45 protein-coding genes and 1 pseudogene (1 of these 46 running past the window's edge) are annotated in these 57,671 nt (G+C 48.0%); 20 read left to right on the top strand and 26 right to left on the bottom strand.

Annotation, left to right across the window (positions count from 1 at the left end; translation table 11 throughout):
- Together ACN0YN_RS28235 and ACN0YN_RS28230 are read right to left on the bottom strand one after the other, a co-directional pair.
- On the bottom strand, positions 1-1,048 hold the beginning of the coding sequence (locus ACN0YN_RS28235; protein ID WP_145187194.1) for an efflux RND transporter permease subunit. Its footprint begins 2,474 nt before the window's first position; the window shows 1,048 of its 3,522 coding nt (coding positions 1-1,048); it begins with the start codon at positions 1,046-1,048; the stop codon falls past the left edge of the window.
- Positions 1,045-3,006 (bottom strand): efflux RND transporter periplasmic adaptor subunit, encoded by a 1,962-nt coding sequence (locus tag ACN0YN_RS28230; RefSeq protein WP_145187191.1) that lies wholly within the window; start codon positions 3,004-3,006, stop codon positions 1,045-1,047. The genes ACN0YN_RS28235 and ACN0YN_RS28230 overlap by 4 nt, the downstream gene beginning before the upstream one ends.
- 1,840 nt (positions 3,007-4,846) lie before the next feature.
- Here ACN0YN_RS28230 and ACN0YN_RS28225 point away from each other — a divergent pair.
- From ACN0YN_RS28225 to ACN0YN_RS28175, 11 genes are all read left to right on the top strand, one after another.
- Positions 4,847-5,404, top strand: coding sequence for a hypothetical protein (locus ACN0YN_RS28225; protein WP_145187188.1), 558 nt, complete (start codon positions 4,847-4,849; stop codon positions 5,402-5,404).
- Between the two features lie 442 nt (positions 5,405-5,846).
- On the top strand, positions 5,847-6,674 hold the full coding sequence (locus ACN0YN_RS28220) for a hypothetical protein (protein WP_145187185.1): 828 nt from the start codon (positions 5,847-5,849) through the stop codon (positions 6,672-6,674).
- 374 nt (positions 6,675-7,048) lie between these two features.
- Positions 7,049-7,339, top strand: coding sequence for a glycogen-binding domain-containing protein (locus ACN0YN_RS28215; protein WP_145187182.1), 291 nt, complete (start codon positions 7,049-7,051; stop codon positions 7,337-7,339).
- Positions 7,340-7,452: 113 nt separating this feature from the next.
- Positions 7,453-7,902 carry a hypothetical protein gene (locus ACN0YN_RS28210; RefSeq protein ID WP_145187179.1) on the top strand — a complete coding sequence of 150 codons (450 nt, stop codon included), beginning with the start codon at positions 7,453-7,455 and terminating at the stop codon, positions 7,900-7,902.
- Positions 7,903-8,239: 337 nt separating this feature from the next.
- Entirely contained in the window at positions 8,240-9,502 is a 1,263-nt protein-coding gene (locus ACN0YN_RS28205) for a cation:proton antiporter (protein ID WP_145187176.1), read from the top strand.
- Between the two features lie 314 nt (positions 9,503-9,816).
- Entirely contained in the window at positions 9,817-11,178 is a 1,362-nt protein-coding gene (locus ACN0YN_RS28200) for a Glu/Leu/Phe/Val family dehydrogenase (RefSeq protein WP_145187173.1), read from the top strand.
- 69 nt (positions 11,179-11,247) lie between these two features.
- Entirely contained in the window at positions 11,248-13,266 is a 2,019-nt protein-coding gene (locus tag ACN0YN_RS28195) for a 2Fe-2S iron-sulfur cluster-binding protein (RefSeq protein ID WP_350198720.1), read from the top strand.
- A gap of 4 nt (positions 13,267-13,270) precedes the next feature.
- Positions 13,271-14,041 carry a hypothetical protein gene (locus ACN0YN_RS28190; protein ID WP_350198719.1) on the top strand — a complete coding sequence of 257 codons (771 nt, stop codon included), beginning with the start codon at positions 13,271-13,273 and terminating at the stop codon, positions 14,039-14,041.
- Positions 14,042-14,079: 38 nt separating this feature from the next.
- The gene (locus ACN0YN_RS28185) at positions 14,080-14,529 is read left to right on the top strand and encodes a TolC family protein (protein ID WP_145187167.1); all 450 of its coding nucleotides are present in this window, start codon (positions 14,080-14,082) and stop codon (positions 14,527-14,529) included.
- A gap of 8 nt (positions 14,530-14,537) precedes the next feature.
- Positions 14,538-15,293, top strand: coding sequence for a hypothetical protein (locus tag ACN0YN_RS28180; protein WP_350198718.1), 756 nt, complete (start codon positions 14,538-14,540; stop codon positions 15,291-15,293).
- A 37-nt stretch (positions 15,294-15,330) separates the two neighbouring features.
- Positions 15,331-16,242, top strand: a complete 912-nt coding sequence (locus ACN0YN_RS28175; RefSeq protein ID WP_350198717.1) for an ATP-binding protein — start codon at positions 15,331-15,333, stop codon at positions 16,240-16,242.
- 844 nt (positions 16,243-17,086) lie between these two features.
- Here ACN0YN_RS28175 and ACN0YN_RS28170 read toward each other — a convergent pair.
- On the bottom strand, positions 17,087-17,470 hold the full coding sequence (locus ACN0YN_RS28170; protein ID WP_350198715.1) for a hypothetical protein: 384 nt from the start codon (positions 17,468-17,470) through the stop codon (positions 17,087-17,089).
- Positions 17,471-17,872: 402 nt separating this feature from the next.
- Here ACN0YN_RS28170 and ACN0YN_RS28165 point away from each other — a divergent pair, with 402 nt between their 5' ends.
- The 6 genes from ACN0YN_RS28165 (at position 17,873) to ACN0YN_RS28140 (ending at position 27,728) form a co-directional block, all read left to right on the top strand.
- The gene (locus ACN0YN_RS28165; protein WP_350198714.1) at positions 17,873-18,448 is read left to right on the top strand and encodes an RNA polymerase sigma factor; all 576 of its coding nucleotides are present in this window, start codon (positions 17,873-17,875) and stop codon (positions 18,446-18,448) included.
- Between the two features lies 1 nt (position 18,449).
- Positions 18,450-19,307 (top strand): anti-sigma factor family protein, encoded by an 858-nt coding sequence (locus ACN0YN_RS28160; protein ID WP_417388257.1) that lies wholly within the window; start codon positions 18,450-18,452, stop codon positions 19,305-19,307.
- A 170-nt stretch (positions 19,308-19,477) separates the two neighbouring features.
- Positions 19,478-21,886 (top strand): efflux RND transporter periplasmic adaptor subunit, encoded by a 2,409-nt coding sequence (locus ACN0YN_RS28155; RefSeq protein ID WP_417388256.1) that lies wholly within the window; start codon positions 19,478-19,480, stop codon positions 21,884-21,886.
- Between the two features lie 41 nt (positions 21,887-21,927).
- Entirely contained in the window at positions 21,928-25,944 is a 4,017-nt protein-coding gene (locus tag ACN0YN_RS28150) for an efflux RND transporter permease subunit (RefSeq protein WP_145193832.1), read from the top strand.
- 249 nt (positions 25,945-26,193) lie between these two features.
- Positions 26,194-26,619, top strand: a complete 426-nt coding sequence (locus ACN0YN_RS28145) for a heavy metal-responsive transcriptional regulator (protein ID WP_145187132.1) — start codon at positions 26,194-26,196, stop codon at positions 26,617-26,619.
- Complete coding sequence (locus ACN0YN_RS28140) at positions 26,616-27,728, top strand: putative iron-sulfur cluster-binding metallochaperone (RefSeq protein WP_145187129.1); 1,113 nt, start codon at positions 26,616-26,618, stop codon at positions 27,726-27,728. The genes ACN0YN_RS28145 and ACN0YN_RS28140 overlap by 4 nt, the downstream gene beginning before the upstream one ends.
- Positions 27,729-27,853: 125 nt before the next feature.
- Here the strand turns inward: ACN0YN_RS28140 and ACN0YN_RS28135 are convergent, their stop codons facing one another.
- From ACN0YN_RS28135 to ACN0YN_RS28085, 11 genes are all read right to left on the bottom strand, one after another.
- Positions 27,854-28,039: a hypothetical protein gene (locus ACN0YN_RS28135; RefSeq protein WP_145187126.1), complete on the bottom strand. Its 186-nt coding sequence runs from the start codon at positions 28,037-28,039 to the stop codon at positions 27,854-27,856.
- A 79-nt stretch (positions 28,040-28,118) separates the two neighbouring features.
- On the bottom strand, positions 28,119-29,318 hold the full coding sequence (locus ACN0YN_RS28130; RefSeq protein ID WP_145187123.1) for an acetate/propionate family kinase: 1,200 nt from the start codon (positions 29,316-29,318) through the stop codon (positions 28,119-28,121).
- 10 nt (positions 29,319-29,328) lie between these two features.
- Entirely contained in the window at positions 29,329-31,698 is a 2,370-nt protein-coding gene (locus tag ACN0YN_RS28125) for a phosphoketolase (RefSeq protein ID WP_145187120.1), read from the bottom strand.
- Positions 31,699-31,721: 23 nt separating this feature from the next.
- Complete coding sequence (locus ACN0YN_RS28120; protein ID WP_145193831.1) at positions 31,722-33,824, bottom strand: glycogen debranching protein; 2,103 nt, start codon at positions 33,822-33,824, stop codon at positions 31,722-31,724.
- A 100-nt stretch (positions 33,825-33,924) separates the two neighbouring features.
- Positions 33,925-34,533 (bottom strand): hypothetical protein, encoded by a 609-nt coding sequence (locus ACN0YN_RS28115; RefSeq protein ID WP_145187118.1) that lies wholly within the window; start codon positions 34,531-34,533, stop codon positions 33,925-33,927.
- Between the two features lie 150 nt (positions 34,534-34,683).
- A complete protein-coding gene (glgP, locus tag ACN0YN_RS28110; RefSeq protein WP_197996660.1) occupies positions 34,684-35,796 on the bottom strand; it encodes an alpha-glucan family phosphorylase in 1,113 nt (370 codons plus the stop codon).
- 1,748 nt (positions 35,797-37,544) lie between these two features.
- On the bottom strand, positions 37,545-38,336 hold the full coding sequence (locus ACN0YN_RS28105) for a heavy-metal-associated domain-containing protein (protein ID WP_145187112.1): 792 nt from the start codon (positions 38,334-38,336) through the stop codon (positions 37,545-37,547).
- The gene (locus ACN0YN_RS28100) at positions 38,323-38,772 is read right to left on the bottom strand and encodes a MerR family DNA-binding protein (protein ID WP_194242558.1); all 450 of its coding nucleotides are present in this window, start codon (positions 38,770-38,772) and stop codon (positions 38,323-38,325) included. Before ACN0YN_RS28100 ends, ACN0YN_RS28105 begins: the two co-directional genes overlap by 14 nt.
- 125 nt (positions 38,773-38,897) lie before the next feature.
- A complete protein-coding gene (locus tag ACN0YN_RS28095; protein WP_145193830.1) occupies positions 38,898-40,214 on the bottom strand; it encodes an APC family permease in 1,317 nt (438 codons plus the stop codon).
- A gap of 738 nt (positions 40,215-40,952) precedes the next feature.
- Positions 40,953-42,362, bottom strand: a complete 1,410-nt coding sequence (locus ACN0YN_RS28090; protein WP_145187107.1) for a multicopper oxidase family protein — start codon at positions 42,360-42,362, stop codon at positions 40,953-40,955.
- Positions 42,363-42,427: 65 nt separating this feature from the next.
- Positions 42,428-43,930 (bottom strand): TolC family protein, encoded by a 1,503-nt coding sequence (locus ACN0YN_RS28085; RefSeq protein ID WP_145187104.1) that lies wholly within the window; start codon positions 43,928-43,930, stop codon positions 42,428-42,430.
- Positions 43,931-45,513: 1,583 nt separating this feature from the next.
- Between ACN0YN_RS28085 and ACN0YN_RS28080 the strand changes: the two genes are divergently transcribed.
- From ACN0YN_RS28080 to ACN0YN_RS28070, 3 genes are all read left to right on the top strand, one after another.
- Positions 45,514-46,170, top strand: coding sequence for a class I SAM-dependent methyltransferase (locus ACN0YN_RS28080; protein ID WP_194242559.1), 657 nt, complete (start codon positions 45,514-45,516; stop codon positions 46,168-46,170).
- A 343-nt stretch (positions 46,171-46,513) separates the two neighbouring features.
- Complete coding sequence (locus tag ACN0YN_RS28075) at positions 46,514-49,009, top strand: heavy metal translocating P-type ATPase (protein ID WP_145187099.1); 2,496 nt, start codon at positions 46,514-46,516, stop codon at positions 49,007-49,009.
- A 43-nt stretch (positions 49,010-49,052) separates the two neighbouring features.
- Positions 49,053-49,568 (top strand): DUF2231 domain-containing protein, encoded by a 516-nt coding sequence (locus tag ACN0YN_RS28070; RefSeq protein WP_145187096.1) that lies wholly within the window; start codon positions 49,053-49,055, stop codon positions 49,566-49,568.
- Between the two features lie 696 nt (positions 49,569-50,264).
- Here the strand turns inward: ACN0YN_RS28070 and ACN0YN_RS28065 are convergent.
- The 12 genes and pseudogenes from ACN0YN_RS28065 to ACN0YN_RS28010 form a co-directional block, all read right to left on the bottom strand.
- The gene (locus ACN0YN_RS28065; RefSeq protein WP_145187090.1) at positions 50,265-50,930 is read right to left on the bottom strand and encodes a HesA/MoeB/ThiF family protein; all 666 of its coding nucleotides are present in this window, start codon (positions 50,928-50,930) and stop codon (positions 50,265-50,267) included.
- Complete coding sequence (locus ACN0YN_RS28060; RefSeq protein ID WP_194242560.1) at positions 50,927-51,490, bottom strand: hypothetical protein; 564 nt, start codon at positions 51,488-51,490, stop codon at positions 50,927-50,929. The genes ACN0YN_RS28065 and ACN0YN_RS28060 overlap by 4 nt, the downstream gene beginning before the upstream one ends.
- Positions 51,477-52,532 carry a hypothetical protein gene (locus tag ACN0YN_RS28055; protein WP_417388255.1) on the bottom strand — a complete coding sequence of 352 codons (1,056 nt, stop codon included), beginning with the start codon at positions 52,530-52,532 and terminating at the stop codon, positions 51,477-51,479. Before ACN0YN_RS28055 ends, ACN0YN_RS28060 begins: the two co-directional genes overlap by 14 nt.
- 77 nt (positions 52,533-52,609) lie before the next feature.
- The gene (locus tag ACN0YN_RS28050) at positions 52,610-52,834 is read right to left on the bottom strand and encodes a MoaD/ThiS family protein (protein WP_145187084.1); all 225 of its coding nucleotides are present in this window, start codon (positions 52,832-52,834) and stop codon (positions 52,610-52,612) included.
- Between the two features lie 224 nt (positions 52,835-53,058).
- The gene (locus tag ACN0YN_RS28045; RefSeq protein ID WP_145187082.1) at positions 53,059-53,274 is read right to left on the bottom strand and encodes a hypothetical protein; all 216 of its coding nucleotides are present in this window, start codon (positions 53,272-53,274) and stop codon (positions 53,059-53,061) included.
- Between the two features lie 107 nt (positions 53,275-53,381).
- Positions 53,382-53,633, bottom strand: a complete 252-nt coding sequence (locus tag ACN0YN_RS28040; RefSeq protein WP_145187080.1) for a hypothetical protein — start codon at positions 53,631-53,633, stop codon at positions 53,382-53,384.
- 10 nt (positions 53,634-53,643) lie between these two features.
- Positions 53,644-54,585, bottom strand: coding sequence for a hypothetical protein (locus tag ACN0YN_RS28035; protein ID WP_145187078.1), 942 nt, complete (start codon positions 54,583-54,585; stop codon positions 53,644-53,646).
- Positions 54,586-54,610: 25 nt separating this feature from the next.
- Positions 54,611-56,107, bottom strand: coding sequence for an AAA family ATPase (locus ACN0YN_RS28030; protein WP_155366744.1), 1,497 nt, complete (start codon positions 56,105-56,107; stop codon positions 54,611-54,613).
- A 46-nt stretch (positions 56,108-56,153) separates the two neighbouring features.
- Complete coding sequence (locus ACN0YN_RS28025) at positions 56,154-56,453, bottom strand: hypothetical protein (RefSeq protein WP_197996659.1); 300 nt, start codon at positions 56,451-56,453, stop codon at positions 56,154-56,156.
- A 365-nt stretch (positions 56,454-56,818) separates the two neighbouring features.
- Positions 56,819-57,013, bottom strand: coding sequence for a DUF2997 domain-containing protein (locus ACN0YN_RS28020; protein ID WP_145187075.1), 195 nt, complete (start codon positions 57,011-57,013; stop codon positions 56,819-56,821).
- Entirely contained in the window at positions 57,010-57,378 is a 369-nt protein-coding gene (locus ACN0YN_RS28015) for a DUF1257 domain-containing protein (protein WP_145187073.1), read from the bottom strand. The genes ACN0YN_RS28020 and ACN0YN_RS28015 overlap by 4 nt, the downstream gene beginning before the upstream one ends.
- A 1-nt stretch (position 57,379) precedes the next feature.
- Positions 57,380-57,671, bottom strand: a pseudogene (locus ACN0YN_RS28010) (hypothetical protein); the annotation flags it as partial.

Genomic DNA, 57,671 nt, shown 5'->3' with positions numbered 1-57,671 from the left:
TCGTTTCATGAATTAACGCTTCGGTCAGCGTGGAAACCGTCTCGTCGATCAAGACACTCCGATCGTAGACGCCATGTATTTTTATTCCACCCAACTCCGTCTCCAGAGAATCAATTTTGGACTGAACACGCTCGATCACTTTACGGGGGTTCTCACCATAGCGCATCACCACCACCCCCCCCACGGATTCATGTCCATTAAAATCCAGGGCACCGCGTCGGAAGGCAGGACCGGTCTGGACCTGGGCTACGTCGCTGATACGAATCGGCACGCCTTTGCTGACGGTGATCACCGTACTGTTGATCTGTTCGATGGTTTCCTGTTCCGTTTTATCCGCACCGATAAAACCCTTGCCGCGAACAATGAATTCCATCCCGCCCGTCTCGACGGTCTTGGCGCCGACGTCGATGTTTGATGCCTTGACCGAATCAATTACCTTGCTGAGCGGGATGTTATGGTAGCGGAGTTCATCCGGGTCAACTTCGATCTGATACTGTTTCACATAGCCGCCAATCGAAGCCACCTCTGCCACACCGTCTACTGACTGGAGCGCGTACTTAATAAAGAAGTCCTGCTTCGATCTCAACTCAGCCAGATCCATATCTTTTGGCGGCTCAAGCACATAGTAGAATATTTGTCCTAAAGCAGTGGCATCTGGTGCGAGTGTTGGAACCACACCCTCCGGTAGAGAACCGTTGACTGTAGTCAGTTGTTCTGCCACACGAGAACGGGCCCAGTAGAAATCGACATCATCGTCAAACGTAACCTGCACGAAGCTAAAGCCGAACATGCTTTTGCCACGGACACTTTTGGAACCCGGTACCGCCTGTAACGCAATCGAAAGTGGATATGTAATCTGGTCTTCCACATCTTTCGGAGACCGTCCGGCCCATTCAGTGAGCACGATTACCTGGTTTTCGCCCACATTGGGAATCGCATCGATGGGAACCTGTTGCGCCGAGTACCAGCCATAACCGAGCAGAGCAACGGACAGTAGTACAATCAGGAGTCGTTGACGGAGGCAAAAATCGAGTACGCTGTGAATCATTGTCGAGCCTTCTTATTCTGTCCGGCGGCTGTTTGTGGTGTGACGGGCCGTGGTGGTTTCAGTTTCAAAGATTCGTGTTCTATTTCCATGTCCATAGGCATATCAATTGGGGGCAGGCTGTCGTCAAATTCCATGATTTCAGGCATATCCAGGGGGGGGAGTTCCATATCATTCCCTGAGTCGAACTGATTCTTCGATGCATCTGCAGTTTTGATTATTTCCAGATATTTCTGAGGATGTTCCAAAAGACTTTCGCGGCAGCCTTCACAACAGATGAAAACAGTTTCTCCATTCACGTCTACTTTGGGAGGTGCGCCCATCGAACCTAGATACATCATGGTTACCGGACAAATCCGTTGATTTTCGACCAGTTTTTGGTCTGTTTTAGGGAGTTTCGAAAGCGTGGCCAACATCGTTTCCGACAGGCCTTCATCCGGCAGCGGTTCGGCCCGAGTCGGATCAATCAGAGAAGGATTACCCGCCAACTGCATCTGCGAATCGATCAGGAAGTTCCCCCTGGTCGCCACCTGTTCCCCTTGTGTCACCCCTTTCAGGATCACGATCTGCTCACCACAGATCGGACCGAGTACGACGTTGCGTATCTCAAAGCGACCTGGCTTGGTTTCGACATAGAGCACACTGTGTTCGCCCGCCATCAGAACCGCATCGCGGGGCACTGTGAGCGCTTCACTCTCAGCAAATGACTGCGACACATAACCATACTGCGACGTGGGAACCAGATCTTGGCCTGACAGAGGGCACTTACCGGAGGCTTTGGCGATAATATGAGGATGTCGCGGACAAATCCAACAATCCGCTAACTCGGAATCATAGATGCCGCTTGACTTTGCTTTGCTTCCCGCAGGAAGGGAGATCGTCGCGCGTGCATAATCTCCGACGCGTAACTGTCCTTGTAGATTCGGTATCACAATCCGCACACCCACCGTACGAGTCTGGGGATCGACCTGAGGATCGATAAACGCCACACGGCCGGAAATGGTCTCATCGGGCTGAGACTGGATAATCGCCTCGACTTTCTGTCCGTAACGGATCGCTGCAGCATCTTCAGGAAACAGCTCGAGCATCAGCCACAACTGCGAAAGATCGGCCAACTGATAGATGACCTGACCTTCTTTGACATACTGGCCTTCGATGGCCTGTTTTTTGATCACCGTTCCACTGATGGGGGCACATAAATGCATTCGGCTATTAGCAGTGCCCGTTTTTTCGATTTCGTCGATCTGTGACATTGTCATGCCAAGTTCGACTAACCTCTGTTTCGAACTCTGATAGAGATTTTCGTTAGTCTGGATCACCCGCTGAAGTGTGGCAGAGCGACTGTGCTTTAACGCTTTTTTTGCCAGAAGCAGCTCGACCTGACTCGAATAAAGCAGGGGCGAGTAAATATATGCCAGATGATCTCCCTGTTTGACTTCGACACCGGTGAAGTCGGCATAGAGTCGTTCAATACGACCGTCCACATAGGCAGACAGTGTTTTAAGGTTGCCTTCGTCATAGCCCAATTCACCCACGGAATGGATTGTATGAGTCAGAGGGAGTGATTGGACCGTTGCGGTTTGAATATTGGCAATCCGTCTGGCAGCGGGATCAATGTGGACTGCGCGGGGATCTGAGTTCGAGCCATCGGAAGTCGCGGGCACAAGCTCCATTGCACACACCGGACACCGGCCGGGTTCTGATTGAGGCGGGGTGCACATCATCGGACAAATATATTTGATGGCTTTGCTGAGAGCAGAACCGTGACTATGGCCTCCTCCGCCTGCAGTAATAAATCCCATCTGCTGGGCGACTCCCAGTCCGGCGATCAACAGTGCCCCACACAGCAGAAACAGTGCTGGTTGTACCAGTAGTCGAATCCACCAATGGCGTGTCTCCTGTTTGCGCTGAGAGGCTGCATTATCTACAGCGCAGATCTCACTTTTATTAGAATTATTCATACCAACCTCAACAGAATTGTTTCAGCCAACTGTAATCTCTTAGGAAAATGGGGTCTGTCCGTTTTACTTTGGCCAGGGATTGATGAATCGAAAACGCATCAACTCTGGAGCGTGTTAATACAACTGTAAAACAGGGGCAAACTGCGCGCACAAAGACAGCAAAGGCGTGAGATCAGATCAGCCAGCGGCAAAGAATCTCTTGCTGGCGAGGAATGGGCCGAAATGAGAATGGCAGGGTGTCAAACGTAGCGTCTGCTTGCGATTGTTTCATGCAGACAGCAAACGTGACGACCAGTGCGGCTGCGCGCCGGGATGATTCACGTTCATGTGAACTACGATTTTCATCCGGAGCGGCAGGAAGTTCCTTCTCGACTGAACATCGGCATTGCAGCTGATGAGATGATTGAGAGCAGCAACTGTATTCCGCTTCAATCAAGGGTAAGCAGCAGCACGCTTCAGTACCACAATGACTACCAGCCTGCGCTAACGGAACAATTCCCCCGAAGAGAGTTGCTGCCACCAGCACACAGGAAGTCAATGAGTGAATAGAAAACGGAAACATCGCTACACCAGTCAAAAGGAAAGTCTCATTTGTTTTAAGGCCCAGACTTACGACAGTCAAGTCTGAATTCTGTTCACGCTAAGCTGAGCAATTCTCATGGTCTACCCTAATACTGGATTTTTAAAGACTTTGCATCGTTTAATGCGATCAGAAATTTGTTACTGATTGCGAAACGATAGCGCAGGGAAAAAAAACAGACGTGTGAGCAGCGCGTAAAGATATTGCTAAAACTAACCTATAGCGTGAAGCGGCAAAGAGATACGCAGCGATCAAGGGACACCAGAGATGCTGAAATACAGCGAGGTTTTCCCAATTTTGGTGGCTGATCGACAAGAGTCGTCACCACCGTCAACTGTGACAGGCTCACCAATTTTTCGGAAGGATTTTTCGCGTCTGATGACGGTACAAGGGGACTAACGGGCTGGCTTTGCTTACCACAATGACAGTTTGTCCCGCAAGAGCATGAACCAGGTTCTGAAGCCTGAGTTTCGATACAACAGGCGTCTTTTTCTGACTGTGACTCACAACCAGAGGCAGAGTCTGTCGTGATTTCTGTACCCTCTCCACAATGGCAGATTGGTGCACCCGTACAACAACAGCAGTTCGTGAACGATAGAGAACAACCAAGGCTACAGTTACAGGAAGCAGCAGGTAGATCTTGCAATGGAACTGTCAGCATAGCTAGACAGATCAAAATGCGAGTCGTGATTGTATTAGTCATCCACATGAAAGAAAAACCCTTTATTCTCTGCTGCCCTGTGTCAGCGAGGAAGTTTCTATCCATTTAAATCGGTCCATACAGAAATGAACTACAGGCGAACTATCTGGAAATCGTCAATCTTTTCAGGATGTGTCGCAAAAATGTAGATGCTAAAGATTTGGGTAGACTGCGGGAGTATCTTCATAATCAGACATAGAGTCAATAGAGGTTACGCTTGCATCTCTATCATGTAATCGATGCAGAAACTGGTGAGATGAAAATCTCCAATCTGAATCTGAACTCATTACATTTCAATCACTTCCATCATCAGGGGAGGCGATTCATTACATAAATAGAATGGCCCCTTTAAGTTCGTTCTGTCGATTATGCCAACCCAAATGGACCAATTCTCCCGCAGTTATATTTCAATGTTGCCAGGTCACTATTTCTTCAAAGTGAGCTAAAAAAAGCTGATATTTACAAATTCAAAGTAAGTCGTGAAGAAACCGGTATCATCACGCATCCAATACCAGCGATAGCGTTCAATTTAACATTTCAAATATTTTTGGGAGAAGATCATGAAACACTCACGTCTCTTATTAGCAGGAATCTGTTTTGCTATCGTCGCGCCTGCGATATTGTCAAAAGATCTGTCGGCGTTTGCCCCGCCGGGATCGCGCCCATATATGGGAAAGCCTCACTATGGGTCGAGCACTTTCCGTTCATCGCGCAACATGAATCACGCGAGAGATTATTCTCGTGACCTCTATTACTATACTCGTGATGCTCAAACCATCGACCCAGAACTGGCAAGGTCAGAGTCCACAGAACTCGCGCGGAATATCGACGCTACGAAAAAGGAACTCGCCACGATCCGCAAAGAGTACGCCGGAGATAAAGAAGTCCTGGCGAGCTTAAAGGTAATTGAAGACCATCTAACGAATGCAACAGCACAACACAAGAAACTACACGCTGAATGCCAGATGGACACGTTCGATCGAACTGCTGGGATGAAATGCTGCAGTGACATCACCAAAGAGTTGGAAAAAGCGATGGCTGAGCATGCAGCGCTGATGCGTAAACTCGAAATTAAGGAACTAGCCAATAGTAAGAAGGAAACCACACCAAAAAAGTAAGTGTTTGTGATCTCTCCAACAATACTGGCGATCCTTACAGACAATGAAGGAGAGCATTATTTCATATTTTGACAAATTGAATACCTGCAAACGAGAGGGGATTCACCAAGGAAGTTGCTGTTCTTCCTTGGTGCCTTCGGATCTAGACGGATGAGAAATTCAAGATTTCATTGATTTTGTTTGTCAGAGTCGAGGCAAGGCCGCTCGCACTTCGTTCCAGCGATTGCTGCTAAAGGCCGAAGAGGAAATGGCTTAGAAAGCGACCATCCTCAATGCTCACGACAGCAAGTTCTCTCTGGCCTTAAAATAGATTGATGCGGAATACAAACATGATGCTGCCAAAGACACCATGATAACACGAAGGCGAAGCTCGAAAATCAGAAATAAAAGAGGTTTCCGTCTAGATTCTCAGTTAAAAATCAGTTGAATGAGGAGCGTTATAATGAACTACGCCACAAGGACCAAGAATTTTCAAATTGTTTTGACTTTGGTCGCAGTCCTTTTCTTATTGAGTTTAGTCAGTTTGAGGACAGTCCGCGCACAAAGTTCTACAGCGAAAGGTAGTCCTCACACGAATCACACTTCAGGCAAGTCAACCACCGGTGACCAATCGTTAGCCGCTCAAATTCAAGACTTACAAACCAAAGTGGCGAAACTCGAAATGACGTTACAGCAAAAGCACGATGGCAAAATGGGCTCCGGGATGAAAAGCAATCCGATGAAGGACATGATGGGGAAAGGTATGGGAAAAAAAGTTGGCATGGGCATGGCAACAATGTCTGGGCAGCGAATGTCTGAAATGGGAATGATGAATGGAAAAGGAATGTCGGGAATGGCAATGATGGGACAGATGAAAGGCATGGGGCAGATGCAGATGCCGTCGGCATTGCCTGGGTTTGCCGGCGCATCGCACATCTATCATATTGGCGCCACCAGTTTTTTTCTCGACCATTCACAGCACATCACGTTGACTCAAGAACAACAAGTAAAGCTGAATCAAATCAAGGAAAAGGTGTTGTTGGGTCAGGCCACATTTGACCGTTGGATTTCGGAGGCAGAGCAGGAACTTTGGGTGTTAACCAGTTCCGATACGCCCGCCGCGGCCAAGATTGAGACCAAGATTCGTGAAATCGAAAAACTCCGTAGCGACAAGCGGATCGCCTACATCCGAGCAGTCGGGGAAGCAGCCAGGGTTCTCACTGACGAACAACGTCAAACTCTCGTCGGAAACTTGTCTCCGGATCACCAGACGACGGGGGCGCGCGAATAGAACTAAGTCATCACTCACGCGGGAAAAGGTCTGAGAATAGTTACTAAATTTTTTATAGAGCAAGATGAAGAATAAGTAAGAATACGAACAATAACCACCGCTACGGCAACGTATAATTTGCCATGAGCAGAATTTTGTGAACTAGAAGCACGAGATCACGTTTAGCAAATGATTTGTTTGTCACGGCATCCAACTATAGCGATTCAAAATGCTGCCAAAGCTTTGAATGCTGCCAGGTCTGATTCTGGCAGTCAATTGGGGGTGGGAAGCAAATCATCACCTCTGTGGCAAAGACAAAGTCCACCCAAGTAGATTCTGAAATCATTAAGACTCTCGACGAAAAACCCTCTTGTAATGTAACAAGGAACAGTTTTATGTCAAAACGAAAAACAAAATCGACGAAGTTTAACTGCCACGCACCAGACGCTGAAGTTGTGTTTTTGGCCGGTACATTCAATGACTGGCAAATGGATGCAACACCGATGACAACGGACGGCAAAGGTAACTGGACTACCGAATTGAAATTACCACCCGGGAGGAGTGAATATAAGTTCGTCGTGGACGGCCAGTGGTGCTGTGAGCCAAACTGCCAGACTTCGGACGAATGCCCCAAATGTGTTCCGAATGACTTCGGCACGCTGAACCGGTTCGTCGATGTCGTATGATTTTCCCCGTACATTACGGGCAATGAAAGGAGAGACGAAAAACAGCACGTTCACAATATACGGTCAGAAAAACCATGTTTGTCCTCAACTAACTAGTTAAAGGAGCCACGCTCATGACAAAGAAAACTAACCTCATCAGCAAGCTTAGCATCACTACTGGACTTACACTCGCTATTTCGATGATGGTGTGGTGGTCCGTTGCAGCCCAAGCAGATGACAAAAAACATGATGCTCATCATGGGCATGATGCGGTCCATATGAACCACATCAAGACCCAAGCAGAGGCGGAAGCTCTGAAGCCGGGAGACTCGATTGCCATGGCGTGTAGCATGTGCAAGCATGTGATGGTCCAGCATGTGACTAAGGACAAATCGCATGTCAAAATGCTGACTATTGGCCAAAAGCACAAATGTGCCGCTTGTGGCGGTAGTGTCGCTGTTGTTGGTACCGGTAAAGGCAAAGGAAAGAACGAAGAAGTGAACCATGTTTGCTCGAAGTGTGGTGATGACGCGATGTTTGTCTGTGCGACCAAGCCTGGCAGCGGTGCTAAACACCATCACTAACCAGGCAAAAAGAAACCTGAAATAGTTAAGACTTAATCTGACCGTGAGGGTCAGGACTACACCAAGCTGTCACCGTAGGGCAGAATCCCAACCTGCCCTACGGTTGTATAAGTCCCTGTGGGGAGTCAAATTCGCTATGTGCCGATTCGTCCTTTACATGGAGGCCGAGATCACTCTGAATGTCTTAACAACGCGCCCATCTAACCGAGCATCGTCGATAATCATTGCGTCTGAGCCACTCAACGACGAGCCAGACTGAGAACCCGTTCCGCACAACCATCTGTTACCGATACTTCCCAACCGTTCAATGCAGCTGCGAGGCATCGGGTGATCGCTCATGGACATAAAATCTGTCACCATTATCGCCTTGGGAATCATTCTCTTCGGTCTTGTTTCGGCGCGATTGCGGCAGAGTGTCGTCACTGCACCAATGGTCTTCGTCTTATTCGGTCTGTTGATTGGAGATGCGGGCTTTCGCCTACTCGAATTCCAACTGGCAAACAACGCAATATATTTTCTTGCTGAACTGACTTTGGTCATAGTCCTGTTCACAGACGCATCGCGGATCGACCTGAAACTGCTGTACAGGGAACATAATCTGCCGGTCCGGTTACTGACGATTGGACTGCCGCTTAGTATTGCTTTCGGTACCCTTATCGCTTGGTTGTTATTCCAAGAACTGGGTTTTTGGCAGGCCGCTGTATTGGCGACGATTGTGACGCCAACTGATGCCGCTTTGGCCCATGTTGTGGTTACGAATAAATTAGTACCGATTCGAATTCGCCAAAGCATCAGCGTCGAAAGTGGTTTGAATGATGGGCTATGTCTACCACTGTTTCTGATCTTTTTGTGCGGCGCACGTGTGGCTGAGCATCCAGAGTCGACCGCGTATTGGGTTCGTTTTACCGCGATGCAAGTCGGCCTTGGTCCACTGGTCGGCATCGGAGTTGGCTACGTCGGGGGTAAACTGATTGAGCATGCGTCACGACGCGAGTGGATCAGTCATTCGTTTCTCGAACTCACGACACTCGCCCTAGCACTGCTCTCTTTTGGTGCAGCCGAGTTAGTCGGCGGCAACGGTTTCATTGCGGCCTTCTGTGCAGGACTGACCATCGGAAACGTCTCGCGAGCACTCTGCGGCGCAGTTCGCGAATTCGCAGAGACCGAAGGGCAGTTACTAACGTTGCTGGTATTTCTAGTTTTTGGTGCCGTCCTGCTGCCGCAGGCCTTTGCCAACATCACATTCCTTGGGTTTTTCTACAGTATTATGGGATTGACTGTGCTAAGGATGCTGCCTGTGGCAGTGAGCCTTGTGGGAACACGGCTGCGACGGGATACACGTTTGTTTGTCGGCTGGTTCGGACCACGCGGAGTTGCATCGATTGTATTTGCTTTGGTGCTGATGGAAGAAATTGCTATCCCTGCTCGGCAGGAGGTCTTCGCAGTAGCCATGGCGACGGTGGCTTTAAGTGTGTTCAGTCACGGATTAACTGCCTATCCTGCAGCGAAATGGTATGCTCGTCGCACAACGGCCACGAAGAAATTGGGTGCAGCCGCTGAGCACGAATCAATCAACGAAATGCCGTTTCACCGATACTGAGGTAATTTCCACGGACGCGAACTCATGGCGTGTTGACGAAGTTCCGGAAGTGGAGAACGTTTTTGCGTTTGTCATATATATGATGCGCCGTGCATCAACGGGGATCAATTGGGACAGGATAGTGGTTCCAATATTGCTGGCCGTGGAGGGCTTGTGTTGCCAAGGCCGTAAAAGAAGAAAAAAATCTACTACATTCTGAAGAATGCCGTCCTAAGCAGCATCTAAGGAACTATAGGAGACTGGTGCTCTCTAAACCGAGTCAGCATTCAGCCTTGAACAGGCTATAGCAGACATGATTTCAAGAGGTAGTAACGATGGCCAAACAGGAAGTTAACGGAATTTTTGAGGACGCCATTGGTCGACTTGATCAGGCAGCTGAATTCACAAAAATTGATAAAGAGGCAATCGAGCGACTGCGGCACCCCAAGGCTGTGCTGCAGGTCTCAATACCGGTTCGCATGGATGATGGCTCGCTACGGATTTTTCAAGGATTTCGTGTCCGACACGACGACACACGTGGACCGACAAAAGGTGGCATCCGCTTTCACCCAGGCGTGTCTCTGGATGAAGTAAAGGCGCTGGCCTTCTGGATGACCTGCAAGTGTGCCGTGGTGGGCATCCCATTTGGAGGCGGAAAGGGTGGCGTGATTGTTGACCCAAAACAACTTTCACGGATGGAGTTGGAACGGCTGAGCCGCGGATTTATCGGACAAGTCGCAGACTTCGTTGGGCCAGAAACTGACATTCCGGCCCCGGACGTGTATACAAACGCCATGATTATGGGTTGGATGATGGATGAATATTCAAAAATTCATCGCCAACGTATACCGGCTGTGATCACCGGCAAACCAATTCCTTTGGGCGGTAGTCTAGGGCGTGACGACGCGACGGGCCGTGGAGCATACTATTGTATTAAGGAATTGGAGAAGCTGAAGGATTGGCAACCAACCGACATTCGTGTTGCCGTTCAGGGATTCGGAAATGCGGGACAACACGTCTCACGACTGCTACATGCTGACGGTTACCGTATCGTCGCCATCAGTGATTCGCGAGGTGGTATCTATCGAGCCGAAGGACTTGATATTCCAAGGGCCATCAAGTTGAAACAAGAAGGCCAGATGATTGGTGGCGTCTATAGTGAAAGATCAGTATGTGATTGTCCCGTTTGTGGAGACGCTGAGTCCAAGTGCAAATGTACCACAAATGACCCAGCTACGGGTGAATCAATCAGCAATGCCGATCTGCTGGAATTGGGCGTGGATATTCTGATTCCCGCCGCGCTGGAGAATCAATTAACCGCTGACAACGCCAGCCGAATCAAGGCGCCAATGATTGTCGAGGTCGCCAATGGCCCCACAACAAGCGCTGCTGAAGAAATTTTGGACAAACGAAACACGTTCGTGGTTCCGGATATTCTGGCTAATGCGGGGGGCGTTACAGTAAGCTACTTTGAGTGGGCTCAGAACCGTGCGGGATATTATTGGACGCAAGATGAAGTACAAGATCGCTTGCAGCGCATTATGGCTCGGGAGTTCAACGCGATATACGAACTGATGACAAATCTCGCAATCAATATGCGAACGGCAGCCTATGCTCATGGATTGAACCGAATCAGCGAAGCGATTGAGTCACAAGGCACCCACCAATATTTCTCGAACGGCATCGTCTCAAATTAAAAATGAGAGCGAGACCAGCGTAAGTTAATCGCCGCAATGAAAGCTGATGTGAGAGTGACTGGAGACAGCATGCGTAAAGACTTGATTCTGAACTTTAGGGCAATCCCTTGGACCAGTGTACCGTTCCTTGCTGTGCTCGGGCTTGCGTTCATGGTAACGTCGCTCACCTATGGGCAGGTGTCTCCCGAAGAGCACAAAAAACATCACCCGGGACAGGCTGGAGCAGGTAACGCAGGACCGGCGGGCAAAAACCCTGGCATGATGGGGGGCGGCAAAGGTGGTGGCATGGGCGGAATGATGGGAGGCGGGAAGGATAGCGGCATGGATGTCATGATGGAGAGAATGGGCGCGCCCAAGACCAAAGAACTGTACCCCAAGCTGATGGACCTGCCCGACCTACCCATGGAAGAGCGGGCTGTGATCGTACAGGAAGCCCACCAGCGGATGATGGAAGGCGCGAAACTGCTAGCCACTGGGCTTGACGAACTGACCAACACCGTACCTACCGACGATTTCGCTGCGATGCAAGTGGCCACGGCCAAGATGCGAGAGGGTTTAGCGCAATTTGAAAGTGGTTTGGCTGCTCACCGTGCAATCGACGAGGGTAAAGCTCCCCGCAACGTCGCTTTACAATGGTTTAAGCGCGAGATGCACCTGCTGCCACCTGCAGGTGCGAAACCGACGGGAGTTCGGCTCTGGGGCATGACGCCCTTTCACACAGGAGTGATGGTTTTACTGAGTGTCTTCGCTGCCGCTATGATTGCCATGTACTTCTTTAAGATGCGTCGTGCATCGGCGCTGCTTGATAAACTTATCACAGACGAGTCGGCTAACGAAGGTGCCAGTACGACGAAGGTTTCTCCCTCGACCAGTCCGCCATCAGATTCACTGACTGAACCTGAGCATCCTGCAACCTCGAAGGATTCCAATAAGTCGGCAACCGTTGCCGATTGTTGCAATGATTCGGAAGAGACTTGCCCCAGTGACGAGGAATTAACTGATCGGCCAGATATCTCAGCAGGTCTCCTGCCGATTCGTAAGAAGAAGCTATGCCGGTTGCGGGTGGCCCGCATCAACCAGGAAACACCCGACGTAAAAACTTTTCGGCTGGTCGCCTGCCATGGGGGCGGCATCCCTTTTAATTATTTGCCAGGTCAGTTTCTCACGCTCACGTTGCCGGTCGGCGAAAAACCGATCAGGCGAAGTTACACGATCTCTTCATCGCCAACCCAGGGATACTACTGTGAGATCTCAGTCAAGCGGGAAGAATATGGCGCGGGCTCTCGATATCTTCACGACGAATTAAAAGTTGGCGACACAATCGAAGTGCAGGCCCCTAGTGGCAAATTCATATTCACAGGCAAAGAGGCAGACAGCATTGTGTTGATAGCTGGTGGCGTGGGGATCACGCCGATGATGAGTGTCACCCGCGCTCTGACGGACATGGTCTGGAATGGTGACATCTACTTTATCGTGGCCTGTCATGACCCTGAGCATTTCATCTTCGAGTCCGAACTTAAGCGGCTTCAGGAGCAACATGAGAATTTGCATGTTTTCGTTGCGATGAGTCGCATCGAAGAGGAAAGGGATGGCTATCGGAAGGGTAGGCTATCGCGAGACTTATTAGCTGAGTGGGTGCCAGAAATTGCTTCCAGACGGATTCACATCTGTGGTCCGGTTGCGATGATGGATGCAGCCAAGAAAATGCTGCTCAAACTCAAAGTGCCTATGGAGAGCATACACACCGAGAATTTTGGAGGCGAACAGAAACCACAAGTACGAGCCAAAGAACGAGCGAAGGCGGCTGGGACGGACATCGCTGAGACTGGCGGAACGGTGACCTTCAGTAAGTCAGCCAAGTCAACACAATTTCAGGCGGACGAGACCGTTTTGGAGGCGTCCGAGCGGGTGGACGTTGACATCGACTATTCCTGCCGGGTTGGCTCGTGTGGGGTGTGCGTAGTCAAACTCCTGTCAGGAAAAGTTTCCATGGAAGTTGAAGATGGCTTGGAACCGGAAGACAAAGAGACAGGAATGATTCTTGCCTGTCAAGCAAAATCATCCGGCAATGTAAGTGTAGAAGCGTAAGAAGATGAAAGAGCGTGAAAAAATCGTAGTGACTGGTTTGGTGGTGTTGATGCTCATCACCTGGCTAGGTTTCCCGTTTCACGAATCACCACGGTTCGCAGGCAGTTTATGGGGCGGAGTGTTCGGTGTGACTGGTGCGCTGCTGATGCTCGTGCCACTTGCTTATATGATCGTCAAACGCGTAAAACGACTCAAGAAAGTTGTGACAAAGTACGTCTCCATGCGGACACTGCTGGCGTGGCACATTTATGCGGGAGTCACTGGACCAATCCTGGTAGTGATCCATAGCGGCCACAAGTACGAAAGCCCACTTGGTATCGCTCTGACAGCGATGACGTTGCTGGTTGTGGTCAGCGGCTTTGTGGGACGATACCTGATGAACCAGATCTCTACAGAAATCCGCGAGAAGAATGCCCAGCTTGGTGAATTGGAAATAATTTATGATCACACTAAGAAAGAACTGGCGAATCGTCCTCAGGAAACCCTCATAGTCCGTAACTTCACTGGCTTCTTTTCCAGACAGGCTGCGAGATTCTTCCTTACAGAGAAATCCTTGCCGCAAACAAATGATGCCTTTGCTTCGTCCCCTCGCGAAATGGTTCGCTTGGCCGAGGCCATTGCCGATGTCGAGTACGCCATAGCAACCCATGAGAAATTTAAAATGTGGTTTGGAAAGTGGCTCAAGTTGCACATCATAATCTCGTTCATTTTGTACGGACTGTTGGCTCTACACGTGTACTTCGCGATCTATTTTGGTCTGAGGTGGTTTAGGTAAGCATGATCTTTAACTGACATGTTCCCAGGAGAAAAACCATGAACACGACACTTCGACTTAATCAATTTGTGACCGGCTTCTTTATTGCGACGATTCTGACCGTGGGGTCCGCTGGTTCATTCGGTAAAGAACCGACGGCTGTAACCGCGGAGTCCATCGTTGAACTTTTGCAGAAGCGTCAGCTCGTACTTTCGCAACTTGTAAGAGTACAAACAGAAGCTTATCGCAACGGAGAAACTGGTATAGAGTCTGTTGTACAGGCGCGTCAGCAACTTCTGCTGGTGAAACTCGAACTCGCCACTAGTCATGAAGAGCGGATCAAGCTGCTGGAGAGATCTATTAAGTTGGCGAGTGAGTTGGAGAAACTTGCCGAGGCGAAACATAAATCCGGGAATGGTTCCGCGGCAGATATTCTGAGCAGTCAGTCAGATCGCCTGAAAGTGGAAATCAGACTCGTACGTGAGCGACAGAAGAAAAAGCAGGGCTGAAATAACACATGAAAAGCAAATGGATCTACATTGTTGCAAGCATTTTGTTCGTCGTTCTGTGGACCATGACGTCGAGCGAATCTGCGCTGAAACAACCCGCAACCTGGCAACGCTTGGCCGAACCCGGCCAATTGTCGACCGCTCATGCGCATTTGGAAAACAATTGCGCCGCATGCCACACATCGGTCACCGGCATCGAGACGTCGAAATGCATCGTCTGCCATGCCAACAACGAGTCTCTTTTGCAACGGCAACCGACGTCGTTCCATGCCAGTATCAGTAGCTGCAAAGAGTGCCACTTGGAGCATCAAGGCCGAGGAAAACGTGCGACAAGTATGGACCACGTGATGCTGGCCAAGATAGGTATGCGCCAATTGAAGGATGATGATGTAAACAACAAATTGCTGACTTGGTCGAAGTTATGGGTGCCACCGCACGCCAACATAACGCCTGACGAAGTGGCCCTCAATTGTGCCACCTGCCACTCAAACGATGACCGCCATTTCCAACTCTTCGGCCAAGACTGTGCTCAATGCCACTCTACGGACAAGTGGATGATTGCCGAATTCCGACACCCATCCCCCAATTCAATGGACTGCGCGCAATGTCACCAGGCACCGCCCAGTCACTACATGATGCACTTCAAAATGATTTCAGCCCGCGTTGCTGGTCGGCCACACGCTCGTGTTGATCAATGTTTCCAGTGCCACCAGACAACATCTTGGAACGACATCCTTGGATCCGGCTGGTACAAGCACCATTAGCATCGTAATGGTTTATCGGCAAGGAAGGCAAAATCAAATGAATCATACATTCGACCGAGATCCATCAACCAAAATGGTTACCGAGATAACCGCTCGAAGAGAAGAAGCGCTATCGCATAATGAGAAACCTGACAACCGAGGAAAATTAACAGAACGGCATCATGATCGGCTGAAGTGGATCGTGCCGGTTCATACACTGAGCGGTGTTATTCTGGGAATTTTGATTTTGCATCCCGTGACAATGGTCATCTATTGTTTCGAATTTCATCCGGAACTTACGCAATCCAGCGTTCTTCACTTGGTTGTATCGCGGATGGGGAACGCTTTCATGCCTAAAATGTGGCTGATGACCGGAGCGTTTGCACTGATCGGAGGATTATTGGGAATGGGATCGGGGCTCTATGCGCGTGCCATCACGCGGAAACTGGTCCTCGTTTCTCAACTGGACCGGAAATTGGGGATGACGATCCACTTACTCATCGCTGCGGGAGAAAGTGACGTCGTCGAGTTCAAATCCTCGCTGCGGTGGGACCACCGTCAGAAGAAGTGCAATAAGGCTCTCGAGATAGTGATTGCCAAAACGATTGCTGGGTTCTTGAACCATGATGGTGGTGACCTACTGGTTGGTGTAGCCGATGATGGATCAATTGTCGGCTTGGAAGATGACTACGCCACCTTGCGAAAAAAGGACCGTGATGGCTTTGAATTGCTGCTGATGCAGTTGGTCAAAAACGCACTCGGCGGTGACGTGTGCACGTTGCTGCACGCTGTCTTCCAGGAAATCGACGGCCGTGACGTGTGCCGTGTGTTGATCGAGCCATCAGAACGCCCCGTGTATGTCCAGCATGAAGGGAGGGCGTGGTACTTCGTTCGTACGGGCAACTCAACCCGCGAACTTGATACCAAGGAGGCAATTGATCATATCGCGCGGCGAAAGTCACGATTGTGACCCTACCAAATTCTAAACGAGAGTTTAACTGGTTGGTGACGAGCATCGATAATATATCATGCTTCGATGTTTTTCAGTCTGGCTGTCACGTTACTTGAAAGAAACTGCAGCAAGTGTGTCGCGAGAACTTATCTGGCAAGAATATTTTCCAGGAAATAACTATTAACTTAAATTTGCCGCTTCACACTCGATCAATTCGTTTTCAACTACTATTGGCGGTTAATCTGCCACTCGCGGTGTTGGCGACACTGTTCCTCGTTTATGACTTTCGTCGAGAAATATCAGATTGAGTGGTTGAAAAGAGGATCGCTCTCGACGAAGAGGCCAAGACCATGCTGCCGGCGGTGTTGCAGATGCGACATCACGCCAAAGATTCTGTACAGAGTCACATAAATACTGTCTGTGCTCGCATGCAGGACAGTGACTCACTGGGTCACCACATTGCCGTTGTCTTCCCAGAAGCAATGTTGCAGGCGGAAATACATCATCGTGCATCTCCTGAAATGATTCAGACGTTACAACAGGCCGCTCAATCTTCCACTCGGCGGGCTTATGTGGGAGAGCAAGAAATCATCGTGGGCAATTACGGACAGGATGGAACAACCATTTTCGTTTCAGAGACAATGGAGCGTCTCCGTAGATCAGTTTGGAACGATCTAGTGCTCCGTCAGAATTCATAAATGGGGTTGCAAAGATCGTTTGACTTTCAGATCCTTTACGTATTCCAATTCAAGGATGATCTGATATGGAAAAGAAATACATCGTCACCCTCGTCGGTCATTCTTGCTGAATCTTACAAGCGCAGCCAACTATAGCGGTGATTAAAATAGTACTTATGTCTCGGCTACTCTTTTTTCAACTTAGCGAGATATTCATCGAGATTGCTGAGCAGCTTATCTTTGCAGCCATCGCAGCAAATCCATACTGGCTGACCGTTAGCATCGACTTTTTGAGGTGGTCCCATCACACCGAGCATCTTACCTGAGACAGGACAAACATGCTGTTTCTCTGCTGAAGCTGCGTCTTCAGTAGACAATTTCGAAAGTGCGACGTTCATTTTTTCCATGTCGCTTTGTCCGTTCATACCCTGGTGGCTGTGGTCGACGTGGCCATCGCTGGTAGAAGGAGAGCTTGAGTCAGTTGGTTGAGTACGATCAGAACCACAACCAAATAGGAAAATTGAAATAAATATGACTGACAAGAGACTAAAAGGAACCATGTATTTCATCAAAATCCTCGTATATCTTAGAAACAAAAACAACCATGTCCACATAACGACTTTGCAGCACCTTGTTTTAGATGCACAATCACTACAGTTTCTTCATGAAAATGAAATTCTTTTTCGAGATGATTTACGAATTGAATTTCTGTCAGATCAACGGACCTGACTTATCAGCAAAGATCGGAAGTCTCCTTAGCCTCATATTAATTTGACGAATATTATGAAACAGTACATCAATACTCGTAGTTGTTCTGAACCAAATGGTATGCTACGCTGCTCTAGAGAAAATACATCTCATCATTAATGATCAGACATTATCGTGAATTTGCTTAGAATCAGGGTAAATCAAAGATGCAACCTTTTGTTTCATGCTCATTTTTTGAAATCCCATGAAGAAACTTACTTGCCGTGGCATCTAAAAACACAACAACATCGAAGTATGTTAGCGATGCGACTGAAATTGACGCTGGCCTATTAGAAAGATGTCGTTCAAAAGAACGTAGTGCACAACAGTACCTATACGAGTTGTGTCATCGGCAAGTTTACCGGCTCATGGTTCGCACCGTTGGATTACAAGATGCGGGAGATGTAACTCAACAAGTTTTTCTACAATTATTTCGTAAGATTGACCAGTTTGAATCTCAATCGAAGTTCGAAACTTGGCTTTATCGACTTGCCATAAATGAAGGACTTCAACACCTTAGAAAAGGACGTCGTTGGAATTTTCAAAATCTCTCACACGAACCGATGAGCCAACATAATCCCGAATCTGAACGTATAGATCATAAGGAACTATTGGAAGTAGCTCTGTCAAGAATCGAGCCAGAGTTGCTTTCAATCTTCGTACTCCGTGAAGTTCAAGGTCTGTCATATCGCGAAATCGCTGAAGTCATGGAAATTCCAGAAGGAACCGTTGGATCACGGCTGAATCGCGCACGACGCGAATTACAGCAGCAACTTGCTGATCTGGGTTGGGAGCCGTAACATGAATTGTTCCGAAGTTCAAGAATTACTTTCCGCCTACTATGATGGCGAGTTAGCAGATGACCAAAGGGACCGCGTGTCGGCACACATCGGCACTTGCACAAAATGTGCAGGAGAACTTACTGGGTTCGAAAAACTCTCGCGAATGGCCAGCGTTCTCAGCGAGCCTGTGCCAACTCAACAAATTTGGAGTCAAATCAATCAGAAATTAGACGAGCAGTCTATCTGCGAAAATCCCATTCTCAAACCGGATCATAATGATCGACGGCTTTCGTTCTCGGTTCCTAAGTTGTTTGTATTGGCAGCAACAATCCTCACTGCTGTTGGAATCAGCTGGTTCACTTATCAGTCATGGTTTACTCATGGTAATCATGTTCATTTTACAGCAGTGTTCAGTCATTATCTTGACGAATTTGTCCACGATCCTGATGCGGCTCAACAGATTCTGCTTGGGAAGTACGAGAACAAGCTCATTGACCCTAATCGAGCGGTCGAGCAAATAGGCTACCGGCCATCCGTTGCCAACGGTCTGCCCGCTGAATATACCCTTGAGTCAACTCATGTCATCAAGATGCCGTGTTGCACTTGTGTACAATCTATTTGCAAACGAAACGATGGCAGTAAAATGGCTATTTTTGAGCATGACGATAAAGAAACTAAAGAATGGTTTGGAGACAGGCCCAATATTTCAGTCTATTGTAAAGATAAGCAATGCTGTCTGGTTGAATTAGATAAACAAATCGCTGCCAGTTGGAAACAAGGGTCGCGTCACATCACATTGGTTGGGGTACGGGACGTTGCTGAAGTCAACGAAATCATTTCATGGTTGAATGAGAAAAAACAGCCCGTTCTAAATTGATGAATCAAATTCGTATATTTCTTAAAAGACAAACAAAGAGAAACACAAACAGACTTGTGAATGTATAAGTTTCGATGGTCAAATCTCGAGCGAAAGAAAGCATAAACCTTATTGGCTATCCTATGTTTGAACAAATAATACCTGTTTGTCATGATGAATAAAGGCCGATTATGAATGATTCTTTTCATGGAAATTGGTGGAGTCGCATCTATGGCAAACATGCTGGCAAGTTGTGGATAGGACAGGCAGCTGTTCTACTAATAATCGGCTTCAGCATTGCATGGTCTATGAAAAATAGTTCGTCGACGGTCAATTCGGCCAAATCCGGTGGGCCCCATACAGAGCACAAAAATGTGTCTCAGATCTGGACCTGTTCGATGCACCCCCAGATTCGCCGTGATGGTCCAGGTAAGTGTCCTATCTGCGGTATGGAATTGGTGCCTGTCACGACGTCAGCAGGCGGCATACGGACTATCACAATTAGCCCCACTGCGCGGAAGTTGATGAGAATCGAGACTACACCTGTCGAGCGACGTTATGTTACTGCTGAAATACGTATGGTCGGAAAAGTAGAATATGACGAAACGAAACTCTCTTATATCACGGCATGGGTTTCCGGCCGCCTGGACCGCCTATATGTCGATTTCACCGGTATCGAAGTCAAGAAGGGCGACCATCTAGTTTACATCTACAGCGAAGAGTTATATGCTGCTCAAGAGGAGTTAATTCAGGCATTAAAATACCAACGCGATCGCACTTCTTCATCCACAAAACTCGTACAGCCAATCGATCTTGTCGCTTCCGCACGCGAAAAACTCCGACTTCTTGGCTTGTCAGCTTCACAGATCAAAGACATTGAACAGCGTGGTGCCCCGACTGATCATATCACCATTTTCTCGCCGATTGGCGGCGTCATAATCGAAAAGCTGCGGCAAGAAGGAGACCGCGTGCGCACTGGAGATCGAATCTATACTGTTGCTGACTTGAATCAGGTGTGGGTTAAACTCGATGCCTATGAATCTGATTTGGTTTGGCTCCACTACGGGCAAAAAGTGGAATTCACAACTGAAGCATACCCAGGCGAGACTTTTACGGGCCGCATTGCGTTTATTGACCCTGTATTAAACAAGGATACCCGAACCGTCAAAGTACGAGTCAATGTGCCTAACAAGGATGGCAAGCTCAAACCAGAAATGTTTGTACGTGCCGTAGTACGTTCACAACTCGCTTCGGGAGGACGCGTGATAGATGAAGATCTTACGGGTAAGTGGATTAGTCCTATGCATCCTGAAATTGTCAAGGACGAACCTGGAAACTGCGATATCTGTGGCATGCCATTAGTTCGGGCCGAGACATTAGGTGACGTTATGGGCAATCCTGAAAACAAACCGAAACCACTTGTCATTCCAGTATCGGCTGCACTCCTCACTGGTACACGAGCAATTGTATATGTTGAAATTCCTACTGCGAAAGAACCTACATTTGAAGGCCGTGAAATTGTGTTAGGCCCGCGTGCAGGTGCGTACTACCTTGTAAGAAACGGACTAAAGGAAGGAGACCTTGTCGTCACCAACGGTAACTTTAAGCTAGACAGCGCTCTGCAAATTTCCGCCAAGCCGTCAATGATGACACCCGAAGGAGGTGGCGGCGGTGGCGGCGGCGGACATGATCATGGTGGCGCAAAGAGCGAGAAAAAAACGCAGCAGGGTGAAACAGCAGGCCAGCAAATGACGTTGCCTTCCCAGTTCCGTTCACAACTTGACGCAGTATTAAATGCGTTCAATAGTGTCACAACGGCTGTTGAAGAAGCCGATTTGGCAAAAATCCGTGCAGCCTTTGATCAGTTGGGAGTGAAGTTGAGTCAAGTCAACAAAAAACAACTGACAGGCCATGTAGAAATGCTTTGGCGTGAATTTTCAATGTTACTATCAAATGACGTAGTTGAAGGACGTGATGTCGCGTCGTTGCAAGATTCTGATCGGATTTATCTTCAACTAAAACGACACATTCAGCGAGCTCGCGAGCAATTTGGTCTGACCCACAGCAACCATCAGCAAGCGATCATCAAGATCGACGTGCCTATCGAGTTTCAGAATCAATTGTTGCCATTGTTAGACACTTACTTTGCACTAGCGAATTCCCTGGCATCGGATAACGAAAAACTTGCATTGGCAACAGGTCCTAAGTTGCGTCAGGTACTCGGTACGATCCAAACATCGCATCTGAATGAGAAAGCATTAACAGTTTGGCAGAAAGAATTTGGCAATCTCAGCAAGATTACAGATCAAGTCATCGAGGCTAAAGACATTAAATCGATGAGAGAAGCGTTCACTTTACTTTCAGAAGAAATCTTGGTCGTTATAAAGACGTTTGAAGTAGGAAATAATCGGCCTCTCTACGAACTGCATTGTCCGATGGCATTCAAGGGGCGTGGAGCGATTTGGCTCCAGAATAATGACCAGATCAGAAATCCCTATTTCGGAGCCACAATGCTCAAGTGTGCGGATCGAGTCAACTTGATTTCGTTCGACAAGGAAAAACAGGGAGCTCACACCAACCATAAGGGACATAGTCACTAAAAACCGTAGGGCATCCCTGTCCATGAATGTCAACAGGAAAAATGATGGTAACTGATTCCGAAAATCCCAATCTAGTACCTGAGCCGCATTCTTTGCTCGACAAGACTATCTGGTTCTGCCTGAATAATAAACTGGTTGTCTTGTTGATGGTGATTGTAATCCTCGTCTGGGGCGCGATGGTGGCTCCATTCGATTGGGACTTGGGTAGCCTACCACGCGATCCAGTGCCGGTAGATGCAATTCCTGACATTGGCGAGAACCAGCAAATCGTTTTCACGCAGTGGATGGGGCGTTCACCTCAAGATGTCGAAGACCAAATTGGGTATCCGCTCACAGTTGCCTTGCTCGGCCTCCCCGAGGTCAAGACGATCCGTAGTTACTCGATGTTTGGTTTCTCCACGATCTATGTGATCTTCAACGAAAAAGCCGAGTTCTATTGGTCTCGTACGCGAGTACTGGAGAAGCTCAACAGTTTACCCACAGGGACGCTCCCTGAAGGCGTTCAACCAACACTAGGACCTGACGCAACCGCCCTCGGTCAGATTTTTTGGTATACGCTCGAAGGATACGATCCGGATGGAAACGTTGTAGGAGGCTGGGACCTGCACGAGTTGAGAACCACACAAGATTGGTATGTTCGTTACGCACTGAATTCAGCGGAAGGTATCAGTGAAGTCGCTTCGATTGGTGGATTTGTCCAGGAATATCAAATTGACGTTGACCCCGACGCCATGCGAGCAAATAAAGTAAGCCTGGGAGAAGTATTTAATGCCGTTCGTATGACGAACGTAGATGTCGGCGCACGTACGATCGAGTTGAATAAAGCGGAATACGTCGTTCGTGGCTTGGGTTTTATTAAGCAAGTTGAAGACCTTGAAAAAACGGTTCTCAAAGTTCATGACAACGTCCCCATCACGATCAAGGACGTTGCGAAAGTGACTTTGGGGCCCGCGCTTCGGCGTGGTGCGCTCGATAAAGAAGGTGCAGAAGTTGTTGGCGGCGTATGCGTTGTCCGCTATGGTTACAACCCTCTAGCGGCGATCAAGAACGTCAAGAGAATGATCGGCGAGGTATCACCGGGGCTGCCAACTAAGGTATTGATCGACTTCAAGAAAACAACGCGAAAGGAGATCACACAGTACGCAAAGGCACATGGCTTCGATGCCTATGAAAACGATTTACTTAACAACAGCGCATGGGTTCAGCATTTACGATCCTTGGACCGCAACAAGCGACCCGAGTGGGCTACGATCAGTCAGATCACTGTTGTCCCTTTCTATGACCGCACTGGATTGATCTATGAGACGCTTGGGACACTGAATACTGCGCTCACTGAAGAAATTCTAGTAACAATCATCGTCATTCTGATCAGCGTCATGCACCTGCGAAGTTCTGTGTTAATCAGTGCTCTGTTACCACTCGCCGTGCTGATGTGTTTCATCGGGATGAAAACCTTCGGCGTAGACGCGAATATTGTAGCGCTTTCTGGTATTGCCATCGCCATCGGCACAATGGTCGATATGGGGATTATTCTCTGTGAGAATATTCTCAAACATCTGGAAGAAGCTGATCCAGACGAAGACCGATTGAAAGTCATTTTTAATGCGTCGCGCGAAGTGGCAGGCGCAGTGTTGACGGCTGTCTCCACGACCATTATCAGCTTCTTGCCGGTATTTACGATGATCGGTGCTGAAGGCAAACTATTCAAACCATTGGCGTTTACTAAGACGTTTGCTTTGATTGCATCAGTCATTGTAGCCTTAACGATTATTCCACCAGTCGCTCACGTATTGTTTACGGGGCGCTTACGTTCTGAAGCACTCAGGCGATATCTCCACTGGAGTGTGATCTTCGTTGGCATGATTACCCTTTTGCTCGCTATTCTAGCCGCTATGCCTATGAGTTCAGACAGCTCGATAACTTACTTTTCTATTCCGTGGTGGGTCGGAGCTATTGTAATGGCATTAGGCACGTACAAACTGCTGGAATCCCGGATACCTAAAAGTCTGAATCAGTATGGCCCCTGGTCCGCGAATGGCGTTGCTGTGGTGGTAGTGGGGCTGATTTTGACCGATCACTGGCTTCCATTAGGACCGGACAAGGGCTTTGTTCGGAATCTATTATTCGTTGTCCTGTTAATTGGTGGTTTGCTGGCGTTCTTCCAAATCTTTCAGCGATTCATCTACGAACCGCTGCTGCGCTGGTGCCTAAGAAACAAGGGACTCTTTCTAATGATTCCCATTGTGATACTAATGCTGGGAAGTTGCGTCTGGTTGGGATTTGATCGTGTTTTTGGATTTTTCCCCGCGCCAATTCGTAACTCAACTCCTTGGAAAGCGATCGCCAATACATTGCCGGGGCTAGGCAAAGAATTTATGCCCCCTCTAGACGAAGGATCGTTCCTTTACATGCCAACCACGATGCCACACGCATCGATCGGCGAGGCAATGGACGTGCTTCAACTTCAAGACCGCCTGTTGATCTCGATCCCGGAAGTGGAATCTGTTGTTGGCAAGGTAGGCCGTGTGGACAGTCCGCTTGATCCCGCTCCCATCTCGATGATCGAAACAGTTATCGCTTATAAGTCTGAGTATATAACAAATAAGGATGGGCATCGTCTCAAATTCCGTTACGATGATACTAAGAGCGATTTCATACGGGACGAAAAAGGGAATCTTATTGAAGACTCCAACGGACGAGCATTCCGCCAATGGCGTGACCACATTCGCACGCCCAATGATATCTGGAAAGAAATCACCGCTGCGGCAGATTTACCTGGCACAACATCTGCGCCGAAGCTGCAGCCGATCGCCGCGCGAATTGTGATGCTGCAGAGTGGTATGAGAGCGCCGATGGGTCTCAAGGTGAAAGGCCCTGATTTGGAAACCATCGAGCGTGTGGCGCTGGACATCGAACAACTTCTGAAAAAAGTACCCTCTGTAGAGGCATCAGCTGTAATTGCAGATCGAATTGTTGGCAAACCATACCTGGAAATCGATATCGACCGTGATGCTATAAAACGATATGGTTTGCACATCCGCACTGTACAGGATGTGATTGAAGTTGCCATCGGTGGGCAGAAAATCACGACGACAGTGGAGGGCCGCGAACGTTACCCAGTGAGAGTACGTTACGCACGCGAGCTACGCGACGAGATCGAGACACTTGACCGTATACTCGTACCTACACCGGCAGGACAGCAAATTCCACTCGAACAACTCGCCAAAATTCGTTACACGCGCGGTCCACAGACCATCAAGAGCGAAGACACATTTTTGTTAGGTTATGTGTTGTTCGACATGAAGCCTGGCAATGCCGAAGTAGATGTAGTTGAAGAATGCCAACGCTTCTTAAAACAAAAGATTGATGATGGTACATTGGTTCTTCCGCCTGGCGTCAGTTACACTTTTGCGGGTAGCTATGAAAATCAAATTCGCTCGCAAAAAACCCTGATGGTCGTCTTGCCTTTAGCTCTGTTTGTCATCTTTTTGATCTTATATTTTCAATTTCGGTCGGTCATCACCACTTCACTTGTATTCAGCGGCATCATGATCGCCTGGTCTGGTGGGTTTATCATGCTTTGGCTATATGGCCAATCATGGTTTTTAGATTTCAGTCTATTTGACACCAATATGCGGACTCTATTCCAAGTTCACCAAATCAATCTAAGCGTCGCAGTCTGGGTCGGCTTCTTAGCATTATTTGGAATTGCTTCCGACGATGGCGTGGTAATCACATCCTATCTCGATCAAAGTTTTCGAAAACGACGCATCAGTTCCGTCAAAGAAGCGCGTGATGCAACTCTCGCAGCTGGGGTGCGTCGAGTTCGACCGTGCTTGATGACAACCGCGACAACGATCCTGGCCCTGATTCCCGTACTTACATCCACGGGCCGTGGCTCTGACATTATGGTTCCGATGGCGATACCCAGCTTTGGTGGCATGCTGATCGAAGTCATGACGATGCTGGTCGTGCCCGTGCTCTATTGCAGTGTGATGGAATGGAAGCTTAAGCTGGGAATCGAAGACCCGCGTTTTGCCGAAGACGCAAAAACGTAATCTTCGACGAAGCTGTTTAAAACAGTATTTGCTTATCCGTTCTTTTCTATTATGCGGTTTATACTCAGACGAAATTCTATTTTTGTCGAGTTGTAGTCCCACTAATCGTGGAATGTCCCCTTTGTTTTTCGCCGAAATTTGAATAGCACTCTCCTTTTTCAGAGTGTGAATATAGCAAATTATTCGATTTAGTCTTGACTCTGTAGTATGGTACAGGCTCGATAATATCTATAGATGAAGGAAACAGCCATGAAACTACTAACAATCGGAAAGGTAGCCGAGCAAGCAGGAGTCGGCATTGAAACCGTCAGATTCTACGAGCGCGAAGGTTTGTTAGAGAAACCAACCCGCTCTGCATCGGGCTACCGACAGTTCAATGTTGATGTTGTCAAACGACTCACGTTTATTAGCCGGGCCAAGGAACTTGGATTTACGTTGAAAGAAATCAAGGAACTCCTATCGTTGCGAGTGGATTCAGAATTTTGTTGCGAGGATGTAAAGGCCAAAGTTGGCGTGAAGATAGCCGACATAGAAAGTAAAGTTGCTACTCTCCGCAAGATCAAGCAGGCCCTGGTTCGACTTTCCACGGCGTGTGGAAAGAGAAAGCAGACAGCCGAATGCCCCATTTTAGAAGCACTTGACGGTAGAAAGTCAACACTAACTCGAAAAGAATGACTATGGAACTCACTATGTCCAGGACAGCCACTTGCCCAGAATGTGGCGGCAAAAGCAAAGGAGTAAAACCACTCACACTTAGGGCTTTGCTCAAGAATGAATTCGTGAGCAACATTGATGACGTGGAATACAAATTTTGTAATGCCACTGGGTGCAGTGTTGTTTATTTCTCTGACAGCCAGACTTTCGCAAAAGATCAGCTCAAAGTACCAGTGGGAGTGAAAGAGACGCGCGGCGCACGGCCTTTGTGCTACTGCTTTGGATATTCTATAGCCACGATCAAAAAGGAACTTGAAACAAAAGGCCGGTCGGATGCTCTAGACGACATTCGGAAGAAGATGAAAAATCCTGGTTGCCGATGTAAAACTGAGAATCCAGCGGGCGCATGCTGTCTTAGCAGTGTTACTAAAGGTATCGCTATTGCCACATCAGAATTAGACAAATCATCCAGCCAGTCGAATAGAGCGGAAACCATTACAAAAGTAGGAACGATTCTATCTGCGATTATGGCATCCAGTTGTTGTTGGTTGCCTTTGCTATTGATTCTGTTTGGTATTTCAGGTGCGGGGATTGCTGGCATTTTAGAATCATACAGGCCAGTGTTCAGCACTTTGACAATCGTTTTTTTGACGGCAGCATTTTATTTTACTTACTGGCCCAGGCAGACGGTCACGGGTGGCGTCTATTGTATCACCGATTGTTGCTCTAACTCCGGCACCTCGAAACGTAATCGATTTAATATGATGTCCATGAACAAAATCATGTTGTGGGCCGTGACGGTTGTTGCCGTTGTGTTTATGTTGTTCCCAAATTACATAGGTTTCATCTTGGCCAGGAGAGAAAGCGACGAGGTAATCACATCAAGTAACCCACTCATCAAAACGACCTTCGTAGCCATCGAAGGAATGCACTGCGAAGGTTGTGCTGCGATTGCTGAGAAGTCGATTATGGATGTGCCGGGAGTGTTAGCAGTAAAAGTGGACTATACCGGGAAATATGCAAACATCGCTACAGAATCATGCTGTAGTTTTCCAAATGAAGACATCCTGAATGCAATACAAACCGCCGGTTATACCGGCAAAATTCCAAAAGCAGTTGAAAACAATTAACTCTGTTCGTCTGTTTGCAGGTATGTAGCCTGCCAGATGGTCGAACGCTTTGTAAAATGGAGGTTGTCATGAGAAATAAATGGTTGTGGGCGGCGTTAATTGCATTACCTTTGGGGGTTGGTGGTTTAGTCTATACTGATGTGCGCGCCAACGCTGACACTCAAAGCAACAGTGCCGATTTTGTCTGCCCAATCACGGGTGAGGAACTTCCTTGCCCCAAGTGTTGTCCACTCAATTGAGTGAGGAAAGATCGTCGGCAAAAGCGATTCCCGATGTAATGAATCATCGGGAATCGCTTGCTGTCGTTTCATAACTCGCTATATCCAGTGACAAACTACCTCAAAATGTTCATTTATATTAGAACCCTTTAATACGATCATGTTCATCTGCCTATCTGGACTGAGATAATTCTAAGAGTCGTTCTGTTTCGCGTGCGATCATGTGTTCTTCGCGAGTTTGAATGAGTAAAATGCGACCTGCTGACTGGATTGTTGCGAGATCACAATCCGCATGAGCACTTTGATTTTTGACCTCGTCAAGTTTCAGCCCAAGAAATGGTAGTTTGTCACATACGCAGCTTCGCAACAGCGGAGAATGTTCACCGATACCGGCAGTAAAGACTAAGCCATCGATGCCTCCCAGCAAAACCGCAAGAGAACCAATGGTTGACTGGATTCGCTCTGTAAACAATTTCATCGCCAGTTGAGCGCGTTCGTTTTTGGCTTGGGATGCCTGTTCAATTTGGCGAAAGTCAGAGGAAATTCCCGACACTCCAAGCAAACCAGATTGATGATTCAAACTTTGATCGAGCTGCTCAGGATCGAAGTCTTTTTGTTTCATCAAGTAAATCAAGATTCCAGGATCGATCGAGCCGCTGCGGGTACCCATCATTAACCCTTCCAGCGGTGTGAACCCCATCGTTGTAGCCAAAGGGCGTCCGCCATGCACGGCAGTCGCAGAGCAGCCGTTGCCTAGATGACATATTACCAATCGAAGAGAATCGTCGTATTGCCGACCAAGCACTTCTGCGGCACGTGTCGAACAGTATTGATGGCTGATCCCGTGAAAGCCAAATCGACGAATACCGTATTGTTCATACCATTCGTAAGGGATTGGATAAACATAAGCACTCGGCGGCAAATCAGCAAAAAAAGCAGTATCAAACACAGCGACATGCATAGCTTCTGGAAGATATTTTTGTGCTGCTTTAATCGTCATCAATGCTGGTGGATTGTGTAGCGGGGCGAGTTTGGAGACTTGTTCTAACGATTGAAGAACCTGTTCGTTAATGAGCGTTGGCTGGCAGAAATATGTACCGCCGTGAACGATGCGATGACCGACAGCTCGAATCGATTCGCCCAGGTTGATGTCTGCCAACACATGCAGAATCCATTTAACGGCATCACGATTATTTGAAATATCCGAACGAGATTGTGTTTGACTCGCTGACTGAGTTTGTAATTCTAATCTGACTTTTTCAGATTGAGTTTGCCAATCTATCACACCTCTGGCAAGTTGTTCGTGAGCCAATTCATCGAACAGAGCATATTTGAGCGTACTAGATCCGGCATTCAGAACGAGAATCGACATCGAATCAACCTCACTGTCCCCCTCCCGGCCAAGTCCAGTTTTGAACTTCCGGCATGTCTTCACCGTATTCGGAGATGTAATGTTTGTGTTCGATCAGTTTGTCTCGAACGGCTTGTTTTAAGTAGGCTGCTTTGGCGCCGAGATTTGGCACGCGGTCGATCACATCTTGAACAAGATGAAAACGATCAAGATCATTCAGAACAACCATGTCAAACGGCGTGGTTGTTGTCCCTTCTTCTTTGTAACCGCGTACGTGTAAATTCTTGTGATTCGTTCTGCGATACGTTAACCTGTGGATCAACCAGGGATAGCCGTGGAACGCAAAGATAATCGGCTTATCATTCGTGAACAGGCTGTCGAAGTCTTTATCCGACAGTCCATGTGGGTGTTCCTGAGGAGATTGGAGCTTCATCAAGTTGACAACGTTAATCACGCGTACCTTCAACTCAGGCAATTCTTGACGAATGATCTCGACGGCGGCCAACGTTTCGAGTGTGGGTACATCGCCACAACACCCTAAAACAACATCGGGTTCGCTTCCCTGGTCACTACTCGCCCACTCCCAAATACTGATTCCCGCCGTCGTATGCTTAATGGCTTGATCCATCGTGAGCCACTGTTGCGAGGGTTGTTTGCCAGCCACAATAACGTTTACATAATCGCGACTGCGCAGGCAATGGTCAGTAACGGAAAGCAGACAGTTCGCGTCTGGTGGCAGATAGACACGGATGATCTCGGCTTTCTTGTTGACTACATGGTCGATGAAGCCGGGATCTTGATGGCTGAAGCCGTTATGGTCTTGACGCCAGACATGTGATGACAACAAATAATTCAGTGAAGCAATAGGCCGTCGCCAGGGAATGTCTTTAGAGATCTTAATCCATTTGGCATGCTGATTGAACATCGAATCAATGATATGTATGAACGCTTCGTAACAATTGAAAAAGCCATGCCGCCCTGTTAATAGATAACCTTCTAGCCAACCTTGGCACTGGTGCTCGGAAAGCATTTCCATCACACGGCCGTTCGGAGAAAGGTGATCATCAGTGGGCAATATCTCGCCCATAAAACTACGTTCCGCGACATCAAATACGTCCGCCCAGCGATTTGAGGCGTTCTCATCTGGACTGAAGATGCGAAAGTTTTGTGACTCAAGGTTGAGATTCATCACATCACGGATAAACTTGCCTTGCACGCGCGTTGCTTCGGCTGTGACACTTCCCGGATGCGGGACCTCAACTGCATAGTCTCTAAAGTCAGGTAGTCGCAAGCTCTTCAACAGTGCCCCGCCATTTGCATGTGGGTTTGCTCCCATCCGCCGCTCGCCTCTCGGCGCAAGATCTGCGATCTCCGTTCTGAGACGACCATTCTCGTCAAACAGCTCATCGGGCTTGTAACTCTGCATCCATTGCTCCAGCAACTGTAAGTGATCTGGGTTCTCATGTATTTGCCCCAATGGCACCTGATGACTACGCCAACTGCCTTCGATCGGTAAACCATCTACTTCCTTGGGGCAGGTCCAACCTTTGGGCGTTCGCAGTACAATCATCGGCCAGAGGGGACGAGTGGAATCCTGGTCCTGTCGCGCATTGGATAGAATATGTTGAATCTCTTGAGTGACTTGATCCATTGTCGCAGCCATAAGCTGGTGCATCTCCTGGGGATCGTGACCTTCGACATAATACGGATTGTATCCGTAACCTCGCAAAAGATGATCTAGTTCCTCATGACTGATACGGGCCAATACAGTCGGATTCGCGATTTTGTATCTGTTCAAATGCAGGATCGGCAAAACAACTCCGTCGCGCTGCGGATTCAGGAACTTGTTAGAATGCCAGCTTGTGGCGAGAGGACCTGTTTCTGCCTCGCCATCACCAATCACACAGGCCACGATCAGGTCTGGATTATCGAATGCTGCACCATAAGCGTGCGATAATGCATAACCCAATTCACCACCTTCATGGATACTTCCGGGCGTCTCGGGGGCCACATGGCTTGGGATACCACCTGGAAAACTGAACTGTTTAAACAGTCGCTTCATTCCCACTTCATCTCGGGTGATGTTCGGATAATGTTCGGTATAAGTTCCTTCTAAATACGTATTCGCTACAAGCCCTGGTCCCCCGTGTCCAGGCCCGGTGATGAACATCATACTGAGATTATGCTGCTTGATGATTCGATTGAGATGAGCATAGATAAAATTCAACCCCGGTGTCGTTCCCCAATGGCCGAGCAAGCGCGGTTTGATATGTTCTTTGTGTAATGGTTCCTTCAACAGCGGATTTTTAAAAAGATAAATCTGACCGATTGATAGATAATTCGCTGCCCGCCAATAAGCATTGATGAGGTCCAGTTCTTTTGGAGACAGGGGATTCGACATGTACTTCTCACAGATAAATGTTGTTACAAAATTTGCACGGAGTTTGATGATATCGCCACAGTCGATTGTGCTAACACAACAATGCTACGCTGATTGACCCGATAAGAATCCTTTTCAAAAGGGATTTCTGCCTCGGGATCCACAATATCAATCGGACAGGGGAGTGAAGTGTCAATAACACGGTTCCAGACACTCTCTGTTTCTGCGTGAATAGAAAATAACCGTGGCTTAGTTGAGCCGTTGATCATCACATAAAGATCACGGTCATTAGTGGACGTACCACGTAAGCAATAAGCCAGGACTTGAGAATCAGCTGACATATTGACTTCTGGTAGTTCTGCGCCAAACCATTGAATATCGTCACGCCAAAAGGTGGAGCGTCCAAGCAAAGAATGCGATTTACGGAACGCAATCATTCGTTTGAAAAAGCAGAACACCTCTTGGTTTTCTTCAAATCGCCGCCAATCGAGCCAACTTATTTCGTTATCTTGATTGTAAGGATTGTTGTTACCACTTTGCGTTTGCATAAACTCATCACCCATACGAAACATGGGGCTGCCATTCGCCAGCATGAGCAAACAGCAAAAGTTTTTGGTCTGTCGTTTGCGTAAGTTGACGACCTCTTGAGGCACTTGTTCAACGCCTTCCCAGCCGCTATTCCAGCTAAACTCGTTCGGCCCATCGTGATTGTTTTGGCTGTTTACATGGTTGTGTTTATGATTATACGAAACGAGGTCATACATCGTAAAACCATCATGCGATGCAACATAGTTCACACTTTGAAAGGGACGAAATGCATGGACTGTATCATCAGGAAATAAGTCGCTACTTCCATATAAACGCGTCATCAGATCGGGAACCAGTCCACAATCTCCTCGTATAAACTGCTGCACTGTATCACGAAACCGAGCATTCCACTGCATCCAGGTACGCCCTGGAAAGGATGCGCCAAGTTGATACAAACCCGAAGCATCCCATGGTTCAGCGATTAAGCGAACGTTGGCTAAATCCGGATCGCCGGCGATCTGGTCAAAAAGAGGTGGTTGACTTAAATCGATACTTCCATCCGATGTTCGTGAAAATACTGAGGCCAGATCAAATCGAAAACCATCGACATGCATCTCCTTTGCCCAATAGCGCAAGCTATCCACGATCAAACGACGGACCGTAGGAGATGATGTGTTTAAAGTATTGCCTGTGCCACTAAAATTTGCATAGGGTGATTTCAAGTTAGCCGATGCAATATAGTAAGTTGCGTTGTCAATTCCGCGATAACTGTAAGTTGGTCCTTGATCGTCTCCCTCGCAAGTATGGTTATAGACCACATCCAGAATCACTTCAATTCCAGCCTTATGTAACTCACGGACCATCTCACGAAACTGGCTGTGCTGCTCGCATGAAGATTGGTTCGTTGAATATTCATGGTGAGGTGAGAAGAAATTCAGGGGCATGTAGCCCCAATAGTTTTCATCTGATGGGTCGAATTGAAAAACCGGCATCAATTCGATGGCGGTTATCCCAAGCTCTTTAAGATAGGGGATTTTCTCGATGACTCCTGCAAAGGTTCCCCGAGCGTCATCAGTTATGCCGGAGCTTGGATGTTGTGTGAAGCCACGAACATGCATTTCATAGATCACTAAATCGGTTCCATGACGTAGCCGTTGTTCATTTCCCCAATCAAACGGACATCGGCAAACGTCAAGACGGCCCAGCGGTGCAGAACCTCCATTGGGTCCGGGAAGCCTGGCCGCATCACGCTTGAATTTCGCCGGGAAGAAGACGCTTCGTGCGTAGGGATCGAGCAATACCTTCTCGGGATCAAACGCATGCCATGTGTCGGTCACTTTGGCCGCCGGTCCGTCAATTTGGTATGCATAGTATACCGCATCGCCAGCTTCTGAGATGGGCACGCGACAATGCCAGACTGGTCCAGACTTGTTTTTGAATGGATCAAGCTGAAGTGAGTAACATGGAACACGTAATTCATTTCCTAGGTACAACAGCAGAGTAACTTTTGAGGCGTTAACAGTATCAATTGCAAAGTTATATGCCTGCTCTGACTCTAACCATGTAACGCCAAGGGGAGAGGGTGTTCCTTCAGACGTTTCCCATTCCGGCCCCCTAATTGAGGCACTTGAGTCAAAAACATTCACGACTGAAGTTCCGCAATGTCGGCAGATTGCTTGAATAGTGCTGTGTAACATTGGCAATCCTTTTTTAGTGTCCCTACCGAACTCGCTCGAATTCAACTTGAAGATTAAGCAGTTCTGATCGCAAACGATCAATTTGCCACTGCAGGTGATGTAGAGGATCCGCTTTGATCTTGGGTTGCTTTGCTCGCTCCAAAGCCAATCGAGCGAGGTCTACCGAAAGTTGCAGACGTTGTACCTCGTCATCACTTACAAGTCCGGCTTGGCGTTGGTTGACGTCTTTGGCCCACACCAATTGCTGTTCTGCAAGTGTCACATCATTCTTCACGTTTTGAAGATGGGTAGTATGCAAGTCATGGTCTGTTTTAGTCATTGCGCGTTTGAGCAGCGTTTCCGTATAGTCGACCTGATTCTGCAACCGAATCATCATCAGCTTTGAAGTCAGATTAGGAACTCGTTGATTGGCTTTCACCGCCCTCTGCAAGTCATGCTTAGCAAGTTCCAACTTCTTTTGGAAGTATCGAACATCGACACTCCCAGTGGAAGGTGCTGTATCTAGTGACATGGCAAACGGAACTTGCGTTATCGCAAATATGAAAGTTAGTATCAAAACGGAGACTAAAATACGTCGACGAGTTTTGGTGAAAACTAGAATCGTTTGGATCAAAGTACCAGTTTTTGTCATGACTATTTCCTTTCAGATTCGTGTTAGTAACAATTTCTGATTCCAGCGTTGATACTTCTCTGACACCGATTCTTCACCCAACTCAACCCATAAAAATTGATACACAATAAGGTTAAGCTGGCAATCAACCATGGATAGTCCAGATAATTTCTACTCGTAGTAAGCCTTCAAGACGTATTGCTGTATCATTCGCTGTGTGTTGAAGTAGGATGCATTCAATGCAATCGCATGAGACATAATTCTCAACCAAGAGTCTCTTTGTTCATAATACCGCGGTAACACGATATTTTGGAGCTTTTCATAAAGTAATTCTGCATCTTGATCGGAGCAATCGGCCTCTCCCATATCTGAGGATTTGGCATCACCAATAGCCCAACCAGTTACGTCTTCAATACGATCCTCAAGCCACCATCCGTCAAGTATACTTAGGCTTGGGACACCATTCAGGGCTGCTTTCATACCACTGGTACCCGAAGCTTCCAACGGTGGCTGTGGCGTATTGAGCCAGACGTCGACGCCAGAGGTGATGAACCGTGCCAAGTCCCAATCATAATTTTCCATGTATACAATCTTCACTTCGGGAAGCATCGTGTCCTTCAGCCGGACGATCTCTTGAATCAATTGCTTACCCTGCTCATCTTGTGGGTGGGCTTTCCCAGCAAAAACAATTTGCAAATTCCCTGCCTGCTCCGCTAAACTCTTCAGTCGAACCCGATTCTGCAGCAACAAATTCGCTCTTTTGTAGGCCGTAGCACGACGCGCAAAACCGAGCGTGAAGATTTCGGCATCGAAAGAGGCTTCTGTACGTACATTGATCTCATCAATGAGATCCTGCTTGGCTGTTTGATGCGCCTCCCAAAATTCAGTAGCCGGAATCGACAGCGCACCACGAAGGCTGGCATTGTCTGCGCGCCAACCTGGCAGAAAGCGATCAAAAAGCTTTGCGAATGAAGGTGCGGCCCACGTTTCTAAATGGATTCCATTAGTGATATGGTCGATCGTGTAGTGATGGTCAGTGTCACGTGGCACAAGCAGTTTTCTTGAAACCTCGCCGTGCTTCTTCGCGACGCCGTTGACATAATGGCTGAGATTGAGTGCAAGATAGGTCATGTTCAATTCGCCGGCACAGCAAAACACTTCGTGATTATCAAAGAGATCAGATCGAGAAAGCGTACGCTGGACTTGATCAATTGGGAACCTGTCATGCCCCGCAGGAACCGGAGTATGAGTCGTGAAAATGCAGCTACGGCGAACCGTTTGCACATCTTCGGTGTTAAAGGGCTACGATCAGACGATTTTGCGCTTTCATCAAGTAATTCAAGCCCCAGCAGGGCCGCGTGCCCTTCGTTCATATGAAAACGTGCGACATCATTGTAGCCGAGCGCACGTAACACACGTACGCCACCTACTCCCAGCACGACTTCTTGGCAAAGTCGGTAATGACTGTCGCCACCATAAAGATTGTTAGTCAAGGTACGATCCCAGTCCGAGTTTTCATCCAAATCAGTATCCAGCAAGAGAACCGGAATCACATGTCTGCCGCATCCGGTCACCTCGTACTTCCAGGCGCGCAGTTGCACGTAACGACCTTCGATGGTCACGTCGGTTCGTATTGGTAGCTCGTGACAATATCGCTCAATATTCCATGGAATTGGATCTTCATGCTGCCACCCGGACGCATCTAAGCTCTGTGAAAAGTACCCCTGGCGATGCATCAGCGTAACGGCGATCATTGAGATGCCGAGATCAGCAGCGGCTCGGAGCGTATCGCCTGCCAGCATTCCAAGACCGCCACTGTATGTCGGTATGTCTGGGTGAAGCGCAATCTCCATCGAAAAGTAAGCAACAGCTGGTCGATTTATTTTATTCATCTATCAATTCACCCGGTAGAAAGACTGTTTTACCGTATTATCATGAATGCAGACTGTTGCTATAACTCCTTCTGCACTACAAGCTCGTTGACAATATGAGTCATACCCTGTATCGAACGAAGCTGTTCCTGAGCGATTTGCTTCAGAAAATAGCTCGAAACAGTCCCTCGAATTACAATAACGCCGTTTTTTTGCTCGCACTGAACTAATTTGAGCAAGGCATACCTACTTGAATGCAATCGCTGCCTCGCAATGGTGGCGAGGCAGCAATTTGACGAGTTAGACGACTCGTCCAGCGAATGCGTCGTATCGAACTGATTAGAATCATGGTTCATTTCAGTTTTCTCTTTAAGCATACTTGAGCAACCCTGTGTCGTTTCTTGTCGATACCGGCCACAAGTGGCTAGCCGTCGCATTGGAGATACCGAAATATTCACTGAGTTTCCTCTCTTGAAAACATAATCCCTCGAATACGGTCATTGACTACCTGTCGCTTGATATAGCCTACCTTCCACGGCAGCAGCTTCTGCGAATGCTGCAGCAGTAGGCACGCTTTAAACAACAGATTGGGCTGGCCGTTTCTTCGGTCTGGACTTCAACTTGAGCTGTATTCGACACTGGCTGGATCAATGATTCCGGTAACCCAGACGAGGGAGGCGGACTCAGCAGACCAAGGACAAGTATGCTAGCAGAAAGTGATTTGAGCAACATGACATTCTCCTCGTAGCTAATGAACTGTAATAAATGGAGATATTCACAGGTTAAATAGCGATCACTGTTTAACCGCGTTGATCGCTATTTAACCGCGTTCCATATCCTTTTGATGCCATACCGACCTCAGTACTTCACCGAAACTTTCACTTTTAGGAGAAATGAGACATATGTAAAAAACTCATTCCGTCAATCAATAATATACAACTGTCGTAAGCAGTCTGAATATCTTGCTAGGGAACGGAAGATGATCTCATAGGTTGAAAATCTCGCAGCAAAACCAAGAGCACAAAGTTGATTTAAGTTACGGCGGTATATGGCATTTTAGCCAAATTCTTGTTGGGAATAGATAGAGGGGATTAATTTTCTGCTTAACTGTGATCCCGACAAAAACTTCGATCATCGCTAACTACAGTCTGAACTTTCATTTTACAAATCTCTAAAAAGCATAAAAAGAGCCATGAGGATCATCGTACTATTTTCGATGATGGTAACCGCAGACATTGGCAGATTAAACACTGTTCCCAGACAGGCGCATTGAATCACCTGGCGTTTTCTTACAGCTTTAATGACGCCAATTAATCCGACTCCCATCACGACAAGTGTGACAGTATTTACTAAAGCCGGTAACCAACCCATTATAAATGCCATCCCAAGCGAAAATTCAAGAAACGGGTATAGCAACGCGTAGAGACGTGACCGTTTTGCCACAATATCATAAGTCGCGAAGGCGTCGGCAAACTTACTTACATCAAGCAGCTTAAAGAAGGCAAAACCTAAAAAGAAGAAACCCATAAAGAAACGCATGAAGTTTTCCCAAACCCATCCCGCTTCTTGTGCAGCTGTCAAAATCACTGCCGCACCACAGACGTAAAAGATAACGAGAAGCAAGGGCTTATAAGTGCTGATTTTTAACCCCTGTTTCTCATTGGTTAAATGACTCTGCCGTTCTTCGGTAATACCCTTAGTGTCCTCCTGATTTTCAGTTATCTTTGCTTCGAATCCAGCTCCCTTCACAGCCTCGACTAGTTTCTCACGAGGGGTAGTGCCGTGCATTTTTGCTGTTACAGTTTTGAGTTCATTTGACAGGTCTGCTTCCCACTCAACAATCTCAGAGTTCTGATCCAGGACTGGCCGTAATTTTTCTAAGCAGGAATTACACTTCATGTTTGTGGAAACAGTCACCTCTTGAAGTTGATCTACTTGCTTAACTATAGTCATTTTTAATTCTCCGCATTCTATGTGTGACAGTTTTTTTATCAGGGGAGATAATTGATTCGATAATAGGGCAGCCTGATAGAGTACCATGGCCACTGCACTTCTTATGCAGCGAAGCCAGGGTTGATTCGAGACGTTGCAGATCTTCTATTTTATGTCTAATTTCAATCAATTTACGGCCGGCCAGCTGCTTGACCTCTTTCTTTGATGTAGAAGGCTGGTCTGCAAAACCCAGCAACTGTCCAACTTCTGCGAGAGTGAACCCAAGCTCCTGTGCTCGTTTGATAAACTGGATTCGTTCTATGACCTCCGGCGGATACTCCCGATAAGAGGACTGTGCTATCGGCTGTTCGATCAGCCCCTTTCTTTCATAAAAACGCACCGTCTCAACACCAACTCCCGATGACTGTGCGACTCGTCCTATTGTCAACTTGCTCATATGCATCTCCTGGAAACATTATAAACTCCGTACTATGGTACGGAGTCAAGGGGTAATTTCTATGTAGAGAACAAACCAGGAGAAATGCTGGAAATTATCAAGCTTTTCGGCTGCGCATGGCGTCGTTAGTCGCCTGTTTGGTTTTTGTGAAGAAATAGCCACTCACCCAGGAAAATTAAGATTAAACCGGCAAGAGAAACATAGATTACCAGCATATCCGCCTGGGCTTTAACTACCAGAAACGCTCCTAAAATGACAACGTCCAATATCATTGCCGTGATTAAGACAAGACTACTGGCCTTCACCTCTTTGCGGAGGTGATAAAATACTCCCCAATGGATGGCGATATCCATGATGAGATAAAAGATGGCACCGAGCGAGGCGATACGACTTAAATCAAAAAAAACCGTTAATAACATCGCCATGACAACGGTATACACCAATGTGTGTTTTTGGATGCTACCTGGCATTCCAAAATGTGAGTGCGGTACTAACTTCATGTCTGTGAGCATAGCCAGCATACGAGAAACCGCAAAGACGCTGGCAATCACACCGGAAACGGTGGCGACAATCGCAAACAATACAGTAAACCATACACCATAATCTCCAAAAGCAGGCCGAGCAGCTTCTGCAAGAGAATAGTCTTTCGCTTTAATGATTTCATCGACCGTCAGACTTCCTCCCACAGCCAGCGTCACAAGCATATATAGAACCAGACAGAGGGCAATCGAGATGATGATGGCTCGTCCTACATTTTTATGAGGATTTTTAAGTTCGCCACCGCTATTTGTAATCGTAGTAAAGCCTTTGTAGGCCAGAATTGCGAGCGCCACAGCTCCGAGAAACTCTCCCGGTCCCGCACCGGTTTGATTAGACGAAGTATTTTCGAATGAAAAACCGGAAGCCCACAATCCCCCGATTGCAAAGAGAGCAATCCCGCCAATTTTGATAAATGCAGTGAAAAAGGATAGCTTTTCTATGAATTCGTTACTCAAGATATTCACGAAAAAAGTGAATGCAAGCAAACCGACTCCGAGAGCGACCACTAACCATTCATTTTCGCCGACGTTGAAGAGTTGCAGTGTGTACGTACCAAAGGTCTTCGCGACCAGGCTCTCATTGATGATCATGGAAAAGTACATCAGCAGCGCAAATGCACCTGTTAGCGCTGTTTTACCGTAAGCCTTCTCAAGAAACATGGCGATGCCACCCGCGGATGGATAGGCGTGTGCCATTTTTACATAAGAATAAGCACTGAAAGATGCCACGATTGCTGCTGCCAGAAATGCGAGCGGGAACCATTGTTTCGCTAGCTCAGCAACTTGTCCGGTCAGGGCAAAAATACCGGCACCGATCATCACGCCCGTGCCCATCGCAACAGCACCAGTCAAAGTCAGACTGTTCTCTTTATACTCGGATGAGTTCTCGTCGGAATGTTCCATGCTGTGACCCGTTAACGCCGCATCTACGGCTTTGGAGTATTGTGTGGTGAAGTTGATTGTGGTATTGAGTTCGACTTCTCCACTTTCATTGATTTCTGTACTGCTCTGTTTTGGAGCAGAGTACACATAACTTCACTTTCAAAAGCAATCCGCGTGCCACTATGCAGATCTATTGTGCCAGTCTCCAGAACTACGATTTTCCGGCCCTAAGCCAGATAGGAGATCAGTTCCGGCATGGATCTGGTCGGCCAGCAATCACTTTGAGCGATTTTCCACCGACTCTGACAGAACAGTGGATAGGCCCCAGTGAAGATTAGAACTGTCTCAAGGTCGAGTAATCGGAGATTCAAAACGGAGATTGCAATACAAGTCGTTCGTATCTGGATGAAAGAGCAAGTTGATGACGTTTCGGAATCAGCCCATTTGTTGGTTGCAAGGACTGAATGAAATTACGTATCAATGACGTATTGCTGTGCGAATGTTTTTACGCAGGTCATACAATTCTGCATTGCGACTGTCTGAGACTTATTGGTTTACAGATTGGTTAATTCGTGATTGAGTATAACGTCAACGCTATCGATTCCAGTCATTGTGCGTCGACAAAGTCTGCAACACGACTTGAATGAATGTGCGTATTTGTGTGAATCACAATGTAGATGCCTATCACACATTTTAATGAATTTGGCAAACAGGTAACTCGTATTTCAAAAAAGGATCACATCAGTGCTATATTGGATGTTAGGCATGATGTGGATTCAACGGCGTACTCGAATTCGGCGGGATGGGATCGTCGGTTGTCATCAACTTATCGTATAGATCCGGTGGCAGTACTCGCATCACAGTAAATAGCCCTTTGACACCTTTATACCAACCTTCGCGCATCCCCTGAGTTTCGCGACGATCGGTTAATTTTTTCATGTCTTCCATTGTCATCGGCATGCTATAGTCATTCGCCTTTTCCATCTGCATCTTGCCAGCGTGCTTACCTTCCATTTTCATATCCGACATCCCCTTCATGATTTGTGGATAGCCAGGAACCTCGAAACCCGGATCGTTCTTTTTCTGGCGAATGATGGGCCCGACTTGAGATACCATATGGTTCATCATGTGGTGAAACATGTGACAATGGAGTACCCAATCTCCGGGATTATTAGCCACGAACTCTACATCCCGCGATTGCGCTACCCCCACGATCACCGTATTTCCCGGAATCCACGCTGTTTCCGGAATGCGGCCCCCCTCGGTTCCTGTCACCCAAAAAGTGTGCCCGTGCAAATGCATTGGATGCTGATGCAGCGTACTGAAGTTTAGAAATCGAATGCGGACCCGTTCGCCTAACTTACAAACCAGTGGTGTCGTGTAAGGGCCACACCGCCCGTTGATTGTAAGAAAGTTCCAGTCCATGGAGATCGTATTGGGAATGTGCGCGTTGGGTAACATCGAAAACTGCTGAGTCATTAACACGAAGTCACGATCCACGGCAGGTTCAAAAGCCACTTTGGGATGAACAATGAAAGGCACCACCATTCCGATGGCTTCCTGCATCGCCACATGCGGATGTAAGAAAAAACTACCTTCCTGATGCACGTCATATTCATAGACAAAGGTCTTGCCCGGTTGAATCAAGTCTTGTGTAACGGCAGGTATTCCGTCCATGCTAATGGGGAGTTCCAAGCCATGTGAATGCAGAGTCGTCGGCTCTGGCAAATCATTGCGAAAAACAATACGTACTCGTTCTCCTTGATACATTTCTAATACAGGACCGGGAAACTGGCCGTTAAATCCATACGCGTCCATCCAGATCCCCGGGAGCACTTCTCTACGGGTGGGGGTCGCCTGCAAATGGAACTCGCGCGCACCATTTACAATTTTCCCGCTCAATGTTTTCAAATCAGGTGCAATCACATTGACTGGTGGCTCCCCCGCTTTTCGCAATCCGGGCACGAGTTTCCCTCGGTCAGTCGGACTACCAACTGGGCCACCAGTGCCTGGATGCATACGAGGATATGTGCCTCCCTGACCTTGATATTTATCGGAAGAAGCTCCGCTTTCCGATGACTGCCCCATAGCGGTCCCCGCAGCAAACAATCCGGCCGTGGCTGCCGCACCCTGCTTTAGAAAGTCCCTGCGGTCATTTTGAGTACCCATTGATAGGCCTTTCATTTTGTTTTATTTCGTTTTGCTAAATGATCGTTGTTCATCGTCTCTTACGATTACCGGGGTTTGGGAACGGCATTGATATGTCCGCCACCCACTGGCGCAGGAGGCTCGGCCAGTCCACCTGTCAATAGCATACCGCTAATGGCAATCTCACTTTCATGATACTTTAATTGACTCATGATATAGTCTGCCTGCAAATTGAGATAGATCTGCTGTGCCATCAACACATCAGGCCAGGGAGCGCGCCGCTCCTTATAACTATGATGTAACAGATCGTAGGCTTGCTTACCCTTAGGTAACATTTCATCTCTGTAAGTTTCTACATGCTGACACGCGGTCTGATAATTTCTAAATTCTGTTGAAAGTCTGCTCATCAATGATAATTCCAACCGTTTCACATCCGCCCGAGATCGGTTGAGATCGGCTAAGGCCTGATCCACGGTGCCTTGGTTTTTGTCGAAGATAGGAATAGGTAACCCGACGGTGACCCCTGCTACTGAGTTATCGGTCTCGAAATTATGACCGAAATTGACATCGACCAGGATATTAGGTATCGGTTGGACGCGTTCACGTTCTACGGTTATTTCGTCATGTTGCACACGTTCCCAGGCAGCAACGATTTCAGGACTGCTTTCTAATAACTGATTGAGCGCCGAATTCCAGTCATAAAATTCCTGAGGAGGCTCAAGCCTCCCTCTAAGAGTTGTACATTGTAATTCAGGAGTACCCACCATCGCCACCAGATTTCGCCACTCCTGTTCCAAGTCGTTCTCAGCCGCCTGCTGTTTCAATTGTGCGCGATGCAAGTCGACTTCCGCCTGCAACAGGCCGGACTGATTCGTCTGTCCTAGATTAAGCATCTCTTTATGTGTTTGTAAATTATCTTTCGCATTCTCCAGAAGTTTACCTTGGACTGCGAGTAACTGCTGCGCTGCCAGTGTCCGGTAGAAATGAATCCGCACGTCATTCAAGACACGCGTGTACTGGGCCGACAAGATGGTTTCCGCAACAGCGACCTGCTTTGTCCATTTCGCGCGACTGAGCTTCAGCTTACCACCTGTGACAAATTCCTGTGAGACGAATGCCCCCTGTAATTCACCAGCCGTGCCATTGATGCCAATTTGATCGCTGGCATACCCTACAACCGGGTTTGGGTAGAGTCCCGCCTGATAGGCTGCGCCTCGTGATGCTTCGACTTGCGCTGCCGCCTGGACCAGCGTCGGATTATTGGCTTGTGCCAAAGCTTCTAGCTCATCCAGTGATATCGCAGTACTTTGGCTTGCTAAAACATCACCCGGCATGGGGAGAAGAAGTGGATCGTATTTCTCTACTGGTAACTCAATTGACTCTTGATGCGATACGAGTCGTGTTTCAGTCTCCGAGGTTGCATCATATTCTGCTTCCGCATCATCGCGCACAATGACTTGCGAAGTTTCATTTTCTGCTGGTACAGGTTTTTTACCTATTTGATTAGCAACATCCCTTTTCGTGCTGGTTGCACATCCACTAATTAATACGATTGCCAGTAAGATAGAAATTAGATTCTTTGAATTCACCACGGCCCCCCGAAGTCTAGAACTAGCCGCGCAAATTCTTCACGCGCGATTCCCTTAACGTATAGTTATCGGCGGGATCTGTACTATTGTGTTATTGCAATATATCGATTGTAACGGTTTTCTGTAGAATAGAATGATGGTGGCATCTAAACATCATGTCCAATGATGGTTACGATAATATTCTTTTCTCATCCCGAAGAAGAAAAACGCCAAATCTACCATGTCGAGAGCATTTAAGTACGAGTTGATCGCGCTCCACGTTGGTTTGTGATGCAGCTGATTCAGCGTGTGAATAGAGGAGACTGCCACATTTGAACTAATAAAGTCGGCAGAACTCACTCAATTCGGAGTCTCTAATGGTCGTCACGCAGTTCACGAACCTTGGCCAGCCATTCAACGAGTCCTTGTCGAAGATGTTGGGTAAGTTGAAGCAAAACACCGCCGTATTCAATTGCTCGATTGACTTCAGCATTTGCGAGGAATTCGTCACCAGTGACTTTGTTGGGTGGCAAATCTTCTACTGTCCGTAGCGGAAGCGCAGGCAGTGAGGGACGTTGCCCCGAAATTAATTCCGGATTTGATCAGCTGGGATTGCCTTCATTAACAGCAAATTTGAGCAATACCAGTTTCCGAATTTGGTGAACGCACAGTGGTTCGAGGAGGATGCGTGATCGTTTTGACTCAACGTGCCGTCGTCATGACAACAACACATTGACAACGAGAGCTTAGCTTTGTTTGTTATAAAACACCGTGTGACAGTTTGTTATGTCTTAATTTTAATGGTTGGCATAAATAATGCCTTTTGTGTCGAGTCATCAACAAACAAAGAAAAGCCTTAAAGCTATTGAGGTAATCATACTCACGAAATGAAAAGGAGATCCTATTATGATACGTTTCGCACTGTTTCTCGGTATTCTCGCTGCCTTGACAGCATTCACGACCAATCCGGCAAAGGCAGCAGATAACTCTTATGTACATGGATATCTTGGCCACACCTTGTCGGGGCACGGATACCTTTCGTCCGGATATGGTCACTCGACTTACAGGCAGCGTCTCCAACACGGTTATGTCAACCACGGGTATTCTGCACGTGAGTATGGACACGGTTCCTTCCGGCAAAGCCACATCGACCGCGGCTATTACAATTACCCATCCTATAGTCACCGCGGTGCAGTCCAGATTATGACACCGCATCTAGATTTTCGGTTAGGTCACTAAACGGGTTAGCTTAGTCAGTGCCGAAGTGAATAGCTTCTACCAAGAAAGGGTTAGCACTGTCCCTTAGACTTCTCACTCTCAAAATTCTCGAAAAGGATTCATGAAAAGATACTTTTTTCAATTCCTGCAAACCCTGAGTGGAATTGATAGCAAGTCGAACACTTTTAAGTCTCACTGTCATTTTGAGTTAGCGAAAGTCACCGAAATCTATTTGAAATACGAACTATCTTTTGAATTTATCTTCAAATTCCAATGAATAATCTGGAATGGTTCTGCATCTAACCCCTCGACTGCAAAATTGCTTTGCAGTCGAGGGGTTTCTATTTCTAGTTAGATGTTCCAAACATATTCAGTTAGAGAAAAGCATGAAAGCAGCTATATCAAGATTGTGTCGAAAATTAACTATCAAAACGTTTTCGCGTAAAACAAAACTAATGTTAGAACGATTCAAAGGAGTTGATTTTTTAACTGTAATACAACCTGAAGAAATTGGATATGACCCTCATGTTGTGTATCGGTCTTCTCCTTCTGGAAATAAATATTTAATACAATTACTAAAAGATATTAGTGTTACAAACGCTGACTCTATTATCGATATTGGCTCCGGAAAAGGTAGCGCAATGCGATCAATGCTAAAGTTTCCCTTTGCAGAAATTGCTGGAATTGAGTTGTCAGAACAGATCGCTGCAATAGCAATAAATAATTTCAAAAAACTAAGGGCGAATAGATGTCATGTGTTTAGTTGCGATGCAACGGCATTTCAGAATTATGGCCACTATAATATGTTTTATTTCTATAACCCATTTCCGGCTGATATTATGTCAGAAGTGATTTGCAAGATAGATGAGTCTGCCCGAGGAAGCGATAAAGAAATACTAATTATATACAACAACCCAGTTTATCATGACTCAATCATTAGTTTTGGAGCGTTCTCGAAGGTCAAAGAATATCCTGATGAATGGGGAAATCAAATCTTTCTTTATTCAAATAAAAGTCTGGAACACTCCAGATTGAATCGCTAATTTTGTTGATGAAAAGAGTTCAGGGATTTAATCGTTGAGCTTGTGAATTATTCTCCATGATAAAGACGTATGCTGTGTTCAGCATCAAGATAAAGCAATCTGTTCGTCAGATAACGTACTCATAGAATAATTCTGGTTGCGATTTAAATATAGAATAGAAAACAACCTATCCCCCCATACCATGACTATATTGAGAATCGAAAAAAAAGTAGTGAGAACCTCAAAATAATGTCATTTGACATGAAGAAAGCACGAGTAGGTTGCATCCAATATCGAAGAAGCCGGGAATGTGCGCCCCTCTCTTTACACATCACAACGACATGAACTAGCAGGAACGTGTTATATGGCGATTGATCCAATTTGCGGGATGCAAGTTGAAGAAGCAACAGGGTTAAATTGTGAGTTCGGTGGAGCAACATTCTATTTCTGCAGTAAGAATTGTAAAGAGAAATTCCAAAGGCAACAGACTTTGGCTGCTCTACTGACTCCAGACAATCAGCATTCCAGCATGAAGACCGGTGCTGGTAAAAGCCATGGAAATTGTAATCCTGAATCAGAGCTGGGAGGTAAAAACGCCACAACAAAACATGCAGTAGCTGCAAAGTCCCACAAATATTTCTGCCCAATGTGTGCAGGAATCGGCAGTGATAAACCCGGCGAGTGCCCAAAGTGTGGAATGGCCTTAGAATTAGTCAAACCAGAACTTGCAGAGTCTCGAACAGTTTATACGTGCCCGATGCACCCGGAAGTTGAGCAGAATGAACCAGGTACATGTCCAAAGTGTGGGATGGAACTGGAACCGAAGTATGTAACCGCGCTTGAGGAAGATGACGACACCCAACTTAGGAGCATGACACAACGATTCTGGGTCGCTGTAGTTTTGGGGATACCGGTACTGCTGTTGGCGATGTTGCCAATGCTCGATAAGGCACTGGAATTTTCACCGTTTGTTTCGTCTTGGGTTCAATTTGCGCTGAGTTCACCGATTGTACTCTGGGCTGGCTGGCCGTTCTTTAAACGTGGTTGGCGGTCCTTAGTCAATTGGAACTTAAACATGTTCACATTGGTCTCGCTTGGTGTTGGTGCGGCATATTTATATAGCACAGCCGCGGTGCTGGTGCCCGGAATGATTCCAGATTCTTTCAAAGAAAATGGTCACGTTGCTGTATATTTTGAAGCTGCTGCCGTAATCATTGCCTTGGTATTATTGGGACAAGTGCTTGAATTACGTGCCCGTCGTCGAACTGGCAACGCAGTTCGTGAACTTTTATCACTAGCACCACCAACGGCCCGTGTTGTCGTTAACGGGCAAGAGCAGGAGCTTCCATTAGAAGAAGTTCGCGAGAGCGATATTCTCAAAGTAGTTCCTGGCGAAAAAATACCCGTTGATGGAGAAATCATTTCCGGCAAGAGTTCGATTGACGAATCAATGTTAACCGGTGAACCAGTTCCGGTCTCGAAGCAGACGGGCGATCTAGTGATGGGCGGCACGGTGAATCAGACTGGTTCGTTCCAAATGCGAGCAAAACATGTAGGTGAGGGTACTGTATTGTCACAAATTGTGCGGATGGTTGCTGACGCTCAACGCAGCCGTGCACCAATACAACGTATCGTTGACGTGGTAGCAAGCTGGTTCGTGCCCGCAGTAGTCTTAATCGCCATAGTTACATTTGTTGTTTGGGCATGGTTATCTCCAGAAGAACCACGGCTTGGTTTCGCTTTGATCAATGCTGTCGCAGTGCTCATTATCGCTTGTCCTTGTGCGTTGGGCCTAGCCACGCCGATGTCAATCATGGTTGGCATCGGTCGTGGAGCACAGGAAGGTGTACTGATCAAAGACGCCGTAGTCTTAGAAGTCCTGGAGCAGGTGGATACGATTGTCGTTGATAAAACAGGTACACTGACGGAGGGACGGCCCAAACTCACTGAATGCATTCCTACAGAGTCCATTTCAGAGAAGGAGCTATTGGAATATGCGTCAGCGGTCGAACGAAACAGCGAACATCCACTAGGCCGTGCCATCATCGATGCTGCCAGGGAAAAAGGAATTGACTTGGCAGCAGTTGATGAGTTTGATTCCACAACCGGGGGTGGAGTATCAGGAACGGTTAAAGGAAAGAGCGTTTTGATTGGTAAACTTGACTTTCTTGTCGATCAAAGAGTTCGTAACATTGAGACAATGCGAGAACGTGCTGAAACGCTGCAGCACGATGGTCATACAGTGATGTTCGTTGCTGTTAATGGGCAATTCGCCGGACTACTGGCCGTCTCTGATCCTATCAAAGCGTCAACCCCCGACGCTGTGCAAGAACTACACGATTTGGGCTTACGAATTATTGTGCTCACCGGTGACAACAAGCGTACTGCCCTGGCAGTGGCCAAGAATCTTGGCATCGACGAAGTGGAAGCAGGCATTAGTCCACAAGACAAAAACGCGAGAGTACGAGCACTGAAGACAAAAGGTAGTAAAGTGGCGATGGCTGGCGATGGTATTAATGACGCACCAGCACTTGCTGAAGCTGACGTAGGTATTGCGATGGGGACAGGCACGGACGTGGCCATCGAAAGTGCCGGTGTGACGTTAGTGAAAGGAGACCTACGTGGCATTGTTAAAGCTGTCCGATTGAGTCGCAGTACTATGCGCAATATCCGCCAAAACTTATTCTTCGCATTTATCTACAATATTCTTGGCGTGCCCGTTGCCAGTGGAGTACTGGTTCCGTTTCTTGGAATGGGGGCTCTGTTGAATCCTATGATCGCTGCAGCTGCAATGAGTCTTAGCTCAGTTTCCGTCATCGGCAACGCTTTACGTTTGCGGCAAGCTCAATTATATAAGTAATGAGTATCGATCAAAATGAACCCTTCGGAAAGTTGAATACATTATGGATAATATTCTCCCAAAACCATGGGAATTGCACCCTGCACTGGTCCACTTTCCAATTGCATTTCTTCTGGGGGGCGTTGTACTCTTACTGTGGGCGTGGTGGAGAGCGAACGAGATACAGCATCGAGTGGCCGCAGGAATGTTGCTGGTCGGAATGGTTTCGGGTTGGCTCGCCTCCACCGCAGGCGGATTGGCATACTTTACGGTGCCAGCTCATACCGAACAAGGCCACGTACTCATGTACTGGCATTTGGGATTTGGATTGGCGATGCTCATTCTCTTCACTTGGCTATCGACAGTAAGCTGGCGAGGGCGAACAACAGCAGCCACTAAGCTGCAATTGACTGTAGCATTGTGTGGAGTTGTGCTATTGATGCTAACCGGTTATCTCGGTGGTTTAATAGTCTACCATCACGGTGCGGGAGTTAACCCGAATATCCTTGCTCCGGAAATACGTGATGGCCACTCACATGGAAATAATGAGCAACATGATGTATCGGTCCATGAGCACTAACTGCGGTAAAAAAAGGTTAAAGCAACTGGCATCGACCAATATGAGAAACTGTTTTCGTCTGCGGCACAAGAGAACTTGATTCATTACGCGATCATGACAGGCTCTCAACTCTGAACCAGTTGGGCCGTTATAAATCTAAGGTAATCGTGATTAAAATACAGTCTGAACTTCGAATGATCTATTGGCACTTGACCAGCATTTAAAACTACGAGATAGGCACGGTTTCAAAATGTGAAGATTCCCAGAAATAGTGGGCGATTTAAAAAGAGTGTCAACTATTCTGAGGAAGAATAACAAGAGAAAACAGTATTCGAAATATAAACCCAAATGTCCACGGCGTTCAATTCCTGCTGAAGACGCATGTTCCTAATTCATTCGACCTGATCACCATTTCTAATACTACTAATAAATAGCGTGACCTTTACTCAAAATTGATTTCAAGAATCGAGAGAATATTTCATCTCCTTTCTAGTTCGACTGTCCTACATTCGTTAGCGTTTCGATTGAGAAAAAAAAGATTCTGTAGCCATAAGTCGAACTGATACTGTTTCAAATATCAGCAGAAAATTTGCTCTGAACTAGAAAATCCATGATCTCTGATAGCTAAAATAAGGATAACGGGCCACCACTACAGGTGGCCCGTTATCCCATGTTATTTCTTTTGCTTTTCTCTAATATGTCTGCCCATTTTAAACTTCATTTTAAGTATGTTTCACCAGCGAGAAGATTGAAGGTCGTATCAAAATCAACAGGAATAGTTCGCAGCCAGCGAGTGAATTGATGAACCATAAGTCCTGCAGCAATGCTGGCTGCATAAATCGTACTGCGTGATGTACAGCTTCCGGTTTGTGCCTCGTTTTGTGGGAAAAGTGTTTTCGCATACTGTTTCATTCCATGATGCTGAGTTGCTGTCAGTATCCGAATTGTTTCTCCCAGCATTCTTCCATCTGTCCAGAAATCGCATTTTCTGTTGACGGATCGCCAGATCACCGCACGGGCTGATATCGAGTCCACACAACAGAAGACAGCCTCACCCACAGGAACGGACACTCGATAACGATCCATAATCACCGTTACCTGAATTGAATCGTCAAGCTCCTGGATGGCTCTGGCTGTCGTGTCTACTTTAAGCTGCCCCAGATCCTGAGCTCGGTATCCCTGAGTCGTGATATTGGTCGACTCCACACTATCAAAGTCAATCAGCTGAATCCGTGGTGTCCCAATCGCCGCCAGTTGCAGCGCCACCTGACGACCAATGGCCCCCACTCCGATGACGGTTGCCGTCAACTGAGAAAGCCGTTCCGCCGGGATCAGGTCACTTTGTCTTTGGAAACGATCGATAGTCACATTTAATGTATTCAAATCTGTTCTCCTTTCAATTCGTAATCAGCAAAGAGCCAGTCTTCATCCCAGTCAAAATCTGCGGTCTGATCAAAAGCAGACTGGAACAGGCGACTGTTCTGTTGCGGATGCACATGACTTAAATACTCATCCTCCCAACGTTCTGGATCACTACCGGCAAATGTTTGAGAGTAATCCCGTTTTACTGGGATTTCGTATTCTGCCGTCGGACCCACATTAAATTTTAACCGAGCATATGTTCGCCCTGTCCGCGCCAGAATGAACATCACGGCCCAATCGGATCGACCAAACACACGGTTAAAAGTATTTTCATCGGTCTGGCTGGGCAAGGGACAATCTCCCGGATGCGTATGAATCCAGATCCGACCAAACTGTTCTGGACGGAGGCCCGCGTCCACCTGGTCGTCAAAGAAATTCGCGACCGCCTCATCGTCGAAGGCCACGTGAGCCACCGAGCAGGTCTGTTCCACAAGCTGCAGGTCCTGCACCAGCAGCAGATCCTCCTCTGATGTAATCCCAAAGCCACCAACTTCGGTGTCTCCGTAATCACGCAGGTACAACAGTTTCGCCCAGGCAGTCGGACTGAACCGCAGTTGCGGTAACCGGGTTTGCTGATGAGGCCTGGGTTTCCGGTAATTCTTCCTCTGTTTCTTCGAGTTCTTCTTCCGCATCACAATCAGAGCACCTTTCATTTTCAAGTAAACAGCGTTGGCAGCAGTCAGCATGACACTGTATGCACTGTTGCAGACAGGACGAACAGCAGTGGCCGTGACAGCCATCACAGTACGACAAACACTCATGGCAAAACGGACAATCGCAGTCCGAACAATCCTTAGTACACCCCGTGCAAAGTGTGATTTCACAGTTATCACAGCGGGTTTGCTGGTTGGCTGCGATCACATCGGCGCACTCGGTACATTCAACACTGTCCCAGTCACTGAGCGCCACATAGGGACTGTCGCGGTTATAAGTTTGTAACAGGCTGGCCACCATCGTGAAAAAATCAAACAGCCGTCCCTGTTCCAGCGACCGGCGTATGACTTGCCGTCCATCCCCTTCACAGACGACATCAGATTGAATATGGGGATGTGTGACACAGTCATTGGTAAACGCCGGATGCGGGTCCGTGGCGAACACGCGATAAGGGGACCCGTTATCCATTTTCAGATTTGCATAATTGAGACGAATCTCAAAAGGGCCCAGATAGACGCCTTCCAGTTTAATCGGTTCTGTACTGACAGAGATGGTCTGGGCACGGAGATCCAGCTGCAGCTCACCGAATTCTTCTTCTAAAGACCGCAGTTCTGCATAGAGTTCCCTGACGGAAGAAATCTGCTGCGGAGATGTATCAGACGACAATTCACCATGTAAAGTTGTCAGTTCCTGGATCAACTGGGTTACACCAGTTTTCAGTTGTCGTTCCAGTTTTAGTGCAGCCGAATCCCAGCCTCTGCGTTGTGCTTGTTGGCGTTTCCGTAGTAACCGGTCACAGTACCACCATGTCTGGAATGGCATTTCATATAACGACGAGGGTTCTTCAGACACCAGACAGTTATATATTCGACTGGCAGTCCGCCAGAGTCGTTTTCGTGGATGCTTCATTGTCTCCTCTTTCAAAAAATGGATTCCAGGGCGGACTGCCGGGGACGAGACCCCGACAGTCCGTGGAAATACAAAAACTAGGACCGCGCCCCCTCAATCTTCGTCGGAGTGATCGAAATTCGGTCCCCGTCCTGTAACTGCTGGTCCGGGGGGCACGGCTGGCGATTCACGCGAATCAGGTAATCGCGGGCTTCCGCATCTCCCATCTTCTGCTCAAAAAGTTGTGCTACCGTGGTTCCTGCGGGGACATCGATATAATCAGCGAACCCACCGCCATCGTTGTTGATCAATAAAAGTTTCATAAAAGTCCTTCCAGTTGTTGTTTGAAAATGTTTAAAAACACACAATGTTTGTTTATGTGAGCAGCCGTCGTTTGCGACGCCGTTTCCTGCGGCGTGTATTGCTTTTCACACCCCGTCGTCCCTTGATGCGTCCGGCGTGCAGCGTTTGCAGCAGGACTGACTGCGATTTTGATCGTACACTGAGGATCTTTGGGACAGTTCGACAGCATTCGCTCGTTTGAAGATCAGCCCACCACTGGTTCATGGCGTGCCCCTTGTCGCTCGGAATTTAGTCGATTGGCTTCCAGTTCATCCCAGTCAATGATGTAAGGGCCCGACTCTTCTGCCTCGGGATCAATGACTTCCTCGGGCTCCGCTAATAAGAAGCCCAGACGTTTTACGGTCGACATGCTTTCGCCGGTTGCCAGGGCCACGGCCCGATTTAAATCTGCCTGTCTCATCAGTTGTCTCCTTCAAAACGAAAATGTTTAAACAAAAAAAACCGGTCCTGCGGGCAACAAACCTGCGGAACCGGGGCAAACCAGTGATAAAATTAAGTTGTCAGTTCTCAAGGACCGGTATCTGGCGACAACCAATGCTGTTCCAGCCAGTCCGTTTCGGATTCCAGGGCAGCACTCCGCTGCGTAAACGGGCCCAGCTGGGGCCCATTCACGGGGGACAGATCGACCAGCCATTGACCAGCTGCATTCGGTTCGACGTAAGAGCCACGTGAAATGGTCAGTCGACCGAGAGTTGCCAGGTTAAAGGCTTCTGAGTAAACGCAGTGAACCGTCCCCAGTGGTGAGATCAAAAGTTTCATGTGGATTACCTCACTTGGGAGTTCGAATAATCTGACGCCGTGGTCGATCGATTAACAGACCATCCAGGGCTGCCTGGACGCCAGACAATTCTGATGCGACCTGCTGACGGAGTTCACCCCGTTTTCGCAATTCCTGGGGCTGAATGCCCTGCACGATTCCCTGGCACTGGGCTACCAGCACATCCAGCTGCTCGTTAGAACGGACATTCAGGGATCGGAAGCGTTCAAAAAACTCATGCAGGTTCCCGATGGCGGAATCACGAAATACTTTGGGCCGGCCATCGGCCTGGCCACTCAATCGATCCGTCAGATGCGACACAAGTTGTGACAGTTCGCCCAGAAAGGCGTCTTCCGCCAGCCTGACTGCTTCTTCGAAGCGTAACTGCACGCGCTGGCACTCCTGCTCATACAGTTCCGGATTGAGTTGCCTTAAATAATCCGGTGGTTCAACGCTGGGAAAGTCCCAGGACACTTCGAACAGACCTATCAGGGTCAAGGGATAATCGTCGTCATTGAAGAGACTCCCCAGGCGTTCCCGGGCCGCTGACTTCAGGGACAGGTATTGTTCATCCAGCTGTGAGACAGCCTCGTTGAGTTCTTGCGTGAACTGGTGCATCTGGTCCTGAAATGCAGTCAAAGCATCCTGCCGCAGTAACCGTATTCCGGATTCCGGAAAGGGCAGGCTGATGGAAGTCCAGTACGAGCGCACCCGCTGACGGACCGCATTCACGGCCCGGAAACGGGGGTGTCCGGTATCCAGTAGTTTCTTGCCCGCACTCAGGAAGGTCCCTTCTGCCCCAAACGATTCAGCGGCCTGAGTCTTCTGGTCGCGTGTCAGTGACTTGCGCGTACCAAACCATTCAAAACTGATGCGCGTAGCACACATCGTTGATCGCAGCCGATCGATGGGATCGGTGCGGGTATTTACTTCTTCGATAGCAGTTATGGTCATATTAGCTCCTTAAATAGAGTGTGGTTTAGTTTCTGTGGGGATCACGAGAGAGATTTCGGCGTGAACGCGAACCAGAACGTTCGTCATTGCTAAATACGCCTGGTTGTTCTGCAGACAGACAGCGTCTGCTGGCCCAACGCCTGAGACGGGCCACCGATTCGGCGGCGGTGACAGCTACGGGAACCACGTTTTCAGCGGCCTTGATTAAAGGGACTTCGAGCAGCGCCGCCAGACGACAGCAGGCCCGGATTTCCGAACCGGTCCAATGCCGGTCGTCCGGCAAACGTTGATCGGACGTAAGACCAAACAGTTCACGGTACAGCCTCCAGATGGCCTGCTTCTGGTCATCTCCCGGTAAATCGAGAAAGAACAGTGCATCAAAGCGTTCGGCCCGCACGAACTCCGGTGGCAGTTTGGAAATGTCGTTGGCGGTACAAACTACAAACACGTCCGAAGTATGGTCGTTGAGCCAGCCCAGCAGCGTACCCAGCATGCGTGTCGAAACGCCGCTGTCTGACTGTCCAGAAGAGGCAGAGCCACTCAGCCCTTTCTCGACCTCATCAATGAACAGGACGGCCGGCTGCATCGCATCCACGATCCGAAGTGCTCTACGAGTTCGCTCCTCGGTCTGACCTAAAAGCGAAGCCATTAGAGCCCCCACGTCGAGTGTCAGTGTGGGACGCCCCGTCTCTTTTCCCAGTGCTTTGGCAAATGCGCTTTTACCGGTTCCCGGAACTCCCAGTAACAGCACGCCTCTTGGACGAATGACCGGTGCATCCTGGGAACGGGGGCGGAGTGCACGCAAGCAAAAGGCTTTGAGAGACTCCAGACCGCCCAGCCCAGCAAACGATTCCGATCCCTGGTGCAACGATAACAGACCGCTTTTCAGTAGCGTCTGGGATTTCAGCTCCAGTACGACCGAGGCTTCGATGCGTCCATGCCGCACCAGGGAGAAACTGAAGGCCCCTTCCGCTTCATAACGGGTCAGACCCGAGGCAGCGTCCAGGACACATTGCAGTTCAGGTCCCTCCGGCAATTCTCCTGTTTCCGTGGCGATACTGCGGGCAATTTCCAGCAGCTGATCCCGACCAGGAAGTTCATGTTCCAGGCAGACAAACAGTTTTTCCAGTTCTGTAGGGATCTGGACCAGGCTGGAAAGGATGACAATAAATGTCCGTGCCTGTTTACCCAGATTGATCTGTTGTGTCAGCGCCTGAATGATCTCCGGCGAATTGATGAAGCAATGGAAGTTTTTAAGGACCAGCAGCGTGGGATGATCCGGATCGGCCTGACTGCTCAGACAGTGAATGGCAGCCAGGGGATCGAGGAGCGACGTGTCGCGGCCTTCCGCGAGTTCCGTTCCCTGCAGGCCCCGGTCAATGTCCCATGAGAATAGCCGCCAGTCTTCGCTGTGACAGAGCCGAGACATTTCCAGCAATGCCTCATCATGTTCGTGGCTCTGAATCCAGATCCCGGTAAAGCAGGCGCGTACGTTCTCCGCAAGTCTTTCGGATAATAACATAAGAGTTTCCTTGATGGTTTGAAGTAAAAAGAAGGTGTGAAGTGTATTAAGCGGTTCCCGCCAGCTGGCCGATCGTTTCCAGCCAGGAAATGATTTCCCCGTCAGGATCGCGTTCCTGCAGTAGGGAAATTGTCATCTGTTCGACCGCGCTGGTATTGAGCCAGTGCTTGGCCCGGTTTCTGAGTCGGACCCGGATTCGACGAGTCAGTTGTTTCCAGCTATAGTCATCATGCCGACTGTCGAATACCCGCTGCGCCACTTCCGACGCTACACAATCATGGTCACCGAATTCAACAGTGAAATCGGCAACAGCCTGAATGGCTTGCGGATGCAGGTAGTTCTCCAAGCTCCGTTTCCGTGTCAGCACAGCACGACAAGGGATTCGTCGATTAATCTGAGCAACAAGCTCTTCCCGCTGTTCCCTCTCAGGGGATGCCTCTCCGTCTAAGAGATAAAATTCGGGAATTTGGAGCGGAGCCAGCCGACTAAGCCAAGCCCGGGGGTGGCCGCCAATGGGCAGGAAAATGAGTTCCTTGTCGCGTTCCATCGCGGCCAGGTCAGGCAGTGTGGGATGTGCCGTATGCAGGAGCGTCGAGATGCGGGTCAGAAATTCAATATCGTGTGCCCCTTCAACGACGACTAGAATACGTACCGGGTGGGGATCTTCGGGAATCGGGTCCGGTAAGACCTGCGTGTATTGATTTGCGAAAACTAATTCTCCTGTGTTAATTGGTTGGATTGATGTTGAACGGCCTGGTGGTATTCGGAGGTCAGCAGTTCTGAGGAGACCTTTCCCAGAGCCGCTTCCAGAAACCGGCTGGCGTCTTTGCACCGGGAGCCGGTAAAGCCGCGGGTTTCGATGCGGGACTGACCGTCCGTTGAAAAAATAATGTTGATTGTTTTCAATGGTCTGCTCCGATCTGAATGGTGAGTTTAATGGAACCGTCGCTGAGCTGGTTTTCGTGGACGGAATGACCCTTCCGGCGCGCTTCCAGACGGCATTTTTCCACGCCGTAAAATTGCAGCAGTCTGTTGAGTTGAGCCGGCTCTCCCCAGCGACCTTCAAAGTTGTCAAATCGAACCTGGCCCTGTTCGACATCGAACACAACTGGATACCGCCAGTCGGGGAGACGGACCGCGTATCCGGTGGCTTCTCCGCTAAACAGGGGAACGGTTTCGTGAACGGGTTCTCCCAGTTCGAGTCGGCGGCAGGCCAGGCCCAATGCCTCAGAGTCGCGGACCTCCGTTTGGATGGTGACAATATGTGACATTTCAGGTTTCCCTTTCTGTAGATGAGTTATCAGGAGATTGAAGTAAATCCGTTAACCGGAGTTTGGCTGGATCTGTTTTCGCAGGTGGCATCAGCCGTGGTTCAGATGAGACCAAATCGTCCAATAGTAATTCTGTGATCTCATTCTTGTCTGCGGGTTCAACTTTCTGCTGCAGTAACAGCCAGCAAATCAACAGGGGCAGCAGACTGACCACGACAAACGCCACCCTGGTGATCGCAGCCGCAATGATCGGATCTCGGTTTCGGCGGTCGGCGATTTCGCGGCGTTCTGCC

This window comes from Gimesia sp. (assembly GCF_048260065.1).
GTDB lineage: Bacteria > Planctomycetota > Planctomycetia > Planctomycetales > Planctomycetaceae > Gimesia.
This window is presented reverse-complemented; position numbering and strand designations above follow the sequence as displayed.

Bases quoted from the DNA above. Each gene is read 5' to 3' on its own strand.
- ACN0YN_RS28095 (WP_145193830.1), bottom strand. From the start codon at position 40,214: ATGGAACATTCCGACGAGAACTCATCCGAGTATAAAGAGAACAGTCTG.
- ACN0YN_RS28055 (WP_417388255.1), bottom strand. From the start codon at position 52,532: ATGAAGCATCCACGAAAACGACTCTGGCGGACTGCCAGTCGAATATAT.
- ACN0YN_RS28185 (WP_145187167.1), top strand. From the start codon at position 14,080: ATGAACACGACACTTCGACTTAATCAATTTGTGACCGGCTTCTTTATT.
- ACN0YN_RS28155 (WP_417388256.1), top strand. From the start codon at position 19,478: ATGAATGATTCTTTTCATGGAAATTGGTGGAGTCGCATCTATGGCAAA.
- ACN0YN_RS28070 (WP_145187096.1), top strand. From the start codon at position 49,053: ATGGATAATATTCTCCCAAAACCATGGGAATTGCACCCTGCACTGGTC.
- ACN0YN_RS28040 (WP_145187080.1), bottom strand. From the start codon at position 53,633: ATGAAACTTTTGATCTCACCACTGGGGACGGTTCACTGCGTTTACTCA.
- ACN0YN_RS28105 (WP_145187112.1), bottom strand. From the start codon at position 38,336: ATGACTATAGTTAAGCAAGTAGATCAACTTCAAGAGGTGACTGTTTCC.
- ACN0YN_RS28170 (WP_350198715.1), bottom strand. From the start codon at position 17,470: ATGAAATACATGGTTCCTTTTAGTCTCTTGTCAGTCATATTTATTTCA.
- ACN0YN_RS28180 (WP_350198718.1), top strand. From the start codon at position 14,538: ATGAAAAGCAAATGGATCTACATTGTTGCAAGCATTTTGTTCGTCGTT.
- ACN0YN_RS28225 (WP_145187188.1), top strand. From the start codon at position 4,847: ATGAAACACTCACGTCTCTTATTAGCAGGAATCTGTTTTGCTATCGTC.
- ACN0YN_RS28100 (WP_194242558.1), bottom strand. From the start codon at position 38,772: ATGAGCAAGTTGACAATAGGACGAGTCGCACAGTCATCGGGAGTTGGT.
- ACN0YN_RS28080 (WP_194242559.1), top strand. From the start codon at position 45,514: ATGAAAGCAGCTATATCAAGATTGTGTCGAAAATTAACTATCAAAACG.
- ACN0YN_RS28230 (WP_145187191.1), bottom strand. From the start codon at position 3,006: ATGAATAATTCTAATAAAAGTGAGATCTGCGCTGTAGATAATGCAGCC.
- ACN0YN_RS28035 (WP_145187078.1), bottom strand. From the start codon at position 54,585: ATGACCATAACTGCTATCGAAGAAGTAAATACCCGCACCGATCCCATC.
- ACN0YN_RS28145 (WP_145187132.1), top strand. From the start codon at position 26,194: ATGAAACTACTAACAATCGGAAAGGTAGCCGAGCAAGCAGGAGTCGGC.
- ACN0YN_RS28115 (WP_145187118.1), bottom strand. From the start codon at position 34,533: ATGACAAAAACTGGTACTTTGATCCAAACGATTCTAGTTTTCACCAAA.
- ACN0YN_RS28015 (WP_145187073.1), bottom strand. From the start codon at position 57,378: ATGTCACATATTGTCACCATCCAAACGGAGGTCCGCGACTCTGAGGCA.
- ACN0YN_RS28190 (WP_350198719.1), top strand. From the start codon at position 13,271: ATGAAAGAGCGTGAAAAAATCGTAGTGACTGGTTTGGTGGTGTTGATG.
- ACN0YN_RS28210 (WP_145187179.1), top strand. From the start codon at position 7,453: ATGACAAAGAAAACTAACCTCATCAGCAAGCTTAGCATCACTACTGGA.
- ACN0YN_RS28200 (WP_145187173.1), top strand. From the start codon at position 9,817: ATGGCCAAACAGGAAGTTAACGGAATTTTTGAGGACGCCATTGGTCGA.
- ACN0YN_RS28140 (WP_145187129.1), top strand. From the start codon at position 26,616: ATGACTATGGAACTCACTATGTCCAGGACAGCCACTTGCCCAGAATGT.
- ACN0YN_RS28130 (WP_145187123.1), bottom strand. From the start codon at position 29,318: ATGTCGATTCTCGTTCTGAATGCCGGATCTAGTACGCTCAAATATGCT.
- ACN0YN_RS28045 (WP_145187082.1), bottom strand. From the start codon at position 53,274: ATGAGACAGGCAGATTTAAATCGGGCCGTGGCCCTGGCAACCGGCGAA.
- ACN0YN_RS28030 (WP_155366744.1), bottom strand. From the start codon at position 56,107: ATGTTATTATCCGAAAGACTTGCGGAGAACGTACGCGCCTGCTTTACC.
- ACN0YN_RS28175 (WP_350198717.1), top strand. From the start codon at position 15,331: ATGAATCATACATTCGACCGAGATCCATCAACCAAAATGGTTACCGAG.
- ACN0YN_RS28050 (WP_145187084.1), bottom strand. From the start codon at position 52,834: ATGAAACTTTTATTGATCAACAACGATGGCGGTGGGTTCGCTGATTAT.
- ACN0YN_RS28215 (WP_145187182.1), top strand. From the start codon at position 7,049: ATGTCAAAACGAAAAACAAAATCGACGAAGTTTAACTGCCACGCACCA.
- ACN0YN_RS28135 (WP_145187126.1), bottom strand. From the start codon at position 28,039: ATGAAACGACAGCAAGCGATTCCCGATGATTCATTACATCGGGAATCG.
- ACN0YN_RS28160 (WP_417388257.1), top strand. From the start codon at position 18,450: ATGAATTGTTCCGAAGTTCAAGAATTACTTTCCGCCTACTATGATGGC.
- ACN0YN_RS28075 (WP_145187099.1), top strand. From the start codon at position 46,514: ATGGCGATTGATCCAATTTGCGGGATGCAAGTTGAAGAAGCAACAGGG.
- ACN0YN_RS28090 (WP_145187107.1), bottom strand. From the start codon at position 42,362: ATGGGTACTCAAAATGACCGCAGGGACTTTCTAAAGCAGGGTGCGGCA.
- ACN0YN_RS28205 (WP_145187176.1), top strand. From the start codon at position 8,240: ATGGACATAAAATCTGTCACCATTATCGCCTTGGGAATCATTCTCTTC.
- ACN0YN_RS28195 (WP_350198720.1), top strand. From the start codon at position 11,248: ATGCGTAAAGACTTGATTCTGAACTTTAGGGCAATCCCTTGGACCAGT.
- ACN0YN_RS28150 (WP_145193832.1), top strand. From the start codon at position 21,928: ATGATGGTAACTGATTCCGAAAATCCCAATCTAGTACCTGAGCCGCAT.
- ACN0YN_RS28220 (WP_145187185.1), top strand. From the start codon at position 5,847: ATGAACTACGCCACAAGGACCAAGAATTTTCAAATTGTTTTGACTTTG.
- ACN0YN_RS28125 (WP_145187120.1), bottom strand. From the start codon at position 31,698: ATGTCGAATCCCCTGTCTCCAAAAGAACTGGACCTCATCAATGCTTAT.